The sequence below is a fragment of the Roseovarius sp. 217 genome, from assembly GCF_000152845.1.
Lineage (GTDB): Bacteria > Pseudomonadota > Alphaproteobacteria > Rhodobacterales > Rhodobacteraceae > Roseovarius.
In genome coordinates, this window is sequence record NZ_CH902587.1 from 50,293 (window position 1) to 106,297 (window position 56,005).

The following is a 56,005-nucleotide window of genomic DNA, read 5'->3' on the forward strand; positions in this document are numbered from 1 at the left end:
TGGTCGTCATTGTGCTTTGCCTTGTGGTGTTCACCATGCGCGTCTTTCAGGATTCCGACGCCACCCCAGGCCGCGATACCGGCGACAATCACGCCCACCACAAGGTCCGGCCAGTTCGTACCGAGCCAGGCCACGAGCCCTCCTGCGGCGACGATTCCGAGATTGGCCGCGAAGTCGTTCCAACTGAACGTATTCGCCGCTCGGATGTTCACGTCTGGATCGCGAAGCCGCGCCAACAACCAAACGCAAAGTGCGTTGATCGCCGCCGCTACCAGCGCCATGATGATCATGATGATGCCAATAGGATCCGATCCGCCAACGTAGCGGCGCCAGGCGTCATAAAGGATGCCAAGGGCGAAGAGGATCAGCAGGCCGCCCGAAACATTAGCCGCTCCGCTCTTCCATGTGGCGGAACGAGACAGTGCAAAGAGGCTGATTGCATAGACGAAACTATCCGACAGATTGTCGAGCCCATTGGCGATAAGCGCGCTTGAATCGCCGAATGCGCCCGAGGCGAAGAAAGCGATTGCCAGCCCGATGTTGAGACCCAGCACGATCCAGAGTGTGCGTCTTTCCGATGCGTTTTTCTGCTCCGCCATGCCGGGTGTCCCATTTCAGTGAATTGCCAATGAGTAACTAACACCGGGCTTCTTGTGTTCCGATCAAAGGTGGTCAAAATAGCTCAGGCGCCAATGTCCTCATGCTCTGTCAGGCATTCGGAATGGTCGCGCAGCACCTCGAGCACACGGCAATCAGAAGTCTGTCCGCCGCTGCACTCATGCACCATCCGCTTCAACTCCGTGCGCAGCGCCTCTAGCCGAGCCAGTCGTTGCTCCACTTGCTTAAGCTGTCGACGGGCAATTGCATCCGCCTCTGCGCAGGACTTTCCTGGATGGTCGCTGAGATCAAGCAGTTCGCGGATCGCATCCAGCGAGAACCCCAGTTGCCGTGCGTGCCGCACGAACGAAAGACGGTCGAGTTCGGCATTGCCATAGCGGCGTTGGCCCCCCTCGGTCCTGCCGGGCTCAGGCATGAGCCCGATCTGCTCGTAATATCGGATGGTCTGCACTTTCGTTCCGGTCTTCTTCGCAAGCGTCCCAATCGTCAGCATTTCAGGCTCTCCACATTACCTACAGTGGGTGTAGCTTTATGCAGTGCGCATCACAAGCTTCACCTGAGTTTCACAGATCGGTGATTGTTGGCCGATCGATGACAATCGCGCTTGAACCTACAGTAGCTAGAGGATGTAGACCCACAGAAACATAGAATCAATTTCGGGCGGAGCGGTGTGAGGCTTTCAGGTCTTCAAAATGTATTGTGGGTGCTTGCGGGCGTGGCCGCGTTCGTTTCCATCTGGCTGTTCCTGTGGGCTGACTATTGTATCGCCCAGCTTCGACTCTCGACAGGCTCCCTATCGGAAGTACCGTGAACAGCTGGTTGATGACTGAACTTTAAGGGGCCCTAGCCTACAAATGCGACCACATGGAGAGCGGATCAAATTTGTTCTCAAAAGAACGGCTGTTGTACAGGAGGTTCAAACGAACAGCGCTGTTGCCCAGTTACTCGGACTCTTGGATGGGCTCACTGCACAAGGGGTTGACGGCGTCAAAAGGCATTAGGAAATAGCACGTTACAGGAACTTCCCGAGACCGAGCGCGAAGAAAAAAGAGGTCAGAATATGCGTATAGCCTTGTCAGGATTGCTTGTCAGTCTCGCACTCTTTCTTGTTTTAGTGGCAAGCCCTGTTCGCGCCTTGGAATCCAATGCATATCGTTCCGAAGCACTGACTGCGCGCTTGATCGTCGCGGAAGCGGGAATCGCCCCAGGGTCGCGGTTCCTTTCGGCGGGTTTGAAGATTGAACTGGAGGAAGGATGGAAAGCGTACTGGCGGTCGCCGGGCGAGGTTGGCCTGCCGCCGGAGATCGATTGGGAGGAGTCCACAAACCTGGAAGACGTCGAAATCCTTTGGCCTGCACCCACGCGGTTCCGAGCCTTCGGAATTGAAAACTTCGGCTACGCCAAGCAAGTGACATTTCCGTTACAACTGCAGCTTGTGAACTCTGATAGGTCAGCCGAGCTGAAGGCAATCGTCAATCTGCTGATCTGCTCCAATGTGTGCGTTCCGGAAAGGTTTGAACTGACTCTCCCTGTTCCATTGGGATCCGGCGTCGACGCTAAAGCCGCGACCGAAATCGCGATATGGGCCGCTCGCGTACCTGTCGCAGGAACAGAAAGTGCAATAGCGATCTCGGGCGCAGCGCTGAAGCAGGGTCAAGCTTTGGTTATTCAGATGACGCGGCCTTCTGGCTGGAACAATCCCGATGTTTTTCCAGAATTTGGTGCAGGCACTGTATTCGGCGCGCCCGATATCCGACTCACAGATGATCGAACAGGTCTTTGGGCAAGCTTCCCAATTCTTGCGTTGAGCGAGGAACAATCCTCCCTTCGAATTACCGTCGTAGACGAGGACGTCGCGGTGACATTCGATGATGTGAACACCACCGACTTGGCGCCTTCTCCACCCTACGTATCCGAAACCAGTCAGGATAACGTTAAGTTCTTCCTTATTATACTGCTGTCTTTCCTGGGAGGTTTGATCCTGAACATAATGCCGTGCGTCTTGCCGGTTCTATCGATTAAATTCGGATCGGCGCTCCGAAATGAGGATCGCTCCGTCTCACAATTGCGCGCCGGATTTCTCGCCACGGCTGGCGGAACTGTTGCTTTCATGTGGGTGCTGGCCTTTTCGATCATAACGCTTCAGACGCTCGGATATGCCGTTGGATGGGGTATGCAATTTCAGAATGCATATTTTCTGATCGCACTCATCCTCGTTGTTGGACTCTTCTCAGCAAACTTGTTCGGAATTTTTGAAGTGTCCTTGCCAAGTAGCTGGATGGCTCGGCTATCTGGCCGCTTTGGGCGGGGGTATGTCGAAGACTTCTCCACCGGCGCACTGACTGCGGTACTTGCAACGCCTTGTTCCGCCCCTTTGCTGGGAACAGCCATTGCCTTCGCCCTTTCCGGCACGGCAGGAGATATACTTGCGGTTTTCACGGCGATGGGGATTGGGCTTGCACTGCCATATATTCTGACTGCCGTTTGGCCTGGTTTCCTCTCCCGACTGCCCAAACCGGGACCCTGGATGATGAGCTTAAAGATTGTTCTCGGATTGTTGCTTGCCGGAACCGTTGTATGGCTATGCTGGGTCTTGATTGGTGTAACGTCGCCAACCCTCACAGGCTTGGTGCTGTTGGGCCTTGGGCTTATCGTACCGACTGCAAGAGCCTATCAGGTCCAGCCCCGTAGAGGTTTGCTGTGGGGGATGACCGCAATTTTAGGCATGACATTGGCGGCCCCTGCACTGCTGCCTAATAGGCCCGCTGACGCAACAAACTCAAGTGCTTCATACTGGGTCGAGTTCGATCGGTCCCGGATCGCGCGTGAAGTGTCGCAGGGCAAAACTGTATTCGTGGACGTTACTGCGGATTGGTGCATTACTTGCAAAGCAAACAAGACGCTGGTCCTGGATCGTGAACCAGTTTTTGGAGCACTTGGCGGGGAAGGCGTGATTGCGATGCGCGCGGATTGGACGCGACCGGACGCGACAGTCCAATCCTATCTCGAGGCGCACGGCCGATACGCAATTCCGTTCAACATCGTTTACGGTCCAGATGCGCCTGAAGGTATCATTTTATCCGAATTGCTATCCGTGGATGCCGTTCTCGAAGCGCTGTCGACTGCTAATCTCAGCGCTGTCCCAAAACGATGAAACGGCACCGTTGCATTGCTCAAGAGAGGCAGAAATTGCAACGGTTTGGTTTTAGGAGAGGAGAAAGTGCTCTTGTATCGGTGACCTCGTGGCCCAAATCTATTTTTTGATCCGATCCAATCGGGCCGTGATAGCGGCACGCGTAGGATCGGTTTCCGGAAGGCTTTCTGCCAAGTTGCGCGCTTTGTTGGCAGCGTTCTGAGCAGCATCAATGTTGCCCAATACACTGTACGCCTCCGCAAGCCGAAGCCATCCTTCAAGATTGTCTGGGTCATCCAACAATCGCGCCGCCAAGCGGTCAACCATGGAGCGGACAAAAGCCCTGCGCTCCTCGACTGGCATATTCTGGGCGGCCTCGATGTCGGCCGCGCTGGGACCACGCACATCCTGCGGTTCTGGCAGAAAGTCAGCGAGATTTACAGGATATTTCTCGACCTGTTCTCCCAACCGGTTGGCGAAAGAGACGAAAACCTCCATCCACGGATAGGCGCGATCCGCTCTCTTGAGACGATCGATCAAAAGCGCCCGAGCTTCATCTGGAACCCCATTCTGTTCGAGGGCTTGGGCCCTGAAGAAAATCGCGCCCGGATCGTCAGCGTCCATCTCTAGTGCCCGTTCGATCACTCTTTCCGCTTGCGGCGTCACCACTCCGTTCTCGGCTGCGATCAGAGACTCGGCAAACTGTAATAGAGCAGCAATACCCGCATTATCGCGAACGGCGACGTGTTCGAATGCATCCACGGCATCATTGTAGCGAGCCATGCGCATGTAGGTCTGACCGAGCAGAAGCCAACCATCGCTTGGTCCACCAGACTCGTCTGCTTCAAGACGAGTTTTTAATTTCTGGGTCAACTCTGCGAGGTTTGCGGCTTCCAGGATTTCAGATGCGCGAGACGCCAGAGGCTGGCTTTCGATGTGCGGAGAGCCGATTTGCGAATACAGAGCGAAGGCGACCAACGGTACGACAATGGCCGATGCGAGGATGGTGCTTCGCCCACTTGCGCACGACGACCTGCGTATCGCAAGCCGACCAGCGGCCAGAATGCGCCGTTTGATTTCAACCTTTGCCGCAGCGGCTTCGGTACCGGAAATCAGGTTCCGCTCTTGATCAGCATCAATTTCGGAAAGCTGATCCTTGAGGATTGCCAAAGCCCCATCCTTTCTGTTCAGGCCTTCGCCCGTTCGAAAGAGACCGGACAAGAACAGGAGGGCAGTGATGGATGCCATCGCGCTAAACACCAACCAAATCATGGATATTTCTGTCCTTCATCTTTATGAAAAATGGCCTCGAACTCACGCTCTTCATCTGGACTCAGTGGATCAGTAGCGCCATCAAGAACCGCAGTGCTTCGGCGCCGGAGTGTGACTAGAACAACACCAATCCCAATGGCAAAAAGAACTGCAGGTCCGAACCACAACAGATACGTAGCGGGTTTGAGCCTTGGTTGGAACAGGACGAAATCACCATAGCGATCTACGAAAAATGCGGTGATCTCGCCATCTGTATCACCTGCAATCAGGCGTTCGCGCAGCAACGTGCGCATTGTTCTGGCAACACCTGCATTTGAGCTGTCGATATCTTGATTTTGACAGACAACGCAGCGCAGTTGCTTTGAGAGCTCCCGGGCGCGCATTTCCAGCACCGGATCATCCAACAGCTCATCGGGTTCAACTGCCCACACAGATGATGTCGCGGAAAGCGCTAGCACCAGCACCAGTGAACCGAGCCAACCTTTCATGATTGACCACCTGCTGCGGCCAACGCAGCACGAATTTCAGCCTGTGCCTCTGGCGTCACGATGGGACCAACATAGCGATAGACAACGATCCCCATTCCATCGATCACAAAAGTCTCCGGCACGCCGGAGATACCCCACTCAATCCCGACGCGGCCTTCGCTGTCTGATCCGATCCTCTCATAGGGGTTGCCAAGTTCATCCAGCCAATTGGCTGCATCTGCTGGTTTGTCCATGTAGTTGATCCCCATCAGCCGGATACCGTCCTGTTCGACAAACCGGGAGAGCACCGCATGCTCAGCACGGCATGGCACGCACCATGAAGCGAATACATTGACCAAAAACGGCTCGCCAATGCTGCGAAGGGCTGCGGCTGAAAGGCCGGGTGTCTTCGTGCCATCTACTGGTGGCAGTTCAAAATTCGGTACTGGATCGGAGATTAAAGCAGAAGGAATTGCATTAGGATCTCGGTCAGGGTTGAGTCCCCAGAACAAAAAACCACCCAAGACTACTGCGACCAGCGCAGGGATCGCGAGAAGGATTTTCTTCATCATATCATTCCGCCGGCTGAAGCGCAGACGACTGGCTCTTTGGCGACGGCGCTCCCACCCGCAACCTGCGATCCGATAGCGAAAGGGACCCGCCAAGCACCAGCATCGTGGCTCCGATCCATATCCAGTTGACCAGTGGCTCGTAGAGAATGCGCAAATTCCATTCGCCCGACGCCGTATCGGCCGCGGGCTCACTGATGGTGACGTAGAGATCTCCGACGAGGGTTGATCGGATTGCAGATTCGGTTGTGGAAGTGCCCGCGACCGGATAACTTCTGCGCTCCGGATGCAGCTTCGCAATCTCACTCCCATCTTTCAAGACGCGAAGCTGGCCTTGTTGTGCGATGTAGTTTGGACCACGCAACTGTTCGACGCCGTCGAATATCACCTCAAAACCGGCAATTTCCACGGTCGTCCCCGGTTCTGCGAATAGCACACGTTCTTCCTTCCAGGCAGTTGAACCTACGAACCCAAGCACAAGCATTGCAACGCCAAGATGCGCGAGGGTCATACCGTGCGCAGCGCGCGGCAGGTTGCGCGCGCGACGCAGAGACTGAGAAAGCGGTAGATCAAAGAGCTTGATGCGCATTGCCCATTCGCGCAACGTCGCAACAAAAACCCAGGCGGCAATCCCTATTGAGACCACAGCAAGCAGTGGCCCGTCTGTTTGAAAGTACCAAACGATCCCTGCAACACCAATCGCGACACCAAAAACCCAACGCAGCCGCTGCCAGATTCCGGGCAGATCAGCGCGTTTCCAGGAAAGGAACGGGCCAACTCCCATGATGATGACGAGGGGCAGCATGAAGGGAATAAACGTCGCGTTGAAATATGGTGGACCAACTGATATTTTTTCTTCAGTCACCGCTTCCACAAACAATGGATAGAGTGTTCCAAAAAGAACCGTCGCTGTTGCGGTCGCAAGCAGAAGGTTGTTGAGCAAAAGCCCAGCCTCGCGGCTGATTGGCCGAAAGACGCCACCCGATCCAAGCTGAGGCGCGCGCCATGCGTAGAGCGTCAGAGATCCCACAATTGTCACACCAAGAAGGCCGAGAATGTACACGCCGCGCGCAGGGTCAACCGCAAACGCGTGAACAGATGTCAAAATGCCAGACCGGACGATAAATGTCCCCAGAAGTGACAGTGAAAAGGTCAGGATCGCCAGAAGTATAGTCCAACTTTTGAACGTATCCCGCTTTTCCGTGACAATAGCGGAGTGCAGAAGTGCAGTGCCCAGAAGCCATGGCATGAAGGATGCGTTTTCAACCGGATCCCAAAACCACCAGCCGCCCCAGCCAAGTTCGTAGTAAGCCCACCAAGAGCCGAGGGCGATCCCTGCAGTGAGGCTGATCCAGGCCGTCAATGTCCAGGGCCGCACCCAACGTGCCCACGCAGGATCCACCCGACCCTCTATCAGAGCCGCGACTGCGAAGGAAAATACGATAGAGAAGCCGACATACCCGAAATATAAGAGTGGGGGATGCATCGCCAACCCGATGTCCTGCAGAAGCGGGTTGAGATCCGTGCCATCTAGAGGCGGCGGGAAAACCCGATCAAACGGATTGGACGTGAAAAGCATGAAGCTCAGGAAGCCGATGCTGATCCAGGCTTGAACGGACAACGTTCGTGCCTTGAGACCCGCCGGAATGTTTCTGCCCAGCAGCGCGACTCCAGCCCCGAAAATAACGAGAATAAGAGTCCATAGAAGTAGAGACCCTTCGTGGCTGCCCCAGGTGCCCGCAACCTTGAAGAGCATCGGCTTCAGCGAGTGGGAATTCTCCACTACGTTGCGGACTGTGAAGTCACTGACAACAAAAGATCGCATGAGTGCGCCGAACGCTATGGCAACCAGCGTCACCTGAAGCGCGGCAGTCGTTTTGGCGCTTTCCATCCAAAGCACGCGCCCAGTGCTTGCCCCGACAATCGGCAGGATGCTTTGGACCATCGCGACAGCAAGCGCCAAGATCAGTGCGAATTGTCCGATTTCAGGCGTCATTTTTCTATCTCCCTGAGTAGCGCTTCTGCATCCTAGCCGGACAAAGTTCCCGCATCGGCTGAATTCAGCATGATCTTCGAGTATCCCATTGCGCTTCGGTGGATCGCAAATGGGGTGAAAGCGGGCGGAAAACCAAGCGGGTTGAAGTATTTCGTGCTTGCATGCCGTGAGCAGGACCCCATCAATGATTCGCAACGTTCATAGCTCCTACAGTAGCTGTAGGTTCAAGCATTATTTTGAACTGATAACTTTGAAAATGACCCATGCTTGCAGTGCATCTGATTGTCAGCTTAATGTGTGCGGGACCGTTTTCCTCAAGCATCTGACTCAGTGGAATCTGCTCGGATTTTCCCTTGATGGCCACCCTTAGAGTCAGACGAAATAGGGGAAAACTGAGTGTTGGCAGGTTTTGAAGCGCTGAATAGTGAACATTGACTTTCCACCTAATGGATCGAAGCCACCGGCTTCCAGCCGGTCCGCTTCCGCGAATCTGTTCTGATCTTCCTCCCCGGAATTTGAAGCCCCGAAGGAGTATGGCTTCAAATTCCGGGGAGGAAGATCATGCGCTACTCGTCATCCGCGCACACGCGATTTTATCACAGATACCATGTCGTGTGGGCTACGAAGTACCGGTACAAGGTTCTGCATGGCGCAATGCGCGAGCGGATCCGTATAATCATCATCCAGACTTGCGACGAACTGGGTGTCCATATCGTAAAAGGCGTTTTGGCACGCGATCATGTCCACATGTTCCTGTCTACTCCGCCGAAGTTGTCCCTGTCCGATGTCATGCAGCGCATCAAGGGCCGCTCATCCCGCCGAATCCAGATGGAGTTCCCAGATCTGCGCAAGCGGTACTGGGGCAGACGCTTTTGGGCGCGCGGCTATTTCTCCACCACATCGGGGAACGTGACTGACGACGTCATCAAGCAGTACCTGGAATTACATTCCTCCAAGTGATGCCTCCGGCGTCAGCCGGTGGTCCTTCACTTCACAGGTGCGTGACGCGCTGTCGCAGATGCAGAATCATGCTTGAACCTACAGTAGCTAGAGGATGTAAACACACACAAAACATAGAATCAATTTCGGGCGGAGCGGCGTGAGGCTTTCAGGTCTTCAAAAGGTATTGTGGGTGTTTGCGGGCGTGGCAGCGTTCGCTTTCATCTGGCTGTTGCTATGGTCCGACTATCGTGCCGACCTTGCCCGAGCCGAGGATGAACCACCGCTCTTCGCTGATTTCGAACTGACCGATCATCGCGGCATGATCCAAACGGAGGAAGATTTCAAAGGTCGCTGGATGTTGGTCTTCTTCGGCTTCACCAATTGCCCCGACGTATGTCCGACAACACTGTCCGAAGTCGCGGCCGTGATGGAGGGCTTGGGCGACGAGGCGGCAAAGGTCCAGCCGATTTTCATAACGATTGATCCGGAGCGGGATACGCTGATGGCACTTGCCGAGTATGTGCCCCTGTTCGACGCAGGGATCATCGGGCTGACCGGCACGCCGGAGCAAATCGCCGCAACATCCGAGACCTTCCCAATTTTCTTTGAGAGGATCGAGGAGGCCACCGCGCCGGGTGGATACACAATGGGGCACACATCGCACCTGTTTCTTTTTGATCCGCGGGCGGGCTTCGCCAATTCCTGGCCCTACGGCACACCCGCCGAAGAGATCCTTGCGGATCTGAGAAAGAGGATCTGATTGCCATGACCCGCCTTTCCGGAGAAGCGGCCCTTGTTCTTGCTTGGATCATTGCGCTTATCGCATCGCTTGCCGTGCTCTTTATTGGCGAGGTGCTTGGTCAAACGCCTTGCGTCCTTTGCTGGTTCCAGCGCGCCTTCATGTTCCCCCTGGCTATCGTTCTTGGGCTCGGGCTGTGGTGGCAGGATCCCCGCGTGGGGCGCTATGGCGTTGCGCTGGCGCTTGGGGGGGCGGCAGTGGCGTTGTATCACATCGGCCTCTATGTCGGGCTGATCCCCGAGGCGATCCAGCCCTGCACGGCGACCGGCCCCTCTTGTACCGACGACAACCAGGTGGTCTTCGGCATTCCGATTCCGCTGTTGGCGCTTGTCGCCTTCACGATGATCGGGATGCTGTCGGCCCTTTCACTGAAGGAAAAACAAACATGAATCGACGCGGCCTCGTTCTATCCGTTCTGGCTGTTGGCGCCGCAGGTTTTGGCGGCGCGGCCTGGTATGCCACCCGCCCCCAACCCATGGCAGAGGCAGTCCCTGTCGCGCCCGAAGTGAACGATGTGCTGATCCGGCCCTATTCCCCGATCCTCGGCCCCGAAACGGCACCTGTCACGATTGTCGAGTTTTTCGATCCAGCTTGCGAGGCATGCCGCGCATTCTATCCCGTGGTCAAAGAGATCATGGCTGAGCACGGTGATGCGATCCGTGTCGTAATTCGATACACCGCGTTTCACGGGGACGCTTCGGTGGAAGCGATCCGTGTTCTCGAAGCTGCGCGGATGCAGGATGTGTTCGAACCCGTGCTGGAAGCGGTCCTGCGCGAGCAGCCGCGATGGGCGTCCCATGGCACTCCGGCACCGGGTTTGATCCTTGAGATTGCCGCAAGCGGTGGTCTGGATGTCGAAGCTGCTCGGACACAGATGCTGGCCCCCGGTGTCGTGGCGGTGCTCAATCAGGACCGCGCTGATGTCGAAGCGGTAGGCGTGCGACAAACGCCCACGTTCTTTGTCAACGCCAAGCCATTAGACCCGTTCGGTGAGGCCGAACTGCGGCGACTGGTGGCTGCGGAAGTTGCGGCCAGCCAAAGTTGATGCTCGGCCAGATACAGGAGAATTCTTCATGACAAAACGATCTTACATCAATGGTTTGCCCCTTGTCTTGCTACTCTCGGGCATGTCGACTCCGGCATTTGCCGGTTCGGAGGATGTGGTCGTCGAAAACGCGTGGTCCCGTGCTTCAATCGGGGTCAACCGCCCTGGTGCGGCCTATATGACTGTGCGCAACACCGGTGAAGACACGGTCACGCTGACCGGGCTTACAACACCACTGGCCGTGATGCCCCAGATCCATGAGACGAAAACCAACGCCGACGGCGTCAGTTCTATGGCGCCTGCTGACGAAATCACGATTGAACCGGGCCAAAGCGTAGCATTGGAACCGGGAGGGCTGCACGCCATGCTCATGAAGCTGCAAAACCCGATGATCGAAGGCGAGACCTTCCCACTGACACTGACGTTCTCGGACGGTGGTGAAGTGACTGTTGAGGTCCCAATTCTGGGGATCGCCGCGCGCGGGCCGGAGAGCTGATGCAGCGTCGGCATGTGGTCCAATACGGTGCAGCCGGTGTAGGCGCTGTCGCTCTGATGCTCGGCGTCGGCTGGTGGCGCGTGGACGGTCCCGGTGCACCAAAACCGGCCGGCCAAAGGCCTCTCCCCCTGTCGGCGATGGATTTCCGACTGACCGATCACGAAGGCAATGAAGTGGGCCCGGAAACCCTGATCGGACGCCCGACCATGGTGTTTTTTGGGTTCACCTACTGCCCGGATGTCTGCCCCACGACGTTATCGGATATCTCAGGTTGGCTTGAAGATCTCGGGGACGAAGCCGCGCGGATGAACGTGGTCTTCATCACAGTCGATCCGGAGCGGGACACGGTCGAGGCCATGGCCGAATATGTCGGCTATTTTCATCCGGCTATTCGCGGCTGGACTGGGCCGGCAAACCAGGTTGCCCGCGCTGCAGAAGGATTTCGTGCCTCGTATGAGCGCGTCCCGACCGAAGGCGGCGACTATACAATGAACCATACGGCAAGTGTATTCCTGTTCGATGCCAAGGGTGAACTCGTCACCATGATTGACTATCACGAGCCAAGAGAATTCGCAGTGCCGAAGATCCGGCGTGCACTGACAGAAGTCGTAGAGGGGGCAACATGAAGATTAGAATTGTTTTGGCGAGCGCTGTGGTCGCAGGCGCTTTTTCGCTGACCGCCATCGCCATTTCTGGCGTTCTTTCTAAAGAGCCAGTGCCTCCTGCGATTGCTGAAGCGACCCTCTGGACTCCCGATCCGCTCTCGATGCCTCAGATCGCCGACTACGATGTGACACCGCCCGCTGCATTTCACGCCGACAATGCTAGCCCAATGCGACCTCTGCCGCTCTTGCAATCTGTCTTCGCAGAAACCGCCTTGCCCGAGATTGAACCGCCTTTGATCACCTGGTCGCGTGAGATCGCGTCGGGCGAGACGCTGGATGCGGTCCTGGCGAACGCGGGTATCGCTGCGCCTGCGCGTGCCGAAATCGCGCTCGCGCTTGGTGCAGAATATGACCTGCGCCGATTGCGCCCGGGCCATGAGATCACTGTGATCTCAAAGGTGGACGGAAATCCGAGCCGCGTGGAACTGGCAGTTGACGATGGGGTGCGGATCGAAACGGTCTTTGGTCAAGAACTTGTCACACGCGTGTTGGAGCCAGACCCTGAAATGGTGACGTTCGCGGGCGAGGCAGTGATCGAAAGCTCTGTCTTCGCGGCTTTGGACAAGGCGGGCATCCCTGCTCGTTTTGCGGTCGACATGGCGCAGATGCTGGGCGGCACAGTAGATTTTCGACGCGAACTTTCCGGTGGCGAGACGATGCGTATTCTTTGGCGCGAAGCCCGCGACGGAAACGAGAGGATCGGTCAGCCCGAACTTGCCTTTGCCACACTGGACCTTGGTGAAACGGTCTACGAGATCGTCTGGCCGGATGACGGCAGCGGTGAAGCAACGATCTATGTCGATGGAGAGGTCCTGCGTGTCTTTGCCCAACCGGTGGAAGGAGCGCGGCTGAGTTCCGTCTTTGGCCGTCGCAGACACCCGGTCTATGGGAATGTGCGCATGCACACCGGCGTCGACTTTGCTGCGGCCCGCGGTACGCCGGTGAAAGCGACAGCACCCGGACGCGTGAGCTTCATCGGACGTCGTGGTGGATATGGCCGGGTGGTGGAGATAGCGCATGGATCCGACACCCTGACACGATACGCACATCTCAGCGAGGTGCCGGACACACTCGAACAAGGGCAGCGCGTTTTGGCCGGAGACATGATCGGTCGCGTCGGTGCGACCGGCACCGCGACCGGCCCAAATCTCCATTATGAGGTTCTAGTCGATGGTCGCCCGACCGATCCTCTCTCAGACGACAGACTGGCAGAGGCGGCCGAGCGGGATGCGGATGACACGGCTGCACTTGAGCGATTGGCTGAGGCACGCTCGCTACTGGCCGAGAGGCTCACCAGCGAATTTGTGCAAACAACAACCGAAAGGCTTTAATCCATGAAACGACTGGCTCCCGCCCTTGCAGTCACGCTGGCCTTGTTTCCCGCAGCGCAAGCGGTCGCCGATGCGATCCAGATTGATGTCCGGAAGACAAACGGCTGCGGCTGTTGTCTGTCCTGGATGAAGCACCTCGAGGAAAGCGGATTCGCGCCGACAGGCGAGGACATGTTCGGGGGATCTCTTGTGCGCTTCAAACTCGACAATGGCGTGCCTCAGCGCATGGTCTCCTGCCATACGGCTTTGGTCGACGGCTACGTGATCGAAGGACATGTACCGGCATCAGACATTCAGCGTTTGTTGGATGAGCGTCCAGATGCAGTGGGGTTGGCGGTGCCCGGAATGCCCTATGGATCGCCGGGCATGGGACCGGAAGACGATCGAGAGGCTTATGAGGTCTTCCTGATCCGCGGCGATGGATCGACCGAGATCTTTAGCAGTTATTCGGCCGCTGACTGACGTATCGACGAGACCTCAACGCTTGGAACCCCTCTCCCCAATTACCCTTGGCTTTCTAGGAAGTCTGGCCGCCGGATCGCTGACAGCGGTCGGGGCGATCCCCGTTCTTTTCGGGCGCATCCCATCCCGGGCTACACGCGATCTGCTACTTGGCTTTGCAGCGGGTGTCATGCTCGCTGCATCGTTTTTCTCGCTGATCATCCCGGCTCTCGATGCAGCCGAAGGACAGTTCGACAACGGTGCTCTCCCGGCGGCCATCGTTTGTGTTGCTATCTTGCTTGGCATGGGCGCGGTCGCTCTGATGAACGAACGGCTGCCGCATGAGCATTTCAAGTCGGGGCGGGAAGGCCCTGACTCTGCTTCGCTGCGCCGCGTCTGGCTCTTCATCATCGCGATCACGATCCACAATTTCCCCGAAGGACTCGCCGTTGGTGTCGGGTTCGGGGCTGACGGTCTTTCTGGTGGCTTGCCGCTTGCGATTGGCATTGGGCTGCAAAACGCTCCCGAGGGTCTCGCCGTAGCGGTCTCATTGCTTGGTGAGGGATATTCCAGGCGCCGTGCGTGGGGCATTGCCGCCCTGACAGGTCTTGTCGAGCCGGTAGGCGGGCTTCTTGGGGCTGGGATCATCAGCATCTCGCAGCCGCTGTTGCCATGGGGCCTCGCCTTCGCCGCCGGGGCGATGCTCTACGTCATCAGCCACGAAATCATTCCCGAAACCCACCGTTCTGGCCATCAAAACAGGGCGACACTCGGTCTCGCGGTTGGCCTGGTGATCATGTTGTTCCTCGATGTATGGCTGGGAGGATGAGATGAAACAGTCCCATTTCCAAGGTTTCTTTGCGGCTGGAACTGCTTTTCTTGTCGATCAGGTGACAAAAGCAATTGTCGTCGCCAATGCGGCAGATTTGAGCGCCGGAGTTCCGGTCTTTCCCGGTTTCAATCTCATCTACCTGCGCAACGATGGCGTGACATTTGGATTACTTGGTGGAGCGCCATGGTGGAGCCTTACAGTGTTGGCCCTCGCGGTCTGCGGCTGGTTGACTGTCATGTTATTGCGCACTGACAACCGGGCCGAGGCTATCGCCTATGGTGCGATTATCGGTGGCGCGCTCGGCAACGTCCTCGACCGCATCCGGTTTCGGGGTGTGACGGACTTCCTCGATTTCTATGTCGGATCCACGCATTGGCCCGCCTTCAACATGGCGGATGTTTTCGTGGTCAGTGGCGTGGGCCTACTGCTCATAGCCCCTTGGTTGAGCGCCAAGTTGAAAACTGGCACATGATGGCGGGCTTGCGACCACTGACGGGTCGTGGCCGTTACATTCCCCTGCGATCAGGGATTAGCTTTGCAGCGGGCGGTTTAACGGTTTTAACCCTTCCACCATTCTCATGGCTGATCGTTGTTCCGGTCGCCTTCTCAGCATTCTTTCTCGTCCTCCGGCAGGTTTCGACAGCGCCCGCCTTCTTCATCGGCTGGGTCTTCGGAATGGGCCAGTTCGGGTTTGGAGTTTCCTGGATCGCCGAGAGCTTCTACGTCGATGCCGAACGTTTCGGTGCCCTTGCGATCCCGGCAGTCGCGGGACTGTCCGCCGGACTGGCCATATTCCCGGCGATTGCGGCGATGTTATTTGCCACCATCATGCAGCGCCGTGCTGTCGGCGGCATTACGGCAAGTCTTCTGCTTGCAACCTGCTGGGTTGCCGCAGAATGGCTGCGCGGTCATGTCCTGACGGGGTTTCCCTGGAACCTTGCCGCTTATGCTCTTGTCGAACATGCCGCCCTGCGCCAACCGGCCGCCTGGGTCGGAAGCTATGGGCTAAGCTTTCTCACGGTCTTTATCGGGCTGTTGCCCGGTGTGTTGATTGTGGCGGCACCAAACAGACGCGTGCCTGTTCTCGTGCTCTTCGCCGCTGCGGTGATGGGCCTCTGGGGTGGCGGCGCGCTGCGTTCAGGGACGGATGTGCCGCCGACGGACATCGCTTTGCGCATCGTCCAGGGCAATGTGCCGCAAGTCGAGAAGTGGGCACCGGGCAGCCGCGAGCGAACGCTGGAAAAATACCAGGGCCTGTCTGCGCAACCCGGACGCTTCGACCTGCTGCTGTGGCCGGAAACGGCCTTTCCCGGTTTTCTGGACGAGGACACCGTAGCGCGCACGCGGATATCTACAGCTTTGCCAGACGGCAGGATCCTTTTGACAGGTGTGCCTGACCGCGTAGAGGGCGATGGGGGAACTCGATATTTCAACACGGTTCAGGCCTATGACGGCAGCGGCGAAATTCTGACGGGATATGCAAAACATCATCTTGTTCCGTTCGGGGAGTATGTGCCCTTGAGAGGCTGGCTGCCGATCGAGCGGCTGACCGAAGGTTTGGGCGATTTCACGCCAGGACCAGGACCACGTACGCTGGCGATCCCGGGTGCGCCTCTGGTCGCGGTGGCGATCTGTTACGAGATCATTTTTCCGGGCCAGGTGGTCGATGACCTTTTTCGCCCCGACTGGATATTCAACGCCACAAATGATGCCTGGTTCGGTACCAGCATCGGCCCCGAGCAGCACCTCGCCTCCGCGCGCATGCGCGCGGTCGAAGAAGGGCTTCCTGTGGTCCGGGCGGCCAACACGGGGATTTCCGCGATAATCGACGCCAAGGGAGAGATCATCGCGCGCCTCGAGATCGGACAAACTGGAGTAATAGATGCCAGCCTGCCGACAGCGCTTGCGCCCACACCTTACGCACGTTTCGGTGATTGGACATCGCTGGCGCTCATCTGTGCGGTCTGGGCCTTAGCCTTTACCGTCGGATCGGCCAGACGACGTTTCAATTCAGAAAAATCAAAATCGGAGGAATCGTGATGCTGGTGCTCGCAGGCTTTGTCGGAGGGGCGCTCTGGGGTGGCTATCTGGCGCAACGGCGGAAAGGGAACCGCCTGGATATACTTCAATACGCGACAGGCTTCGGTATTGCTTTCGGCCTACTCGCTTTTTTCGCCTCGGTGATCCTCTTGCGCATCACGTCTTGAGATTGCTTTGGCACCGGCAACGAATTGAAACGACTGTTCAACATATTACTGTACTTGCTCCTGGCGATTTTTGCATCAGGACTGGCCGTATCCGGTGTCGTCTACTTTCTTTTGCGCGCCTCCGTCCCCGACTATGACGAGGATTTCAGTGTTGCGGGAATCGAAGGTCCAGTCGATATTCTGCGAGATGCTGCGGCCATACCGCACATTTCTGCAGACTCCGCTGCGGACGCCTATTTCGCGCTTGGTTTCGTTCACGCTCAGGACAGGCTTGGCCAGTTATTGAGGGCAAGGCGGGCAGCGCAAGCCTTGTTGCCACTTGACCAGACGATCGAAGTCGAGCCTTCGACAGCCCAAGCGCTCGACGCATATGCCGCTGGTGTCAACGCGTGGCTTGGTCTGGTATCCGAAGGCGGGCGCGGCAGAGGCTCACCCGATCTGTTGATCGCGGATGAGAGAATGATCGCTGCCTGGAGACCCGTCGATAGTCTCAGACTTGCCCAAGCGTTTCTGAACGATCTTCAACCCGAGAGACGCCAGAGTGACCTGTCCGGCTTGTCAGATCGACCTCTTTTGCCCGAGCTGTTTGTGACCTCGCCCAAGGTCAGCCTCGATGCTTGGGCGTTGCCTGGAGACAGAACAGCTTCGGGAGCACCAATTCTCGCCGCCGATATACGTGGCCCCTTATCGCTGCCTTCTGAATGGTACCTGGCGGATATTCAACTCCCGACCGGAGCCGCGATTGGGGCTACAATGCCGGGTGTGCCCTTCATTGTCGTCGGTCGCAGCGAACGCGTCGCTTGGGCGTTCCGATCTCTGTCACTGACTGCCCTTAAAGAGCCAGTGAGTCCCACCGCTGCCAAGGCCGGCAATTTTCTGATGATGCTTGACCGTCTGGCGCGGTCCGCCGATGTGAACGATGCTATGGACGCAAGCATGAACCTGGCACCAGCCGGATTGGAGATTCTTGCCATCGGCCGAGAAATCCTTGCTCGCTGGCCTGACAGGGAGGTCGAAACGCCTTTATCGTTTCGAGACGCCCGTCTGGCAGCTCTTGATGTGCGGCAACCGATATTCTCGGTCGAGGGCGCGATTGCGGCGCAGCGCGACACGGTCAGCACTGCCGCGCGGGCGCTTCTTCCTATAATGGCAAAAGAGCTCTGGTTCGTGGGTTCCGCAGGCGCTCTCGAAGAGAACCGCGCAGATGAGCTTCGCGGCGATATTCTGGGTCAACTTGCCCAATGGAATGGCGACATGGATCGCTTTTCACCGGAACCGCTCGTGTTCTGGGCCTGGGCGCGCGCGTTGCAAAAACGGATACTTCAGGATGAATTTCCATCCGCGACAACGGTCTGGGCCAGGCCAAATGCCGATATCCTATTTGCGGTGCTTTCAGATCGCGGAGGGAGCGCAATCTGGTGCGACATCCGCCCGTCCACCCGCATCGAGACCTGCCAGGATCAGGTTCGTGCGGCCCTGGATGATGCCATCGGCTGGCTTGTCGACCGCTACGGACCCGATCCGTCAGATTGGGTCTGGGGCGAAGCACACGCTTTGAATATGGGGTGGGCGCCAATCCGATCGAGTGGGATCATCAGCGATCTGCTGTCTCTCGAAGCCCCATCTTCGGGCGATCCATACACACTGATTGCAACGCTGTTCTCTTCTGACAATGACCGCCCCTTCGCGGCCAGCGCGGGCACCAATTTTCAGGCGGTCATGTCGTTTTCGGAAGAAGCCGGATCCTATTTCATCGCGCCAGCCGGTCAGTCCGGCCACCCGCTCTCACGTTTCTATGAAAACCTTTTTCTCATGTGGATGCAGGGCAAATATCTCACGATGTCCACTGATCTGTCCTTGGCCCGGGGTGGCGCTGTGGGAACATCCCGACTTTCACCGGTATCCGTCGATACGCCGACAATACAAAATGACAGGAGCCGATGATCACTTACTTCCTCCTTTTCGACCCGTTTGGGTATGCGATTTCGCCAGTGTCCCTTGTTTCCGTCAGCTTGGCCGCATGGGTCTACATGCGCGGCCTCGTGCGATCCGCTCGCATTCGCGGGACGGTGTCTATGTGGCGGCAAGCCCTGTTCCTCGCTGGCTTGACCTGCATTCTCGCGGCCACAAATGCGCCTCTGGCTTCGTTGGGGCATAGCCTCTTTTCGGTGCACCAAGTGGAGCACCTTCTCCTCCGCCTTGCAGGACCACTACTCTTCGCGGTCTCTCAGCCGTGGCGATTATTGCAAGCCGGTTTGAACAGACGGTGGCGTCGATACCTCGACGCTCTTGGAAAATCTTTTGCATTTCGGTTCTTGGCACATCCGGTAACCGCCACTGCCGCGCTCATCACGTCGCTCTTTATCTGGCAGATTCCAGTGCTTTACGGACTTGCTCAGCGCATCGCGGCGATCGAGGTGTTCGCCCATTTTGCGATGGTGCTGGCAGGGATCTGGTATTTCGGCATGCTCTTCGACCCGAGAGATCCCCCTGAGGGCGCGAGGCGCGGCGCAAGGCTGATCTCCGGTTTCGCGGTGATCGTTTCAAACATTTTTCTGGGTTCCTTGACGACACTCAAAGAGGTGAGCCTCTATGCTTCCTACCAAACGGCGGGAACCGGGTTTCTCGATCCCCTGTCCGACGAAACCATGGGTGGCTACACGATCTGGGTCCCGTCCTCGATGCTGATGATCGCCGCGATCATTCTGGTCATGAACGGGTGGAACGCGGCCGAGGTGCGTCGCTGGAATTCACGATACGAGTTGGTGCGAGGGTCAAACTCCGCGGCGCTCGAGTTTCCGGAAACGGCCGAAGAATTGCGTCTGAAAGTAGCAGAGCCAAACCGCGACATGGGCCGGACGCTCGCCATAGGTGCCTTGGTCATGTTCTTCATCGTCATGACGACGGTGGTGACAATTGTCTATGCGCTTTGAACAGAGGAGCAAATCAAAGGTTGTATCCACGTCTTTTCCCGCGATCGACATTTTCGCTGCACCGTCGTCGCAGTCAGGGATTTTGGGCACACTATTTCGGGCTGGCCAAGCTCAGAGGACACGAACGATTTTCTGCACTAAAGTTGACCATCAGAACAAATGCCAACCCACCAGCCTTTGACTGCTGACGCCGCCGCCTCCTGAGTCTTGCTTTGCTGAATTTCGCGAGAACTTGATGCTGCGCTACTTGCCGCTCTGAGATTGCAGGAGGGCGTGTTCGAAGGCCTCCAGCGTGGTCGTGCTGACGTGATGCTCGATCCCCTCCGCATCGCGTTCCGCAGTCTCTTCGTCGATTCCCAGGCTGAGGAGAAACGCGACGACGATCCTGTGTCGTCGGCGGCAGGCCTCGGCCAACTCCCGACCGGCATCCGTGAGGAATATGGCGCGATAAGGTTCCCGCCGCACCAGGCCAGCAGCTTTGAGCCGCGAGATGTTCTTGGTCACGGTCGGCGGCTTCACTCCAAACCGTTCGGCGATCTCCACCGGCCTCGCCTCACCGCGCGACTCGATCAATTCGGCGATCAGTTCAACGTAATCTTCCGCCATTTCGCTCTCATGTGCCTGACGCACGGTCGCGAACCCCTCAGCCTGTGCTTCGGGAGCCCTGTCGACAGTTTCGAACGGTTCATGTTCCTGTGATTGCAGCTTTGTCATACTTGGGACTTTGCAGGGAAACTGCAGGATTGACAACTTGTTTGCTTAGGGTAGATAAATTAGCCATGTCTAACTTTTGAATTCGGAGACTGCGGTGATTCAGAAATTCCTTGGAGCGTTCATTGCCGCACTCGCAAGCGCGCTCGTCCTGTCCGGACCTGTCGCTGCGACGCCTGCCAAGGAGGCTCCATGGCTTCCCGAGGCGGCGGCCTACCGGCTGACTCTCTTCCTCGGAAATCTCAAACCGCTGCCTTGGGATGACGTCGGGACCGCCTGGGCCGAACCCTACCGGGGTTCGGAATTCTCTGTCGGTGCACTAGCATGGCTGGACGGCAGCAGCGACATCGGACCCGCCCCCCTTCTGGACGCCATCACTCGCGAGGACCGCCAGGCGGTCTTCGCCGAGGCGACGCGGCTGATAGCGCGCCGGATCGACGAGGAACTGGACCGGGCAGTCATGGCCGACGACCCTGCACGTGCGCAGCAGGCCGTGCGGACAGCTCGAGAACTCTATCGCGCGTTCGCGGACGGTATCGCGACTGCTGATCCCGACGCTTCGAGACGCATCGGCCTCGCCTGGCTGGAACTCAACAGCAGCACAGGCTCCGCCGGTGTTCTTGGTGCTGGTGCCACACCCGCGAGTCGCAAAACCATGGAAGCCGCGCGCGAAGTCATCTCCCTCTATCTCGCCGAGAATTTCCTCGTTGACGATTTCGCGCCGCGCCGGACGCTGAGCGCGCTGCCGGAAACTGTTGTCCAGAGTGGCCGCACCATCGAGGTGCCGCCTAGCCTGCCGCCGGGGTCTGACATCTTCGATCAGGATCCGCTGCCGCGCCTCGTCCTCAATTTCGAGGAGCAGGGCATCGACGAGACCGACCTGCCTTTGGTGGCCTATGGCGACATGCTGTTCGACAGCGCGCAAATCTTTGGCAATCCGGCGCAGGACCTCGGGGTTGCTTGTTCGACCTGTCACAACCGCTCGGACGTTAACCAGCGGCTTTTCATTCCGGGTGCGAGCCATCAGCCAGGCGGGATCGATGTCGATGGCGCCTTCTTCAACCCGATCTTCAATGACCGGCGCGATGATCCGATTGACATCCCCAGCCTCCGTGGCCTGCGCTTCACCGGGCCCTACGGCCGCGATGGCCGCTTCGCCTCCTTGCGCGATTTCACCCGCAACGTCATCGTCAACGAGTTCGGCGGCGATGAACCGACGCCCTTCATGCTGGATGCTCTGCTCGCCTACATGCGCGAATTCGACTTCCTGCCCAACTCCATGCTGACACGGGATGGTCAGCTGACCGAAGCCGCTCCCGAGGCCGCGCAGCGCGGCGAAGCGATCTTCAATACGCCCTTCGCGGCGCTCGGCGACCGTTCCTGCGCCAGCTGCCACGTCCCGGACACGAACTTCCTGGACCGGCAGGCCCATGATATCGGCTCGGTTGCGTCGGCCTACGATGGCGCCCGCACCGGTGCGATGGATACACCCACGCTGCTCGGCACCGCCTACACCGCACCCTATTTCCATGACGGGTCTTTGCCGACGCTAGCCGCTGTCGTGGACTGGTTCGACGAATCGAAAGCGCTCCGGCTGACCGCTGCGGAAAGGGCTGACCTGACTGCCTATCTGGAGACCGTGGGCGCAGCGGACGAGCCCTATGAGGCGTTCGACGCCGAGAACACCGCCTTCCGGCTGGCATTCTCCGAACTTACGACATTCGCCTCGACGCTTGATACGCTGCTGCCGCAGCGGGATGCAGAACACATCCTGCTGCTGACCGACACCGTGGCCGTGGACCTTTCGGCGGACGCCAGCACAATGTCGAACCTGGCTGCGCGGCCTGAAGTTTACATGTTGGCCGAACGTCTGGCCGAGGTTGGTGACGCCGTTCGTGCTGATGACTGGGTGGCCGCCGAAACAAGCTGGACCGCGTTCAGGACCGAAGCCGACGCAATCGCAGAAAGGGCATTCTGATGGCGATCCATATGAACCGCAGAACGATGTTGGCGCTGGCCAGTGCGGGCGCAGTATCGCTCGCAACCCCGCTGGCTGCGCAGGACACTGCGTTGCGGCTGGCTTTCATCCCGCAGGAGAACCCCGAGAAGCTTCTGGGCGACATTGAAGCCATCACCGGCTGGCTGGCTAGTGAGATCGACGTCCCCGTCGAAGGGTTCGTTACCATCGACCATGCAGCGGCGGTCGAAGCGCTGCGCAATGGTGACGCGGATATCTCTTTCATGGGCGCCCTGCCCTTCGTTCTGGCCGAGGCCGAGATCGGCGCGGTGCCGCTTCTCTCCGAGGTCTACCGCGACGCGCCGAGTTATACGGGACGCATTTTCGTGCGTCGCGACAGTGGCATCGGCGCGCTTGCAGACCTGCGCGGACGCGACATCGCATTCGCCGATCCGATCTCGGAATCGGGCTATCTCTACCCGCTCGCCGAATTCGTCGAGGCTCGGCTGATCGACGGCCCAGGCGCGGCGGAGGCATTCTTCGGCCGCGTCTTCTTCGCAGGCGGCTATCAGCAGGCCATGCAGGCGATGGCCGAAGGTCTGGTCGACGCTGCGGGTGCCAGCCAGTATGCCGATCTGCTCCTGACGCCGCAGCAGCAAGCAGAGGTGACATGGATCGCGGAAAGCCCGCCAATCCCGAGCCATGTCGTGATCGCGCGACCCGGGTTGGATGCCGAGGTGCAAGACCGCTTCACCAACGCGATGCTGCGGCTCAACGAGCCCGAGAACCGCGACAAGCTGCGCTATCTCTACGGGCCGGACGGCTATGTCAGGGCCGACCCTGCCGCCTATGACGGCGTGCGCGACATGGCACGGCGATATGGGCTCCTGGAATGACCACCGCCATCCGGATCGACGACCTGAACTTTGCCCATCCGGGCGGGAGTGTTCCGGCGCTGGAGCGGGTCTCGCTTACGATTTCGACCGGCGAAAGCGTCGCTTTGCTTGGCCCGTCCGGGGCAGGAAAAACAACGCTGCTGGCATTGCTCGACGGCAGGCTTCAGGGCTGGCGCGGGCGCGTTTCAATCTTGGGTGCGCCGCTCGATCCCGACCAACCGCCGCCGCGCGCAAGCCGACCTGATACCGGTTTCGTGTTTCAGGAATTCGCCCTCGTCGAACGCTCCACGGTTCTGCGCAACGTGCTCAATGGCCGCCTAGGGCGGATGGCGCCCCTGCGCGCCCTGCTGGGGTCGCCAACGCCACATGATCTCGACATGGCGCGCACAGCCCTCACCGATTGCGGCATTGCCGATCTCGCCGAACGCCGGGTCGACAGTCTCAGCGGCGGCCAGCGGCAGCGCGTGGCCATTGCGCGGTGTCTCGCGCAGGAGCCACGGCTGATCCTCGCCGACGAGCCGGTGAGCAACCTCGACCCCACCCGCGCTGGGGAGGTCTTGGCGCTGCTGACCGGGGCGGCACAAGCGCGCGGCGCAACGGCGCTGTTTTCCTCGCACCAGCCCGACCTGGCGCGGCGTTTCGCGGAGCGCATCATCGGCATGCGGAACGGGCGGATCGTGTTCGATGTGCCGACATCCGAGTTGCAGGACGAGGCGACGGCGGCTCTCTACCGGGAGGCAGAGCCGCTGCCCGGTTCCGGCCTCCGGGCGGTGTCCTGATGGGCCACCGCAGGTTCGGCGGCTTCGCGACCAGCACCCTGATCGCAGGCGCAATCCTCTGGTCCTTCGCCACGACCGATGTCGAATTGTCGCGTCTCGTTTCGGCCGGTCCGCGGATCGCTGACTTTCTCGGGCGGATGTTCCCGCCCGATCCGACAGTGATGGCCGAGATCAGGAAGGGCAGCGCGGAAACGCTGAGAATAGCGATCCTCGGTTCCCTCGGCGCTGTGATCCTGTCGATCCCTCTGGCCATCCTCGCCTCCGAGACCATGGTCTCGCGCATGGTGTTCGGCCCTGTGCGCGCGCTGCTGGCCTTTATCCGGGCCGTGCCGCTGATCCTCGTGGCCATGCTTATGGTGGGCGCTGTCGGGCTCGGGCCGCTGCCCGGCATCATCGCGGTCGCCTTTCATGCAACGGGGATGCTCGCCAAGTTCTATGCCGAGGCGATCGACGGCGTGTCCCGCGCGCCGATCGCAGCACTGGAAAGCGCCGGCGCCGGACCGCTCGTGCGGCTCAGGCATGCGATCTGGCCGCAGATGGCCCCAGTCATTGCCCGCGACACGATTTTCCGGTTCGAGTTGAACCTGCGCGAGTCGCTGATCCTCGGCATCGTCGGCGCGGGTGGGATCGGCTTCTACATCCAGACCTACGTGAGATCCTTCCAGTATGATAAGGCCGCCAGCGTCACGATTGCGGTCGTCGTCATGGTCATGGCCATTGAGGCGATCAACGTCGCACTGCGGCGCCGCTTCACCTGATCCTTAGGCGTAAATGTCGATCGGTGTCCCGTCCCTGACCATGGCATAGATTTCCTCGATCTGGCGGTCAGTGACGGCGATGCAGCCTGCCGTCCAGTCGCGGACATTCATTGGGTCGATCCCCTTGCGCGGTCCGCCGTGGATGAAAATGTCGCCACCGGGCGACTTTCCTTGAGCCTGCGCAAAAGCGATGTCTGCCGCGTTGGGATATGAGATGCCAATCGACAGGTGAAAGAGGCTCTCCGGGTTGCGCCGATCAATCACGTAGGAGCCCTCCGGCGTACGGCCGTCCCCCTCGAACTGCTTGTGACCTTCGGGCGCGAAGCCTAATCCGATGGGATAGGTCCGCAAGACGTCATCCACCCCGTCCAGAACCAGGAACCGCTGTGCCTTATACATGCGTAGCCGGGTCACTTCGGGTCCGTTGTACGACCGGAACTTGCTGGCACAACCTGACAGGAAGGCGGCCAATCCGCCCATCAAAAAGGCGCGCCGTGGAAATCTGGTGTTTGTCACTGCTCGACGCCCCTTTTTGCGAGGTCTGTTGGTGCCAGAGGTTACTCTACCGAAGACGTCGGATCAATGACCGTGCGCCAGTGCTCCCTTCGCCATCTGCTCGCCCACCGGTTCACCGCCCGAAGGCCCGTCCTTGATCCGATGGCCGTTCAAAAGCCGCAGCGCATTGGCGACCACCAACAGGGAAACGCCTACATCCGCAGCGATGGCGCCCCACATCGAGGCCATCCCGAACGCGGTCAGCCCGACGAACAGCGCCTTTGTTGCCAGCGATATACCGATATTCTGGTGGATAATCGTCATTGTCCGCCGAGAGTGAGTAATCAGCCACGGCACTCGAGCCAGATCGTCGGTCATCAGTGCAATATCTGCCGTTTCGATCGCCGCATCCGATCCGACAGCCCCCATGGCAATGGCATAATGCGCGCGCGCCATTGCGGGCGCGTCGTTCACGCCGTCGCCGATCATCGCCACCATATCGTGGCATTCCACCAGTTCCTCGATGGCCTTCACCTTGTCTTCTGGCAAGAGTTCGGCGCGCACCTCGTCAATGCCGACCTCGGCCGCCACCGCACGTGCGGTGCGTTCGTTGTCGCCCGTCAACATCACGATTGTCTTCACACCCTGCGCGTGCAGACGCGCAACGATACCCTTTGCATCGGGGCGAATGCGGTCACGAAGCTCCAGCACGCCGGTCACGCCGGTCTCGTCACCCACGGCAACCAGGGTGCTGCCTGCCCCTTCGATCCGGTCCCGAAGATCCGCCGGAATGGCATTGCTGAAACCTTTCTCTTGGGCAAACCGATCTGATCCGAGCCAGATCGCGCGCCGGTCGGCGCGTCCTTCGAGCCCGCGCCCAGGCACGGTCCGCGTGTCCTCTGCGGCAGACACGGAAACACCATCGCTTTCTGCGCGCGCGAGGATGGCGCGTGCCAGCGGGTGCGAGGACCGCGCCTCCAGACTGGCTGCCAGCGTGATGATTTCGCGAGCGGAGGCTTCACCCAGCGGGTGAACCGCCGCCACCTCAGGCTCGCCCATGGTGATCGTTCCCGTCTTGTCCATCGCCAGCGCTGTGGTGCGCCCTGGCGCTTCGACATAAGCGCCGCCCTTGATGAGCACCCCTGCTCGCGCCGAAGCGGCCAGCGCTGCTACAATGGACACCGGCGTAGAAATGACCAGTGCGCAAGGACATGCGATGACAAGAAGGACCAGCGCATTGTAGAACCAATAGTCCCAGGCGCCGCCGAGCAAGAGTGGCGGCACCACCGCGATGGTGATCGCCACCGCCATCACGATGGGTGTATAAATGCGCGCGAATTTCGCCACCCATTGCTCGACCGGCGCGCGGCGGGCATGGGCATCACCGACCATACGGATGATCTTGGCCAACACTGTGTCGGAAGCTGCCTTGGTCGCTCGTACCGTCAGTGTGCCTTCGCCGTTGATCGTGCCGGCATAGACCTCATCGCCCGGCTCCTTTGGCACGAGCGCGCTTTCTCCGGTAATGGGAGCCTGATCGACGGCTCCCGCCCCCTCCACCACTTCACCGTCGAGGGGGATGCGGTCGCCGCCGCGCACAATGAAGCGATCGTTCACGGCGACCTCTGCCGCAGGCACATCGGTTTCGCTGCCATCTGATCGGATCACCCGAGCTGTCGGCGGCGCCAGATCCAGCAAGGCCGATACCGCGTTGCGGGCCCGCCCCACACTCCAGCTCTCAAGGTAAAGCGAAAGTGAGAAGAAAAACGCAACCGTCGCGGCCTCGAAGAATTCGCCCAGCCCGATGGCACCCGCCACTGCGACCACCATCAACAAGTTCATGTCAGGGGAAAACCGTCGCGCGGAAGACCAAGCCTTGGGCGCGACCAGCCAGACCCCGAAGAGAATTGCCACCGCGAATAACCCTGCTTCCGCGAGTGGCATCGGCATTTCTCCGTGCCCTGCGAATAGCCCGAGCGCACCACCCATGCCGGTTTCGACGATGTGGTAGAGAAAACCTGCCACCCAGAAGCCGCCGCTGAGCGCGGTAAACCGCTTTTGACGTGCCAGATGCGCGGCCTGATTCTCTGCTGCGTTGTCGGCGTCCCACGGTTTTGCGCTCATGCCGGTACTCGCGACCAGTTGCGAAATCTCGTTGTCCGAAATCCCGACTGCGGTATCCAGAATTGTCATCCGCCCATTGATGACATCGAACGCCAGATGCTCAGTCCCGCCGACTTTTGGACCGACCACCCTATTCAGGATTGCCACCTCTTCGGCACAATCCAGACCGGAAACTTGAAAACTTCGCCCATTCGACGGGATGGATTCTGCCGGTCCCGTGTTGGCTCCAGCACCGCAGCACGCAGCACCATCTCCATGAGAGTAGCGAGCTACGCTCGCATGTTTGTGATCATCAACATGATCGTGACTGCAGTCAGAGCTGTGCTTGTGGTCGTGGCGGTGGCCATTGGAAGACATGGGATTGACCTCGGGATTCGTTCATTCCACATTGAGATAGCCCCTACAGTAACTAGAGCTTCAAGAGCTAAAACAGAAACTTGGTCAAGTAAGGACACCGATCTGCGGAACCTTGAAACGCGTTGCCAAGTCTGTGGACGCGGCTGACCTGCCAAAGAGTGAGATAGATATGCTTCAAAAATATGCGGTGTTCATGGTTGCAACATTGGCCCTAGCTGGCTGTGCGGTGCCTCCGAAGGAAGACAACGATCCATTCAGGATCGGGAATATTCCAGAGTCTGTCGCAGCCCTTGCTGCACCCGACCAAGATCTCAACGCGGCACGGCTACGTCCCGAAGATAACTGCTATTGGTATAATCATAATGGGCCGGTGGAAACGACCTTGGTCCCGTTGCGATCGGCGGGCGGCAATCCCATCTGCGTCGCGCGCCAATCCTGATTGGCACGTTCGAGCTTCGGACTGACGACGCGCCTTGGGTCAGCTCTGCGGAGTCACGCTGTCCTCGGCCGAATATAGGAACGCCGTCGAGCCAATCTCCACGTTTGGATACAGATCGTTTATGTGCGCCATGACCATCCGGACGCAACCGGAACTTGCTCGTCCGCCGATGCTTCGCGGCTGTGGTGTACCGTGGATGCGCAGATAGGTGTCTCGGTCCCCGACATAGAGATAAAGCGCCCGTGACCCGAGCGCGTTCTCAGGTCCGGGTTCCATACCGTCAGCGATGTCGGCGTAGAGCTCCGGGTCGCGGTTAATCATGTTCTGTGTTGGCTGCCAATGCGGCCACCTGACCTTGCGCTTGATCGTGTAGACACCCGGCTCATAAAGTTTGCCGCGAGCGATCGCGACGCCATAGCGCATCGCAGTGCCGCCTTCCTCGATATGGTAAAGATAGCGCGCCACGGCGTCGACATGAATGTCACCGGCCACAAGACCATTTTTAGCTACAACCCGCTGCGGCAGAAAGCGCGGGTGTAGGCCCCACGGGTTTGATGTGGCTGGGTTATAGCCCGGCGGTGTTACCTGTGCATCCCAAGCACCCTTTTCCGCTTCAGTGGGCCAGGTGTCAGCGAGGAGCGGACTTGAGATAGACGCGGAGAAAAGTGCAGCGGTCGTCTGGATGAAATGTCGTCTTGTCAGCATCTTTCTTGTTCCTTTCACGCTATTGGCGGCGATCCAACCCACATCCCGAATTTTTTTACCTAGGAAGGAGTCAAGTTATTACAGACGACTATGCTCCATGGGGCCGACCGTTATCGATGCCTTAACTCTTAAAGTTACTAGAGGTTCAAGAAAAATATTGATCCCGCACGGGCATGTGTTTTCGCAACTTACGTATGGACAACCCTTGGTGCCTAGGTCAGTTCAAAAACCTCTGACCTCAACCGCCCTTCATTGTCACCGTCTCGAGTTCAGGCTGCCTCGTAGTTTGTGAACGGCTTCGTGGTCCCCTCTCGATTGACCAAATGTACAACATAGGCCTCACGTTCCGATTCTGGCCCATGCCCTGGCGATCCGTAAGGCACACCGGGGACTTCAAGGCCAACAGCGTTTGGGCGCTCATCCAACAGACGGCGAATGTCGGCGACCGGGACGTGGCCTTCGATCATATAGCCGCCGAAGGCTAATGACTTTTCGTTTTCCATAGTGAGACCTCTTGCTCCAGATAACTTCGGAGATAGGGGTTCCAGCGGGTGGAAGATCAAGGGCTATAAGGGCCGATCTCATAATCGTCCCCCCTTTCACTCGGGGACGAGTTCTGCTATCTTTTCAAGAAGTGTGCCGCGCTCGATCACACCGGGGATTATTTCGTCACCCAATACGAACGTCGGCGTTCCAGTTATACCCAAAGCTTCTGCGAAACGCAGAGAGGCCGCAATGTGATCACTCACTGAATCAGATTGCATATCTGTTTTCAAAACTTCGAGATCGAGCCCCACATCGCCTGCAATTTTCATAACGCTTGCTTCAACGGCTTGCCCGTTCAATGCCATCATTGCCTCGTGAAACTGCTGATATTTACCTTGGTTTCTCGCGGCAAGTGACGCGCGCGCCGCAACTTCGGAACCGGGCCCTAGGATCGGGAATTCACGATAAATAATGCGGACATCCTTGCTTGCCTCCAGTACCGCTTTGACCTCTGGTGCAGCGCGGCGACAATACCCGCAGTTATAGTCAAAGAACTCGACAAGTGTGACGCTGCCATCCAAGTTCCCGAAGATCGGAGCATTCTGTTCGAAATCATCGCGCAACTCAGACAGGGCGTCAGTCTGCGCTTCGGCGAGCGCTACATTTTCACGTTCCTGAAGGATTGAAAGCGCTTCGATCAGAATTTCGGGTTTTTCCAAGATCGCTTCAAGTGCGAGACGCTTGATATCTGCTTCATTGAGTTCTTGTGCGGCCACAGTAGTAACAGGAAATGCTGCTAATACTGTTGCAAGAACAATTTTCGACAGGCCGCGTCGCGCTAATAACATCTTGAATCCTTCCTAGGATTGAGAGAGATCCGGGGTGATTGAGTTATCTTCCCTAGGAAATCTTCTGCTGAAAAGCTACCAAAACACGCTGATCTCGCCAAGGCAGTGTTCTAAGTTGCGGGGTATAGGATCACACGGGTGTCCAGCGGGACTTTATCATAAAATTGGACAATCTGATCGTTCACCAATCTGGCGCACCCGTTCGAGACTGCACGGCCGATAGTGGTTGGGTCATTTGTGCCATGCACACGCAAAAAGGTATCGCCACGACCCGGTTGAAAGAGGTAGAGGGCCCGCGCACCTAGAGGATTGCTCAAACCGCCAGGCATTCCATTTCGTAAGGGACCATATTTCTGAGGCTCACGACGCAACATGCCCGGGGTCGGTGTCCAGCTGGGCCATTCCTTCTTTGCCCCAACATAGAATTCGCCTGCCTCATAAAGACTCGGGCGACCGATCCCGACGGTATAGCGAATTGCAGTGTTGTCAGGTTGGGTCCAGAAGAGGGCAAACTGGCTTGGGAAAACATGAATTTCGTAGGGATCAGCGCCTCCTGGGATGCTTACTACTTGAGGCAAATACTCCGGCGGCAAATCATACTTTGGCAGCACTACATGAGCTGAAACGGGCTGACTGCACAAAGCTCCGACAGCCCCGGTGGCAAAGAGAAATTTTCGTCGTTTCATGAAACTATGGCTTTCGAGTAGTGAACGTAGAATGAGCGCTGGTACACGAGATCAGACTTTAACAAGTCATGCGAAGTGCGGGATCAAAACAGCTTGACTTGTGTTCCTACTTCGGCCAAAGCAAACAATTCTTTGATATGTTCGTTATAAAGACCAATGCACCCATTTGATGATCGGCGGCCAATCTTCCGCGTGTCTCCTGTCCCGTGGACGCGATAATACTGCCATGACAGGTAGAGAGCGTGCGTGCCCAAAGGATTATCAGGACCAGGTGGAAAGTAGTCGGGCCATTCAGGATTGCGGATTTTCATTGAAGGAGTTGGGCGCCAGCTTGGACCTTCCACTTTCTTGATCACGCTAGTGTACCCGCGTTTGGTAAGATCTTCGGACTCAGGCACACTGGAAGGATAAAGCTTATAAACGCTTTGGTTTTCGGACCAATACTGCACCGCTCGGGAATCTATATCGCAGAGTATTACCCCATGTTTCAGGTTGTCGAAGTGATCCTCCCAATTCGCGACAGCAAAACCGGACGAGTTCCTACGTACAACCGGTGATGCTAGCGGAGGCGTGTTTTGGGCAAATGCGGTGCCCGCTTTCAGAGTGAGGCCGCTCGCCGCTGCTCCAAGCAGGATACTGCGCCGCGAGATAGCCGCATCTTTTACAAACTTCATTCCACTACCCTCAAACTAAACTTTTCCGGTTTCTACAACCTTCACCCACTGGAGGTTCAACCAATTTAATATCACAAAAATGTGAGGTCAGTAATTTTGAGATTTTCGACAGGCGAGTGATAGCGTCTGAGATTCTCCCCGAAATTCGGACACTGGCGTAAGCTGCGATTTGTAGTCTGCTGATCTTCAACACGAAGGAGATCTGACATGTCGAAACGGAAGCAGCATCGCCCAGAATTTAAGACCAAGGTCGCATTAGGTTCCAGACTCATTGATTCAGAGCCAGAACAAGACGGTCGCGGCGAGCGCGATTGCTGAGAGGGATACGGTTGGGGATCTGTCGTAGCGAGTGGCAACCCGCCGCCAGTCCTTCAGGCGTCCGAACATGATCTCGATCCGGTTGCGCCTCTTGTATCTCCGCTTGTCGTATTTGATAGGTTTGTCGCGCGACTTACGTCCCGGGATGCAGGGCTTGATCCCCTTTTCTATCAACGCCTCACGGAACCAGTCCGCATCATATCCTCGATCCCCCAGTAGCCAGTCAGCCGATGGCAGGCTGCTCACCAGCGCCCTGGCACCGGTGTAGTCGCTGACCTGCCCACCAGTGATGAAGAACCGGATCGGACGCCCTGCGGCGTCGGTGACAGCATGCAGCTTTGTGTTCATGCCACCTTTCGTGCGCCCGATCAGCCTTCCACGCCCCCTTTTTTTAAACGCAGGCTGGAGGCCGTGCGATGCGCCTTGAGGTAGGTCGCGTCGATCATGATCGTCTTCCGGTCCGTTCCCTCCGAAGCCAACCCAACCATGATCCGGGCAAACACGCCCATGTCGCTCCACCGCTTCCATCGGTTGTAGAGCGCCTTGGATGGATCATATTCCTTTGGCGCGTCGCTCCAACGCAAGCCATTGCGATTAATGAAAATAATGCCACTCAGAACACGCCTGTCATCGACGCGTGGCTTGCCATGGCTCTTCGGAAAGTACGGTCGAAGCCGTGCCATCTGCTCATCGTTCAGCCAGAAAAGATTGCTCATCACGCCCCCTAAAGTTTGGGAGCTTGAATCAAGATCGCGCGGAGACCGCAACCAAATCAATGGGTCCAGAGCCTAGAGGCGCTGAAGGGCGAAGAGACGGTCAGCGAGTTGATCAGTCGATTTGGGGTTCACTCAACGATGCCCCCTCAATGGAAATTATATGCCTGCCCGGGTCGCTTCTGAGTGGAAATCAACAGCCTCGGCAGGAAATGGATGCCGCCATGCAATTTCCCGGCGTATCGAACGCCTGGACGATGCCGATCCGGGCGCGCATCGACATGCTGTCCACCGGCATCCGCACGCCTGTGGGGATCAAGGTCTTCGGCACCAGCCTGACCGAGATGGAAAAGGTCGCCCGTGAGGTCGAAGCCGTGGTACGAACGGTGCCCGGAACGACCAGCGCCTATGCCGAACGGGTGATCGGCGGCTATTACTTCGACATCACCCCGGACCGTACAGCGCTTGGCCGCTACGGTCTGTCGGTGCAGGATGTGCAAGAGGTAATCGGCATGGCGTTGGGGGCCAAGGCCATCACGCAGACCGTCGAGGGGCGCGAGCGCTACGACGTCGCAATGCGCTATCCGGCGACACTGAGGTCTGATCCGGAGGCGATTGGGCGCGAGGTTCAGGTTGCACTGCCGGGCGGTGGCACCATTCCACTGGGGGACGTGGCCACCATTGAACGCACCCGCGGAGCTACGTCGATCCGCACCGAGAACGGACAGCTTGCCGTATATATCTTTGTCGATATCGTCGGACGCGATCTTGGCGGCTATGTGGCCGAAGCTCAGGCGGCGGTCGCGGCCTCCGTCACTCTGCCACCCGGCTATTCTTTGGGCTGGAGCGGTCAGTTCGAATACCTTGAACGCGCGAAACAGCGGCTGGCCACTGTTGTGCCGCTGACGCTGGCGCTGATCTTTCTGCTGCTTTACCTAAACTTCCGCCGCCTGACGGAAACCTTGATCGTGATGTTGTCGCTGCCTTTCGCTCTGGTCGGTGGCATTTGGCTCATGTGGTTCATGGGCTTCAACATGTCGGTTAAGGTGGCCGTCGGGTTTATCGCGCTGGCCGGGGTGGCGGCTGAAACCGGAGTGATCATGTTGATCTATCTCGATCAGGCGTTGAATGAAGCGCGTGCCCGCGCGGGCGACAGGGACCTGACCCGCGACGAGCTCCACGCCGCGATCATGGTGGGTGCAGTAGACCGCGTGCGCCCCAAGATGATGACAGTTGTCGCAATCATGGCCGGCCTGATGCCGATCCTTTGGGCGCATGGCACCGGGTCCGAGATCATGCAGCGCATCGCAGTGCCCATGATCGGGGGAATGGTGTCGTCAACCTTGCTGACCCTGATCGTCATTCCGGCGGTTTATGCCATCATCAAAGGGTGGGGCCTGAAGCAAGCCGGTACAGTGCCTGATTTGGCCCTCGGGCGGGCCGCAGAATAAGGGCAACGGCGTCAAGCAAGCAATAGGATATTGAGATGTATGCTCGAAACCTATGGAGTCACCGCGACTTCGACCATGCGGATTGTAGTGTCCCCATCCCCGCCGCCGGTCGGCTGCGTCCAGGCCACAAACGTACCGGCGTCTCCGCGCGCCATTCGGGGAAAACCGATCGATCCGCCGCCCCGATTGATATGGAGCGCCTGAGGCGCTGCGCATCCGGTACTTCGCGATATGTGGCACATGACGATCGCTTCACCGCCTCCCACATATTCAATCCAGAGCGCCAATGCGCTTCCATCCGGCATTTGCAGAACATCCACCCGTCCCGCGGCTGTGCCGAGGTCAATGCGGAGCGGTTCGTCAAACTGCGCGCCGCCATCGTCCGAAAACGCGATATAAACCTCCGGTTTATTCTCAGCTGCAGTGAACCAGATGACGGACACCTTGTCGTCCATCGTATCAACAGCTGGGCCATTTACGGGGCAGCCGGCACTTTCCCATCCGTCGTCGTGAACAGTGAGGGGTTGCGTCCAGTCCCCTCCGGTAGATCGAACAATCGAAATGTCGCGGATTTCATCGGCGGTTCGATCACGATAGACCGCCACGATATCGCCCGAAGCGGTCCGCGCTGCGGACGTCTGACAACAAGTACAAGCGCGCGCGTCCAACAGGCTTTCTGGCTTCATCGTTCCGTCAGAGTTGATCTGTCGTGCGCGCAGCTGCATCGCATTCTCGAAGTTTTCGCCTTCTGTTTGACTGTCATACTCCCGGCCATCCAGCCACAGCGCCGTCAACCCGCCAAACTGATCGGGAACCAACGAAACAAAACCGTGCTCGCGTTGTGATCTGTCATCATGGGGAACAAGCGGTTCCGTCCAGCTTCTGCCTTCATCTTTAGAAAAAGCGATATTGACGTCATATTGGTAATCACCCTCCCCATTCAGTTTAAGCCATTGTGCCGCCAGGCCGCCATCAGCCAGCACCGCTACCGATGGAAAATCGGCCCAGTTGATGTAAATCTTTGACGATTTATGAATTGTGCGAGCGTCCGACCACTCACTGCCATCGAGTATGGCCATGCGAACTTCCGCTTCGGCTCCGTTTTCTTCTGTCCAGCTCAATATGATCCGGCCATCCGGCAAGGTTGCAAGTGATGGTTCACGGGCACTGATGCCGACCGGTGCTGCACGGTCGGTCAATCTGAAGAGGGCGGTTTCCTCGGCATGAGTTGCAGGGAAAGAACTGAAAAATGCAGCAAGGATCAGGATCGATGCAGCGAGACACTTACTCATACAGAGAATTATCCCCACTAGTCGTGGCCATGTTGCGGCGAACCCATTGGTAGTTGATCGGGAACCAAATCCCACCCTTTTGTCCGTCGAAACGGCTCAGTTTATCCCGTTGGCACGCTGCAATACACGAATGTAAGCCACGATATCGAGAATATCTGATCGCGTCACGCCTTCAACCGCTGGCATGTTACCAAATTTCCAATGATGCGCCCGAACTCCATTTTGCGCCGCGAGGACAAACGCCATGTCGCCGTGGTGGCTCGGTTCATAGATTTTGTGAACAAGCGGTGGAGCGATGCCATCCTGGCCTTGCCCGTTCAGGCCGTGGCAGGCGGCACATACCGCATCATAAGCGCTTGCGCCGATTTGCTCCTGCTCTGTAAAACTGGAGGGCAAATTGACGGCTGCAAGTGCGCCTGCGGGAAGCGCCATGCTTTCGCCGGTTTGGGTGCCCGTTTGGGAGTCGGTCTGCTGCTTGAAATACCATCCCGCCGCAGCAACGGCGACCAGAGCAAAAAATATCGCTGCACATCTCATTCTATCAGACTCCTTCATGATGTTGCGATCGCCCCCTGTCTCTTCACAGACAAAGCCGGGTAACTCAGTGTAGCTTCCTCGAATTGGCTGACCTCTTCCAGCTTGGGGTTGTCTGCCTGAGCTTTCCCCGATCGCTGAATCGATCCAGTGAAAAAGGTCGTGATTTCCTGGTACCGGATCCGCGTGTCTTCCAGCGTCTGATAGTAACTGAAGAGCTCTTTCAGCGGTGCCGAGAAGTCCTTGTGTGCTGCCAGGACGGCCACCAACGCGCCGAGTGTAATGCGACCTTCGATGACAAAATATCCACCCAAAGAGTAGAACAGGAATGGCGTCAGCGCGGTCAGAAAATTGTTGAGGGCCTTGATGAAGAACTTCAGGCGGAAGATCTTCCTGCGCACGTGCTCAAGCTCTCTGAAGCTTGCACTCGCTGGGAGCAGCCCGGCAGGATTGACCTGACGTTCGCGCAATTGATCGCTCAGCTGCCTGCCAAGCTGTCGGACTTCCTTGATCCTGGTGCGCGAAAGCGCGTTGACCCGGCGCTGCAGCTTGGGCAGCAGCACGAGCTGAATTGGCAGTACGGTCAGTGCTGCGGCACCCAAGACAGGGTCCTGAACGAACATGAAAAACAGGATCGTCAAAAGCGTACCGCCTTGCAGGATTGGCAGCGTAAGGACATCTGCCGCAAAGCCACCTATGGGCTCGACTTCCTGCGCGAGAATAGGGACGATTTCGCTCTGGTTTTGGGAGTCTGGATCGCTGCGCCATTGCCGATAGACCAGCAGGCGGAAGCGCCGCAGAAAACGCTCCGCGACATACCCTTTGAAGACGTTTAGGCCATATTTGTTTAACCCATTCAGAATGATCGCCAGAAGATAGAGACCGCAAAGAAGTATGAGGAAACCGACCTGATCGAGGTCTTGTCCCAGAACGACAACCGGGAAACGGTCTGAATCCAGGGCGTTATTCACGATCTGTTTTGGCAGTTCCAGGGTTAGATAGAGAATAGGCATCGCGATGAGGCTAACCACGATCATCAATGCCTGCTGCCTTCTTGAATAGCGCAAGACGGTGCTGAAAAGACTTCTTTCGAGCCCTCGTATGGGCTCTTGGTGGAACGCAGGCGTGCGAAGGTGCCTCCAAAGCTTCAGAACGCCGCGAATAGCAAGATATGAGCCGACACTAATCAGCAGAGCGGGCGCCAAGACCAGTATGAGATGAATGAACGGATGCACCCAGTCTGGCGTGGCATCGTTGTAGTCGTATCCGAACGCGGCAGATACGTTATGTACAAACAAGTGATACCTTTCCAAGAGTGACATGGAAAAGTCTAACCCTTGGATTTCGGCGCGAGGTGATCGTGGACGATGATGACGCCCCACATGCCCGCCTCCCGGTGGCCGGGTATCAAGCATGCAAACTCCAGGTTGGTCACATCGGAGAACTCCCAGATCAAATCGGCATTTTGTCCACTTGGGATCGAAACCGAGTTGGCGCTGTCATGCTGCATATCGGGATGTTCGCGCATCCATTGCTGATGTTTTGCGACCTCGTCAAAGGAACCGAGAAAGAACTCGTGATCCAATGCGCCGGTATTTCTGATTGAAAACTGGACAACCGAGCCGCTTTCAATCTGGATCGCGTCCGGCTCGAAAAGCATGTAGCCGCTTTCCGTCTCCCGTATGGATATTTCAATCGTCCTGTCGATCGAGGAGCCATCACCGGGTTTCCCGATCGGATCATGGCCAGGCACTTCGAAGGCTCGCGCGTGAGGCTGCTGGCCCTTGCCACTGGAAGCGCCCACTGAAAAAGCCGGAAGGACAAGCGCAAGGGCGATGGTGCAGGTTCTCAGGAAATTCTTCATGCTCGGCTACCTCCGTAGCGCTTGATTTTATGGGATCTTCTTGCTTGCTTGGGCTAAGCGATCAAGGCGATGGGGCCGGAGTGTTTACCCCCGGCCCCATTGTTAGTAGTTACTTCATCTGCGTGACGGTCAGTTTACCCTTGACCCGGTCGGCAACGAACTCGATGTCCTGACCTTCCGCCATCTTGGCCACCATCGCCTCGTCGGCGCGGAACACCATGGTCATTGCCGGCATATCCAGGTTGACGAGAGGGCCGTGGATAATTGTGACCTTGCCGGCCTTTGCGTCGATTTTCTTGATGGTGCCGCTTGTGTATTCCACGTCAGCCTGAGCCATCTGGTCACCGACTGCGACCTCACGGTGCATTCCCGATTCGTAGTGGCCCGGGATCAGGCACGCTGCTTCGAATGTGCCAGAATTTGCGAAAGTCCAGACAACCTCGCCCGAGGCGCCCGCATCGAGACGGATACGGTTCGGATCGTCATGTTCCATGTCCATCTTGGCCATTTCGATCTTGTGCTCGGCATTACGCTCTACCGTGTCGAGGACGAATTCATGCTCCAGCTCACCCTTGTTGGTGATGTTGAAGCGGATGGTTTCGCCCTCCTTGATATCCATCGGCTCACTCTCGATCAGCATCTGGCCCTCATCGTTTTCGAGCAAAGTGACGTCGATTGTACGATCCACCTTGGCGGCGTCACCCGGCATGCCGACCATCATTGCGGCCGGCTTGTTCTCCCCATGCCCACCGTCGTGTGTACCTGCAGCAAAGGCCGGTGCTGATAACGCGATCGCAAAGCTTGTCGTCAAAAGAAGATTTCTCATTTTATTGTCCTGTAGGTTGGTTTGGTTGGAGTTGACGAAGGGCCGCTCAGCCCTTCGAGGTTGGTTTCGGTGTGAGAATGGTCTTGGGGCTGTTGTTGGAGGCAAATTCGGGTAATTCGCCGGTCCATTCGTAGGCCATCTCGCCCGGAGGATTTTCGTACCAGCCGGGATCGGAGTAATCGTCCGCGTCGATGCCGTCTCGCACCTTCACGACCGAAAACATGCCGCCCATCTCGATGGGTCCGTACGGGCCCCAACCCGTCATCATCGGGATGGTATTGTCGGGTAGCGGCATTTCCATTTTTGCCATGTCCCCCATGCCGGACATGCCCATCGGCATGTATTCCGGCTGGAATTGACGGATCTTCTGGGTCAGCGGCTTCTTGTTCACCCCGATGAACGTCGGCACGTCATGGCCCATGGCGTTCATCGTATGGTGCGATTTGTGGCAATGGATCGCCCAATCTCCCAGATGATCGGCGACGAATTCGTAGGCGCGCATCGCACCTACGGGAATGTCGATGCTGACCTCCGGCCACTGTGCTTCAGGCGGCACCCAGCCGCCATCCGTGCAGGTGACCTTGAAGTCATAGCCGTGCATATGGATCGGGTGGTTCGTCATCGTAAGGTTCCCAACCCGTACTCGCACCCGGTCGCCCTTGTTCACGACCAGCGGATCGATGTCGGGGAAGATCCGGCTGTTCCAGGTCCAAAGGTTGAAATCCGTCATCGTCATGATGCGGGGTACATAGGTACCCGGATCGATGTCGAAAGCATTCAGCATGATCAGGAAATCACGATCCACCGGCATGAATGTGGGATCCTTGGGGTGGACCACGAACATGCCCATCATCCCCATCGCCATCTGGGTCATTTCATCGCCGTGGGGGTGGTACATGAACGTTCCGGACTTCACCAAGTCGAATTCGTAGACGAAGGTTTTGCCCGGCGGGATGCTTGGATGGCTCAATCCGGAGACCCCATCCATGCCTGAAGGAAGAATGAGCCCGTGCCAGTGCACCGTTGTGCCTTCCGGCAGCTTATTGGTGACGTAGATGCGCACCCGGTCGCCTTCGACTGCTTCGATCGTCGGGCCGGTGGATTGGCCGTTGTAGCCCCACAAATGCGCGATCATGCCGTCGGCAAGCTCGCGTTCTACCGGTTCGGCCACGAGGTGAAATTCTTTCACCCCGTTGTTCATCCGGTGCGGCAGGGTCCACCCGTTCAATGTGACCACAGGTGTGTAGTCCGGCCCGGAATTGGGACGCGCCGTGATCGCCGTTGCTGCGCTATCCATTTGGGCAGCTTCGGGCAGGCCCATGTTCAGGGTTTGACCCCAGGCTTTCGAAGATACCAGCGTTGCACCTGCCGCGCCGGCTCCGAGTAATTGACGTCTATTTAGCATGTCAGTTCCTTTCAGTGTCCTGCGCCGCCACCGGCGGCAAGTGTCGCGCCTTCTCCACCAGCACCGCCACCGCCTTCGCCGCCGCCATAGATCGCAGCGGTCAGATCAGCCTGTGCCATGTAGAATTCGCGTTTTGCGTTTGCCGCTTCCAGTGATGCGCCCAGTTTCTCGCGCACGTCTGTCAGCAGCTCGAAAGTGTTGGTGATCATGCCGTTATAAGACAGCAGCCCCTCTTCTTCGACGGTCGTGCGTAGCGGCACCAGAACGTCGCGATAGTGGCGGGCGATCTTATACGCGGCGTGATAGGAGGCTTCAGCACCACGCGCTTCGGACCGGACGTTGACGGCTCTTTCTGCCAGCACGTTGGCTGCTTGCAGGTACGACAATTCCGCCTTGCGCATCCGTGCCTTCCCGGTGTCGTAGATAGGGATTGCGAACTCCACCTCCACCTGAGGGGTGGTCACGGTCTCCGTTTCTCCGTCCTCAATTTCCCGCTCCGCTTCGAACCCGGCAATGAATTCGAGATCGCTGATAATGCGAGTCTGATCAGTCAGACCAAACGCCTTGGCCTGTGCTTCCAGGCCAAGTTTGGCAACGCGCAGATCAACCCGATTTCGCAATGCTTTCGCTTCGATGTCAGTCACACGGCCGACGGAACGCGGCAGCGCAGGAAGGGCATCGGGCACATAATAGTCGACTTCGGTGCCCCACAGCCCCATGAGCCTGGTCAGCTGCTCTTTGGACCGGGTAGCATTCAAGCGTGCCTGGGCAAGTTGTCCGGCGAGTTCGGCATTGAATGCCTGTTCACGGGCCTGCCCGGCTGTGTTGAGCGCGCCGGTCTCACCCAGCCTCATAGCCAATTCCGATCCGGCGTCAGACGTCGCTTTCGCACGGCGGAGATAACTCACAGCCTCGAAGGCGGCTACGGCATCGACCCATGCCTTCCGCGTCTGATTGGCCAGTGCGAGTGTGTCGTTCACGGCGCTCAGTTGAGCCTGCCGGAAGTTTGCGTCTGCAATGGCCGTACGCTGCTTGCGAGTGGTGGCATCGAGCACGTTCGACCGGATCAGTCCCTCGATCGCCCTGTAGGCACCCAGTTCGGGCGCACCGATGCCCAGTATACCAATCGACACGATCGGGTTTTCCGGCGTCGATTGCTGCCAGGCCTCTGCGGCCGATAGGCCAACGTTCGCATAGGACGCCTGCAACCCTTTGTTGTTCAGAAGCGCGACCTGAACGGCGGTGTCCGCCGAAATGGTCTTGCGGTGCACCATTGCGTGCACCTGCTTCTTCAAGGCCTCGTTTTCGGCCTGGGTTTCGGCGAAGGCTGTCCGTTTGCCGATGGCTGGTGTGACCTGGCTGGAAATGTTGGCGAAGCCAGCTTTTGGTTCCGTGTAGATGCCCGGTACAGCTGCAGCACAGGCACCCAAGATTAGCGGAAAGCCGAAAACCAGCGGAAACTTCGATACTCGCATCAGTTGCCCTCCGTCTGTTCTTGATTGACGGAACGCCAGTCGCGGGGACCTGTAGGGCCGCGATAGGTGTAGCCCGCCAAGGGGTCCTGATAGCTGATCGGCGATGAAACTGCCGTGTTGACGACGGCCTGTTGGGTCGCGACGGACGGCAACGGGGTGGGCTCATAGGCGCATGCGCCAAGCCCGAGGGCCGAAGCCCCCATAAGTAGATGAATTTTCATGAAAGTAACCTGATTGGTGAACGTTGTCTCACGCAGAATCTGCGCAAGGCTCACACCCGATTTGGGCGCCGGTTCAGATCAGGAATCGAGGGGGCCGAAGAAACCCTGCTGTTTCTACCGAATACGTTTGACCGTCCAGAATGACATATTCACTTGTACCAACCGGCTCTGCTCTGATCTTGGTGTCTTCGATGAAGACGACAGAAATACAGATGCCGTTGCAACACTCTTGGGTTTGTTGCTCTTTGCCATCCTTGTCTGACGCTGCCATGCCGATGTCGCTTGCGACCTTAAGCGTCTCATGCGCGTGATGCGCACCGCTTCCAGTGTGATGGGCCTCTGCAGCACCAACGACACCAACAGACTTGGCTTGATGTCCGTCATGCATGCCGGACGCCGCGTGAGCGGCAGAAGGTGGTGACAATACCAATGCCAGCGCAAACGCAATGCACGTAAACGCCCTTGACCAGCTTGATATGAAAACTCGAAAGCTCATGCCGCCAACATCGGATACCTGTGCAGTATAGTCAATCCGTCCTGCGCAGGAAGGTTTGTCGCTTTTTTTGAAACAGGCGAGATACGGCCACTGCAGTCAGAAAATGTTGCATATCAGAAACATATGAACAGCCAATACCTCGCTCCCGCTCAGCGCAGCGTTGCTGACGCGTCTTGTGCTACCGAACTTCAGCCAGTTTCTCGGAGACATAGCCCGCGTCGCTGATCGCTACGGCCAATGCAGTTTCATCCAGAGTGCTGTCGACGCCGACGATAGGTGCAGTCAGATCGCACGAAACTTTTGCATCTGGGTCGGCAGCCATGATGGGCTTTTGCATGGAAGCGGCACGATGGCCGCGATCTCCGCGCAGATTGCAATAGACCCTGAAAGGAGTCCGCCCACTCGGATAGGAATATTCCGTTCTGAAAATTACCGCCAGCGTAAGACATGCAGAAAAGCTACTTTCCAATGCTATCAACATTTCCGCAACTAGGTCCGGCAGTAACCTACCATTTGTTATGTCGCTCGGCCTGCAGTTGAGACATGGACGCGGTTCAGGAGATTTCGAAACTTAAATTTCATTCGTCCCAAAGACCTGGAGCGAATGCTTGGTTCCCAAACGCAGGTTCAACATCCTCGATCTCAAGCCGTATATGTGCCAACGTTCTAACATGCAGAGGTTTTTCTCCGTCGACATGCCCGGTGTTCAGTTTGTGAGCATTGTCTTGGCATTCAGCCTCGCAGCGTTACTGCCGGTCCTCTGCCTTTATATCTTGCTTTCGCCGGGCTTTGCAGCGGCTCTTGCCGCCGGCGGGCCATCGCTGGCCCGCTTTCTGAGGCAAGTTACGACCAACGGTCTGCCCGTAGTTTTTGCCATAAACTATGTCAGTTTTTTTCTTTTCGCGGTGATACAGAAACCAAAGGTCGCCCGCCGAGATACGGCGTTTTTCGTGCTGGTGGATATCTTGCTCAGAGCCATTCTCTTTCCAAGCCTCCACGCACTGATCTACGTTTTGTCTGCCGACTGGTTCGAGTCATTCGGGGGCAGTCGTGCAACCGCGTTGTCGGTCGTTGCCCCAACCCTTGCGCGTTCGGCGTTTTTTGAGAACATCTCCGGAGTTTATCTTTATGCGACAATGATCAGCGCGCTGCCGCTATATGTTTCAGCTTTCGGGCAGTCGGAATTTCTTGGACCGACCGTTCGTCGCTTGCCAATAAAAGCGGGCTTGATGCTGCTCGCCTTGTTTGCGTTTGCCCTGTCGGTCGGATTGATCGCAATCGGTGCACAAGGCATCGCATTCCTTCAGGGCTAGATGATGGCTGGCTATTCACCGTGGGAATGCGCGGCCTGAGGTGCCAACCATCGCGACAAGTAAACGCGCTCGAAAGCGAAGACAGCGATCATTCCGACAGCCGCATACAGAACGATCATTGGATCACTTTGAAGCTTCATTACGGTGAAAGCTGCCAATACAATTGCATCGAGAGAGAGCGCAGACAAAAGCACGATACTGGAGGCGCCAACTTCGGTTCGACGATAGCGGAACACGCCCCAATGTATGATCATGTCCATGACGAGGTAAAAGAAGGCACCAAGGGATGCGATCCGTCCCAAATCAAAGAGCACGGCCAGCGTCGAGGCGATAACGACTGTATAGACCAGCATATGCCGCTGGACAGCCCCGGACATGCCAAAATGGCTGTGCGGGATCATTTTCATCTCCGTCAGCATGGTCAGCATCCGCGACACTGCGAAAACGCTGGCCAGCACGCCGGATGCCGTGGCCACGGCCGCCAACACGACCGTCAAGTAAAAGCCGACCTGCCCGAGTGCGGGCTCAGCCGCCTGGGCCAGCGAATAGTCGCGCGCGGCGATGATTTCGTCGATTGTCAGGCTCGCGCCCACGCCAAAGGCCACAAGCAGGTAGACCACCACGCAGATCGCGATGGACAGCATGATAGTGCGGCCCACATTGCGGTGGGGATCGGTGATTTCGCCGCCGCTGTTGGTGATCGTGGTAAAGCCCTTGAAGGCAAGGATCGCCAGCGCAACGGACGCGATGAAGCCTGTCACTCCAAAGGTCTCGGCCGTTTCTGACGCGGCTGCGAACTGAAACCCGCTTGACCAGAGTGCTGCGATACCGAACAGCGCGATGCCTCCGATCTTGATCGCCGCCATGATTAGAGAGAATAGCCCGACGGAGCGGTTTCCTGCGATGTTGACCAAGAATGCGAACACGATCACGGCAACCGCCAGAACGGGCACAAGTGGCCCGCCCGTGATATCGAGAGGCCGCAAGACATAAGTGGCGAATGTCCGTGCGACGAGGCTTTCCGCGATCACCATGCTGAGCGCCATCAAAAGCGCCGCTCCCGCCGCGACCGCCCCCGATCCATAGCATTTCTGAAGGATCATCGCGATGCCCCCTGCCGAGGGCCAGGCGTTCGACATCTTGATGTAGCTGTAAGCGCTGAAGCTGGTCACGATGGCACCAGCGATGAACGCGAGTGGAAATAGTGGTCCAGCCAGCTGGGCGATTTGTCCGGTCAGGGCAAAGATGCCCGCACCGATCATCACGCCCGTGCCCATGGCAACAGCTCCGCCAAGGCTGATCGAGCCTTCACGGTAGCCGTCGTTCCCATCGTGGTTTTTATTGTGTTTCTGCATTTCGATCTGCCTTGCTTGCTTTTTAGGTCGTTACGCCTCTGCGCATGCCCACCCGATAGGTTTCAGGCCGCCAGAAGTCCCGACCCTGGGCGTCTGATGAAATCGCGACTACTCCCGTTGCGAGGGTGCGCCGTAGATCCGCCGGGAAGTTTGCGAACGCCATGTGACTACAACGGCGGCCCCTTGCAGAGCGATAACTGACGCCACAAGGGCAACGAACGGCCATCGCGCCCAGTTCGGCTCAGGCATTTGGCGGTGAAAATCAAGAAAATGAAAGAACAAGAAATAGGCCGTGTGCAGCACTGCCAGCCACCACAGAACATAAGCGCCCTGCTGGATGTATTTCCACACGGACGTGCCAAGTACCCTTTGGCTGAAATTATTCGACGTACCGGCAAGCACAAAGCCGTAGAGCAGTGCCGCGATCCCAACCACATTGGCCAGCGCAAACCCGTGCTGAAGCATCACGTAGCGTTGCAGCTGGGGGTGATACTCAAAACCGAACAGCCGTGCAAAATCAAGCTCGACCCAGCCGATCAGTATGATGATGGTATGCACCGTCGCCGCCAGAACCGCATAAATACCGAGCTCGCGTCGGTACGGCATGAGCTTCCGTAAAAAGGGCGCAGACGACAAGCGTGCGAGCGGCCCAATCGCCATTGCAGCAACGATGAGCAGCAGTGAAAGATCCCCCAGCGCTCGGTTGTAGCGGTGCATCTCCGACCACTCGGCACGCGAAGCAAGCAGCAGGTATCCCGTCAGCACGGACGTTCCTATGATTAGTACGTGCCGCAGAAGGGCGGGTTTTTTCATCATGGTTTCAGATACCGTATGTTTGCAGTCTTCCAAAGATGTTTTAGGCAGGCAAATAACACATCAGATCGGCTTTCGCTTCCAATCAGCGTTCAACATTCTGCAGAGTGTTAACGTTTGGTATGAAAGCGGGAACCCGGCTGGCATACCTGTCCCAGCCAGCGCCGAACCGTTCTCGGCTGTCCTTCTCCTCGCCGCGGGCCAGCCGTGCGTACATCCAGACCAGTACCGGAAACATGGCCAGCGTCAGGAGGGTCGGCCATTGCACGAGAAAGCCCAGCATGATCAGCACGAACCCCACATACTGGGGATGACGAATGCGGGCATAGGGGCCTGTCGTCGCAAGCAACCCCTGACGCTGCGCATTCCACAGATGGTGCCATGCCACGGATATGAGCCAGAAGCCGCCGCCGATAAAGACGAAGCTCAGGAGGTGGAACGGCCCGAAATGCGGGTTCGATTGCCAGCCGAACATCATTTCGGGGAGATGTCCGCTGTCGTGGGCAAACCAGTCTACCTCCGGCCAGGTCGATTGCAGCCAGCCGGAAAGAAAGAAGATGGTCAACGGGAACCCGTACATCTCGGTGAAGAGAGCTACGACAAAAGCGCTGAACGCTCCAAAACTGCGCCAGTCGCGTTTTGTCTGCGGCTTGAAGAAACTGAAGGCGAAAATGATGAATACCGCCGAATTGATAAATACCAGCAGCCAAAGTCCATAGGAAGCACCTGCATCGGTCATTACTGGTCGTCTCCCTTGCCGTGCCCGCCGTGGCCTCCATGACCGCCATGCATGAAGAAGTGCATGCCGACGCAGAGCAGCAAGGGCAGCCAGATCAGCAATCCGCTGCTCAGGATGTGCACCCGGTGCTCGTAACCCAGAAGAAGGCCGCCAACTGCCAGCGCAACGATCAGATAGATGCCGGCGCGTGATCGCCAGAATGAGGGCGGGCGGTGGGCATGCTCCGATTGACTTTGATTAACATGTGATGGATCAGGTTGATGGGTCACGTTGTGGCTTCCTTTCTAGATCTTTGCGCCGCGAAGGCGCAGCGAATTGAGCACCACCGATATCGACGAGGCGCTCATGGCGAAGGCGGCAAACATCGGGCTGATGAGGATGCCGAAGAACGGAAACAGCACCCCCGCCGCGACAGGCACGCCAGAGGCGTTGTAGATCAGTGCGAAGAACAGGTTCTGCCGGATATTACGCATGGTGGCCCGTGCGAGCCGCCGTGCGCGCACGATACCGTCGAGGTTGCCCTTGACCAGCGTGATGCCCGCGCTTTCGATGGCCACATCGGCCCCGGTGCCCATGGCGATTCCGACATCGGCCTGGGCCAGGGCCGGCGCGTCGTTGACGCCATCGCCGGCCATCGCCACCTTGCGGCCCTGCTGCTGCAATTCCTTGATGATCCGCGCCTTGTCCTCGGGCAGCACGTCGGCCCGGATCTCGTCAATGCCGAGACGTGCGCCGATCGCCTTGGCCGTGCGCTCGTTGTCACCGGTGGCCATGATGACGCGGAATCCCAGTGCATGCAGGTCCTTGATGGCGGCGGGCGTGGTCTCCTTCACCGGATCGGCGACAGCGACGAGACCCGCGATCTCGCCATCCAGCACCACGAACATCACCGTCTCGCCCTCGTCGCGACGGGCATTTGCCTTGGCGGTCAGGTCGCCGGCCTCAAGGCCAAGGTCCCGGATCATCGCCAGGTTGCCTAATGCGACCGCCTTGCCGCCCACGACGCCCTTCACGCCCTTTCCTGTGACCGCCTCGAAGTCGTCCGCGTCCGCCATATTCACATCGCGCTCTTCGGCGCCGCGCACGATGGCCTCGGCGAGGGGGTGTTCCGACCCGCGCTCCAGCGATGCGGCGAGACGCAGGACCTCGGCCTCGTCGTGACCGGGTTGCGGCAGGACGGCGACAAGCTGCGGCTTGCCCATCGTCAACGTGCCGGTCTTGTCGACGATCAAGGTATCGACCTTCTCGAACCGCTCCAGCGCCTCGGCGTTCTTGATCAGCACCCCGGCCTGGGCCCCCCGCCCCGTTGCCGTCATGATCGACATCGGTGTCGCCAGGCCAAGCGCACAGGGACAGGCGATGATCAACACGGCGACAGCCGAGATCAATGCGTAGGACAGCGCCGGGGATGGCCCCCAGACCGCCCACGCGATGAAGGACAGGACCGCGATACCGATCACGGCCGGAACGAAATATCCCGCCACCTTGTCGGCATACTTCTGGATCGGTGCGCGCGAGCGTTGCGCGTTCGACACCATCTCGACGATCTGCGCGAGCATCGTGTCGGACCCGACACGCGTCGCCTCCATCACCAGAGAACCGGTGCCATTGATCGTCGCGCCGGTCAGCGGGTCGCCCTCGGTCTTCTCCACCGGCACAGGTTCACCTGAGATCATGCTTTCATCGACCGAGGACCGGCCGTCCAGCACAACGCCATCGACCGGCACCTTGTCACCGGGACGCACGCGCAGCCGGTCCCCGACCTGTACGTCCTCCAGCGGAATCTCCTCTTCGGACCCGTCGTCTCGGATGACCCTCGCGGTCTTGGCCGCCATGTCGAGAAGCGCGCGGATCGCCTTGCCGGTGCCTTCACGGGCGCGCAATTCCATCACCTGGCCAAGCAGCACGAGCGTCACGATCACCGCCGCCGCCTCGAAATAGACGCCGACATGACCTTCGGCGTCGCGAAATCCGTCCGGGAATATGCCGGGTGCCAGAACGGCGACGACGCTGAAGAGCCAGGCCGCGATTACCCCCATACCGATGAGGGAGAACATGTTGAGATTCATCGTCCGGAACGAATTCCAGCCCCGAACCAGAAACGGCCAGCCGCACCAAAGAACCACCGGGGTCCCGAAAACCAACTCGATCCAGAGGGTTGCGCGCTCGCCGAAAATCTCGCGCACTCCCGGAAAGCCGAGATAGGGACCCATGGTGAGGATCAGAAGCGGAATGGTCAGTACCGTGCCAACCCAGAAACGCCGGGTGAAATCCACCAGTTCGGGGTTCGGGCCGTCGTCCATCGGGACCCCGGACTCAAGCTCCAACCCCATTCCGCAGATCGGGCAGGAGCCGTGCTCGACCTGGCGAACCTGCGGGTGCATCGGACAGCTGTAGACAGCGCCGTCATAGCCCTCCGGGACGGTATCATATCTGCCGTCCGCCGGGGCGGCACCAGCGTGATGGTCATGACCGTGGTGATCATGCCCGGCATGGTTGTCGAGCTCCGCCTCGGGCACAAGATGCATCCCGCATTTCGGGCAATCGCCCGGACCGTTCTGCCGTACCTCAGGGTGCATCGGGCAGACGTAAATGTTGGATTCGGTTTCATGTGCAGCATGGCTTACTTGGTCGTTCATTCGGTTGTCCTCTCGGCGGGATTCGGGTCCAGCCTAATTGTTCCAGCAACTGGAAGGTCAAGGGCTGTCACGACCGAAAGGATCGGTTCGGCCAATAGACCGGCAATTCCGATCGCATTCGTTGGATGGGGTATGGTGTCGGTGGTGATGATTCTTGCCGCACCAGCCGACAGAATGGCGTCCTGAGCGCCGTGCGCAAAGACCGCATGGATAGCCAGGCAGACAGGCGCGGCGGTTCCAGCCGCAAGCAATCTTTCGACGGCGCGTGCCATCGTGACGCCGGAAGATGCGATGTCGTCGAGGATCACTGGCGTGCCTTCGCGCAGCGCCGCGCTTTCCGGCACACTGACATCGACACTGCGGTCACCGGATCTCACCTTGCGCAAGACCTCATAGGGCCGTCCGGCCAGCCGGGCCACCTCGGCGACCCATTGCTGGCTTTCGCTGTCAGGGCCCAGAAGAACGGCGTCTGGCAGGTTCGTGCTGATCCAGGTCGCAAGCAGCGGGGCGGATACGGCGCGAATGGCAGGCATCGGGAAGACATCCTGCAGCCGGGCGATGCGGTGCAGATGCGGATCGACACTCACCAGCCAATCGAAGCTTTCCCCCAGGAATTGCGCAAAGAGCGGCGCGCTGACCGCCTGCCCGCGCTCGAAGCGGCGGTCCTGCCGCATGTAGCCAAGATAAGGCGCGATCAATCCGACGCGACGCGCGCCCATCTCGCGCGCCGTCGCCGCGGCGAAGCGCAAGGGCAGGGCTAGGCGGTCGGGATCGCGCAAAGTCGCCAGAAATGCCACATCGGCCCCGTCCAGATCGCCGGGCAGCGAGATCAGGCTTTCGCCATCGGGGAAGTGGTGCCAGTCGAGAGTGAGCAGGTCCGCCCCAAGCGCGGGTGCCAGGTCTTCGGCAAGCGGCCTCATCTCGGGAAACGCGACAAGGATCATGACACTGCCTCGGACAGCGTGAGCACGCCGGTCTGGGACTCGGCATAGGCCAGGGCATAGGCCAGTTCGCCTGGTGTCTCGGCATGAAGCTCATAAAGCGGCTGGCCCTTGTCCACCCAATCCCCGATCCGCACCAGAAGGCGGATGCCTGCGCTCTTCTGACGCGGGGCACCGGCCAGTTTGGCGATGCGGGCAATCCGGCGGTTGTCCACGGCCGTCAGTTCGCCCGCATGCCGGGCAAGTATCTCGATGCGTTGCGCGGCGGTGCCGGGTTCGTGGAAACCGCCCTGTGCCGCGCAAATTGCCATGAACTTTGCCTCCGCTGCACCACTATCGAGAAGCGCCTGCGCGCGGTCCCGCCCCCGCCCAGCAACGGCGTGCGGTGCGAGGTCCAGAAGATGCCCGGCCAGATCCAGCGCCCGCGCACGCAGGTCGCCAGGTACATCCGGCGCGCGCCGCAAAACCGCGAGCACGTCGTGCGCCTCCAGCGCCGGGCCCATGCCACGTCCCACCGGGGCCACGCCATCGCTGATATGTAGCGCCAGGTTCAGACCCAACGCCTTGCCCACCGAAGACAGCCGTATCCCGAGAGCCTCCGCCGCTCCGGCAGACCGCACCTTGGCCGTTGGTCCGACCGGCATGTCGATCAGAACATGGGTGGCACCGGCGGCCGCCTTTTTCGACAGTACGCTCGCTACGAGTTGACCGGTGGAGTCGAAATCGAGGGGGCGTTCGACACGGATAAAATGATCGTCGGCAGGACTGAGGGCGAGCCCGCCACCCCAGACGAGGCAACCGCCCTCGGCTTCGACCACCCGGCGCAGCGCGGCGGCGTCAAGCGCGACGGGCGCCATTACCTCCATGGTGTCGGCGGTTCCGGCAGGCGATGTGATCGCACGGCTCGACGTCTTGGGGATCAGATGCCCCGCCGCCGCGACGATGGCGACGACGATGGGTGTCGTGCGGTTGCCCGGCAATCCGCCGACGCAATGCTTATCGAGGACAGTGTGCTGCCCCCAGTCGAGCGTCTGCCCTGCTTCCTTCATGGCGCGGGTCAGCGCCACGGTTTCGGCCTCGTTCAGCCTGTCGCCGGCGCAGGCGGTCACGAAGGCGGCAAGGTCGAGGTCCGATAACCGGCTGTCGAGCGTGTCGTGCACGATCGTCGCGAACCCGGCCCGGTCCAGCCTCTCGCCATAGGCTTTCGCCCGGATCATAGACGCCGAAGCGGGCGGTTCAGGGTGCGAGAAAGCGGCTTCGTCTCCAATCTCAGCGCCAAGCGCGGCCCACGCGGAAACGGACAATGCCGCCTGGTCCACGGCAAGCCATGCTCCGCGGCCGACGACATTCAGGGTCGCGATGATCCAGCGGTCCTTCAGGTCGATCCGTATGCGTGTCTGGGCAGCAAACCCCTCGGAACGGCAAACGTGACAGTCTTCATGCATGTAGACGACCGGCTGCCGGTAGGTGTCGATGCGGGAAGAGACCAGGGCAAGCGTTTCGGTCATCGCGGCCTGTCCAGGTAGACGGATTCGAGATGTTCGGGCACGCGCGCGGATCGCCCTAGCTCGTGTTCGACGCGGAATCGCAGGGTATCGGCGGCGACAGGTTCCCCATGGGTGAGATAGGTCATCTCGGGGGCGGGACCGGCGGACATCCAGCGCAGGATCTCATCGGCATCGGCATGTCCGGAAAAGGACTGGAGCTGAACCACTTCGGCCTCGATCGGGAACTCCCGTCCGAACATGCGCAATGTCCGCGCGCCTCCGGCCAGCGCCGCGCCGCGCGTGCCACCGGCCTGGAAACCGGAGAGCAAGATCGCGTTCCGCCGATCGCCGCCGAAGCTGGCCAGATGGTGCAGGATACGCCCGCCGGTCAGCATTCCGCTGGCGGAGACGATGATCATCGGGCCCTGGCGCGTGTTCAGCTCCTTGGATTGCTCGACCGTGTTTACCCTCTTGGCGATCTCGAACATCGCAATGCAGTCTTCGCGGCTGACGTGGTGCTCGGCGTGATGACGGTGATAGATCTCGGTCGCATTCACCGCCATCGGGCTGTTGAGGAACACCGGGACATAGGGAATATCGCAGCGCTCCATCAATCGCGCAATGTGCAGCATCAGCCCCTGCGCCCGTCCGACGGCAAAGGACGGGATCAGCACCGTGCCGCCGCGGGCAAAGGTGCGTTTGAGGATCGGAGCCAGTTCGGCTTCTGGGTCCACGTCGGAATGGGACCGGTTGCCATAGGTGGACTCGCAGACCAGAACATCTGCTCCGCCGAATGGCTGGGGCGGTCGCATCAGCGGATCGGGATCATGGCCCAGATCGCCGCTGAAATGGACAACCCTGCCGCCGACCTCAAGCCGGATCTGCGCCGCCCCGAGCAGATGCCCCGCCGGAATGAAACGGGCCGCGATGCCGTCGCCTAAATCTATTCGCCGGTCGAACGGTTGAAGATCAAAGCGGTCCAGCGCGGCCTTTGCATCCTTGAGCGTATAGAGCGGTTTTGGCTTCTTGTGTTTGGAATATCCCTTCCGCGCGGCAAAGCGCGCCTCTTCTTCCTGGATATGGCCGCTGTCGGGCAGAATAAGCCCGCACAGATCTGCCGTTGCCTCTGTGCAAAGAACCCGCCCGCGAAACCCCGCCCGGATTAGTGCCGGCAGATATCCCGAATGGTCCAGATGGGCATGGGTGAGCAGCACAGTGTCGATGGTGTTGACGCGCACAGGGAACGGTTTGCGATTGCGCGCACGCAACTGCTTGAAGCCCTGGAACAGGCCGCAATCGATCAGGATGCGCCGCCCCAGGGCTTCGATCAGATAGCGCGATCCTGTCACCGTCCCGGCGGCGCCGAGAAAGCGCAGTTTCGGACGTTCGGTCGGAATCATGTTGCTGCTCCTCTTGCCGCGATGGCGTTGTAAAGGCCGCCGAAGATCAGCGCGGCGTACCAACCGTAGAGGAAGCTCTCGACCAGCCCGATGATGAAGCCCACCGGGGTCAGCCAGACGAAACCGGGCAGCAGACCGGACCAGGTTTCATACATTGCATAGGCGGGAAAGATCAGATCGAATGCGATGCACACAAGGTAGGTCAGCGCCAGGAACAGGCTCAGCGCCCAACCAAGCGGCACAACCGGCAGACGCACACGCCCTGCCCCGGCAGGCCCGCCCATGACGCAGGCCCCGCACGTCATGCGCAGGGCCAGGAAAAGGATCACCGCGACTGCGGTGAAATAGAAAATGGGCATCATGGCTTTCTCCCTTCTTGTCGTGGATTCGGACGGAGCGCGAACACATCCGCTGGACGGCGCCGGTTCAGGATGGGCGCACCAAGCGCCAGACGCCCATCCTGCGGTGGCTTTGCCTCGGCCCTAGCCGCAGCAGCAGCCGGATTTGGCCGGTTTTGCCTTTGCGGGTTCCGCGACCTGCGGTTCGACATTTGCTTTCGGCTGCGCATCGGTCTTGCCACCGCAACATCCGCCCTGTTTTTGCTGTGCTGTGTCTTGCGTCTGAGAAGTTGATCGGTCGTCCATCTGGACCTCCTTTTGTTTGGTTTCGTTCTATAGACGCGCCCCGACCGGAAGCATTACAGAAATTGGCAACCTGTCGGTCTTCGTTAGTACAGGAGCAAGTGTATCGCTCTGCCGTAGGAAGGCGTCGATATTGCAGACAGAGTTACTGCATCCCGGCAGGCTGTCGGCTGACCGGTGCCATAGGTTACAGCAGCCGCCGCGCGGCCCATCCGATCACCTCGAAACCTCGCGCGCGCCAGCCGCGGGAATGCCAAGCCCGAAGAGTGACTTCGCGGGCATCCGAAAGATCTTGCAGATATTGGGCCTGCAACTGCCCTGCCAGCACGCGGTCATGTGCGACCAGAACCAGCTCCTGATTGACGAACAGGCTTCGGTAGTCGAGGTTAGCTGACCCGATGATCGACCAGCCTGTATCGACGACCGACGTCTTGGCATGCAATGGACGGGGCAGATACTCGTAGACCCTCACGCCCGCCGAGAGAAGCTGCGCATATGCCGCCCGCGTCGCCCAGCCAGCGACCATAGGATCGCTCGTGCGAGGCACCAGCAGACGGACGTCCACGCCGCGACGCGCGGCATCCTGCAGCGCCCGGTCGACCACGGTGCCCGGACCGAAATAGGGCGACGTCAGATAAACGCAGGTCTGTGCCATCCCGATCAGTCCCGCGTGCAGACAGGCAAGCCTCTTTTGACACTTGCGCGAATAGCTCGGCACCAGCAGTCCTTCGCTTGCGTCGGCCTCTTCGGGAATGGCGTTTGCCGGAAGCGGGCGGGCGTCCCGCCAGAGCCGGTCGAAGTGGCTTTCGGCAAGCGTCGCCAACGGCCCCGGGACACGCACATGTGTATCGCGCTGGCGAGTCTCGCCGTGAAGCCGGCGCGAGTTCAACCGTCGGATGTTGAAACCGCCAAGGAACGCTTCCCGGCCGTCCAATATGAGAAGCTTGCGGTGGTTGCGTTGAAAATATCGCAGCGGGTGTCGGAGATCAAAGGGACGAAACCAGCGAAACCGCACGCCGCTGCGTTCCAGTTCCCGCCGAAACTTGTCGAAATTCCGCTGGCCGGCACCGAAAGCGTCGAGATGCAACCGCACGTCAAGCCCGGTTCGCGCTTTGGCTGCGAGCAAGGCGACAAAACGCGCCCCGACTTCGTCGGCGGCAAAGATGTAGGATTCTATCCAGATCGTTTCGGTCGCGCCCTCTATCGCCGCGAGCATCGCATCGAAAAGAGCATCTCCCTCGACGAACAGCTGGAAAGCGCCCCGCCCTTCGCCCAGATTTGGCACACAGATCGCTTGCCGGGCCTGCGGCAACGTCACGGAATTTTGACGAGGTGCGTGCGAGCTGCTCATGATCGCGGCTTACCGCCCCACCGGTCCAGTCGCAACATCGGCGTCACGAAGCCGACGCTATGCTTGGAACGCGAATTCGCAGGGAGGCACATCCGTCAGGTGTCCGCTACTTCATGCGCGCCGTACTGGCACCAGACACAAATGCAGTTGTTGTGGCTGCAACTTCGATCCTGCAAAGGGTTGCGATAGCGAAATCGGGCGAGCGGCAGCAGCAGGCGCTTAGGCAATGACAGCCGGTAGGCCTGGCCCAAGGCGTCGTTCGTGTCGTTTGATCCCAGCTTTCCGACCAGGTAGTCGATCCCGCGAGGCCCGCGTGTTCGCCGATCACCGGGTTTCTGCCCTGCATCGCGGTGCGCGGCAATCGGACATTCCCGAAACCCCCGAAGCCTCTCGGTCTTTGCATTTGCAGCCCGGCGTGACGTTCGAAATATGCCACCGTCGCGGCAAGATATTTTGCCTGATCGCGAAAGCCCGAGAACATGCAACTGGCCACCGTGCCGCGCCCCTGACGCACGAGCAGATAGGCGTAGCCTTTCGGGGCAATCTCCGCCCCGAACGCCAGCCACGTGCCATCGGCCATGGTCGTGTCAAAGACGTAGCCCACGGCGATGATATCGGCCCGCCGCGGCCCGCCTGCCAGGATCATATTGCCGGCGGTTCTCTTCACGCGATCATTGAATCGCACCTCTACCCCCGCCGTACGCGCCTGATCCAGCAAGGCCCTGTCGAGCGTTCCCGCTGCATTGCCGCACCGCAACAGGTAGAACAGGGGTTTCGATCCATGCACCCGGTGCGCTGTGGCGCGGCTATCAAAGACGACGCCTTCCGTCACGCCAAGATGATCGAAATCCGCGGCGACCCCTGCCTCCGCCAACTCGCCCAGAACGTTCCCGGCGGCGGTCCAGTTTTCAAGGCCTTGAAAGTCGTCGTGGAACCGATGGCCGACATCTTCGTGCCACTCTCGCACCACGACCCGACGATTGGCCTTGGCCAAAACGATTGCACAGACCAGACCTGCGGGACCGGCCCCGACGATTTCAATCGTTTTGTCTTCAGGGTCGGCGGCACCT

The 56,005-nt window shown here is 58.7% G+C and carries 57 protein-coding genes and 1 pseudogene (1 of these 58 cut by a window edge); 22 read left to right on the plus strand and 36 right to left on the minus strand.

The window, feature by feature from the left end:
* Together ROS217_RS22475 and ROS217_RS22480 are read right to left on the minus strand one after the other, a co-directional pair.
* Positions 1–599, minus strand: a 599-nt coding sequence (locus ROS217_RS22475; protein ID WP_009820105.1) for a cation transporter, incomplete at its 3' end; no start/stop codon positions are given.
* Positions 600–682: 83 nt separating this feature from the next.
* Positions 683–1,111, minus strand: coding sequence for a MerR family transcriptional regulator (locus ROS217_RS22480; RefSeq protein WP_009820106.1), 429 nt, complete (start codon positions 1,109–1,111; stop codon positions 683–685).
* Between the two features lie 567 nt (positions 1,112–1,678).
* On the opposite strand from ROS217_RS22480, the gene ROS217_RS22485 reads away from it, so the two are divergent.
* A complete protein-coding gene (locus ROS217_RS22485; RefSeq protein WP_009820107.1) occupies positions 1,679–3,772 on the plus strand; it encodes a protein-disulfide reductase DsbD family protein in 2,094 nt (697 codons plus the stop codon).
* Between the two features lie 99 nt (positions 3,773–3,871).
* Here the strand turns inward: ROS217_RS22485 and ccmI are convergent, their stop codons facing one another.
* Genes ccmI through ROS217_RS22505 form a run of 4 tightly spaced genes read right to left on the minus strand, consistent with a single transcriptional unit; the run spans position 3,872 to position 8,055 of the window.
* Positions 3,872–5,023 carry a c-type cytochrome biogenesis protein CcmI gene (gene ccmI / locus ROS217_RS22490; protein ID WP_009820108.1) on the minus strand — a complete coding sequence of 384 codons (1,152 nt, stop codon included), beginning with the start codon at positions 5,021–5,023 and terminating at the stop codon, positions 3,872–3,874.
* Positions 5,020–5,511, minus strand: a complete 492-nt coding sequence (locus ROS217_RS22495; RefSeq protein WP_009820109.1) for a cytochrome c-type biogenesis protein — start codon at positions 5,509–5,511, stop codon at positions 5,020–5,022. The genes ccmI and ROS217_RS22495 overlap by 4 nt, the downstream gene beginning before the upstream one ends.
* Positions 5,508–6,062 (minus strand): DsbE family thiol:disulfide interchange protein, encoded by a 555-nt coding sequence (locus tag ROS217_RS22500; protein WP_441295885.1) that lies wholly within the window; start codon positions 6,060–6,062, stop codon positions 5,508–5,510. The genes ROS217_RS22495 and ROS217_RS22500 overlap by 4 nt, the downstream gene beginning before the upstream one ends.
* 1 nt (position 6,063) lies before the next feature.
* Positions 6,064–8,055, minus strand: coding sequence for a heme lyase CcmF/NrfE family subunit (locus ROS217_RS22505; protein WP_009820111.1), 1,992 nt, complete (start codon positions 8,053–8,055; stop codon positions 6,064–6,066).
* 561 nt (positions 8,056–8,616) lie between these two features.
* Here ROS217_RS22505 and tnpA point away from each other — a divergent pair.
* The 14 genes from tnpA (at position 8,617) to ROS217_RS22575 (ending at position 19,746) form a co-directional block, all read left to right on the plus strand.
* Entirely contained in the window at positions 8,617–9,015 is a 399-nt protein-coding gene (gene tnpA / locus ROS217_RS22510; RefSeq protein WP_009820112.1) for an IS200/IS605 family transposase, read from the plus strand.
* A 166-nt stretch (positions 9,016–9,181) separates the two neighbouring features.
* Positions 9,182–9,757 carry an SCO family protein gene (locus tag ROS217_RS22515; protein ID WP_009820113.1) on the plus strand — a complete coding sequence of 192 codons (576 nt, stop codon included), beginning with the start codon at positions 9,182–9,184 and terminating at the stop codon, positions 9,755–9,757.
* 5 nt (positions 9,758–9,762) lie between these two features.
* Positions 9,763–10,185 (plus strand): disulfide bond formation protein B, encoded by a 423-nt coding sequence (locus ROS217_RS22520; RefSeq protein ID WP_009820114.1) that lies wholly within the window; start codon positions 9,763–9,765, stop codon positions 10,183–10,185.
* Positions 10,182–10,841, plus strand: coding sequence for a DsbA family protein (locus tag ROS217_RS22525; protein WP_009820115.1), 660 nt, complete (start codon positions 10,182–10,184; stop codon positions 10,839–10,841). Before ROS217_RS22520 ends, ROS217_RS22525 begins: the two co-directional genes overlap by 4 nt.
* Positions 10,842–10,869: 28 nt before the next feature.
* A complete protein-coding gene (locus ROS217_RS22530) occupies positions 10,870–11,337 on the plus strand; it encodes a copper chaperone PCu(A)C (protein ID WP_040652268.1) in 468 nt (155 codons plus the stop codon).
* Positions 11,337–11,963, plus strand: coding sequence for an SCO family protein (locus ROS217_RS22535; RefSeq protein ID WP_009820117.1), 627 nt, complete (start codon positions 11,337–11,339; stop codon positions 11,961–11,963). Before ROS217_RS22530 ends, ROS217_RS22535 begins: the two co-directional genes overlap by 1 nt.
* Positions 11,960–13,333 (plus strand): M23 family metallopeptidase, encoded by a 1,374-nt coding sequence (locus ROS217_RS22540; RefSeq protein ID WP_009820118.1) that lies wholly within the window; start codon positions 11,960–11,962, stop codon positions 13,331–13,333. The genes ROS217_RS22535 and ROS217_RS22540 overlap by 4 nt, the downstream gene beginning before the upstream one ends.
* A 3-nt stretch (positions 13,334–13,336) precedes the next feature.
* Positions 13,337–13,795: a DUF411 domain-containing protein gene (locus ROS217_RS22545; protein WP_009820119.1), complete on the plus strand. Its 459-nt coding sequence runs from the start codon at positions 13,337–13,339 to the stop codon at positions 13,793–13,795.
* A 22-nt stretch (positions 13,796–13,817) separates the two neighbouring features.
* Positions 13,818–14,603 (plus strand): ZIP family metal transporter, encoded by a 786-nt coding sequence (locus tag ROS217_RS22550; RefSeq protein ID WP_040652270.1) that lies wholly within the window; start codon positions 13,818–13,820, stop codon positions 14,601–14,603.
* Positions 14,584–15,078, plus strand: a complete 495-nt coding sequence (lspA, locus tag ROS217_RS22555; RefSeq protein WP_009820121.1) for a signal peptidase II — start codon at positions 14,584–14,586, stop codon at positions 15,076–15,078. The genes ROS217_RS22550 and lspA overlap by 20 nt, the downstream gene beginning before the upstream one ends.
* Complete coding sequence (gene lnt, locus ROS217_RS22560) at positions 15,075–16,646, plus strand: apolipoprotein N-acyltransferase (protein ID WP_050766506.1); 1,572 nt, start codon at positions 15,075–15,077, stop codon at positions 16,644–16,646. The genes lspA and lnt overlap by 4 nt, the downstream gene beginning before the upstream one ends.
* On the plus strand, positions 16,646–16,813 hold the full coding sequence (locus ROS217_RS24530; RefSeq protein WP_005641387.1) for a hypothetical protein: 168 nt from the start codon (positions 16,646–16,648) through the stop codon (positions 16,811–16,813). The genes lnt and ROS217_RS24530 overlap by 1 nt, the downstream gene beginning before the upstream one ends.
* Positions 16,814–16,837: 24 nt before the next feature.
* Positions 16,838–18,757 carry a penicillin acylase family protein gene (locus ROS217_RS22570; protein ID WP_040652271.1) on the plus strand — a complete coding sequence of 640 codons (1,920 nt, stop codon included), beginning with the start codon at positions 16,838–16,840 and terminating at the stop codon, positions 18,755–18,757.
* Positions 18,754–19,746, plus strand: coding sequence for a cytochrome c oxidase assembly protein (locus ROS217_RS22575; RefSeq protein ID WP_040652273.1), 993 nt, complete (start codon positions 18,754–18,756; stop codon positions 19,744–19,746). The genes ROS217_RS22570 and ROS217_RS22575 overlap by 4 nt, the downstream gene beginning before the upstream one ends.
* Before the next feature lie 243 nt (positions 19,747–19,989).
* Here the strand turns inward: ROS217_RS22575 and mntR are convergent, their stop codons facing one another.
* On the minus strand, positions 19,990–20,460 hold the full coding sequence (gene mntR, locus ROS217_RS22580; protein ID WP_009820125.1) for a manganese-binding transcriptional regulator MntR: 471 nt from the start codon (positions 20,458–20,460) through the stop codon (positions 19,990–19,992).
* Positions 20,461–20,554: 94 nt separating this feature from the next.
* Between mntR and ROS217_RS22585 the strand changes: the two genes are divergently transcribed.
* The 4 genes from ROS217_RS22585 to phnE are packed head-to-tail and all read left to right on the plus strand — an operon-like array spanning position 20,555 to position 24,847.
* Positions 20,555–22,435: a cytochrome c peroxidase gene (locus ROS217_RS22585; protein WP_009820126.1), complete on the plus strand. Its 1,881-nt coding sequence runs from the start codon at positions 20,555–20,557 to the stop codon at positions 22,433–22,435.
* The gene (locus tag ROS217_RS22590; RefSeq protein WP_009820127.1) at positions 22,435–23,310 is read left to right on the plus strand and encodes a phosphate/phosphite/phosphonate ABC transporter substrate-binding protein; all 876 of its coding nucleotides are present in this window, start codon (positions 22,435–22,437) and stop codon (positions 23,308–23,310) included. Before ROS217_RS22585 ends, ROS217_RS22590 begins: the two co-directional genes overlap by 1 nt.
* The gene (locus tag ROS217_RS22595; RefSeq protein ID WP_009820128.1) at positions 23,307–24,089 is read left to right on the plus strand and encodes a phosphonate ABC transporter ATP-binding protein; all 783 of its coding nucleotides are present in this window, start codon (positions 23,307–23,309) and stop codon (positions 24,087–24,089) included. Before ROS217_RS22590 ends, ROS217_RS22595 begins: the two co-directional genes overlap by 4 nt.
* The gene (gene phnE / locus ROS217_RS22600) at positions 24,089–24,847 is read left to right on the plus strand and encodes a phosphonate ABC transporter, permease protein PhnE (protein WP_009820129.1); all 759 of its coding nucleotides are present in this window, start codon (positions 24,089–24,091) and stop codon (positions 24,845–24,847) included. The genes ROS217_RS22595 and phnE overlap by 1 nt, the downstream gene beginning before the upstream one ends.
* Before the next feature lie 3 nt (positions 24,848–24,850).
* Here phnE and ROS217_RS22605 read toward each other — a convergent pair whose 3' ends face one another.
* A complete protein-coding gene (locus ROS217_RS22605; RefSeq protein ID WP_009820130.1) occupies positions 24,851–25,327 on the minus strand; it encodes a L,D-transpeptidase family protein in 477 nt (158 codons plus the stop codon).
* 99 nt (positions 25,328–25,426) lie between these two features.
* Positions 25,427–27,823 (minus strand): heavy metal translocating P-type ATPase, encoded by a 2,397-nt coding sequence (locus ROS217_RS22610; protein ID WP_230797753.1) that lies wholly within the window; start codon positions 27,821–27,823, stop codon positions 25,427–25,429.
* Between the two features lie 169 nt (positions 27,824–27,992).
* Here ROS217_RS22610 and ROS217_RS22615 point away from each other — a divergent pair, with 169 nt between their 5' ends.
* The gene (locus tag ROS217_RS22615; RefSeq protein WP_009820132.1) at positions 27,993–28,262 is read left to right on the plus strand and encodes a hypothetical protein; all 270 of its coding nucleotides are present in this window, start codon (positions 27,993–27,995) and stop codon (positions 28,260–28,262) included.
* A 39-nt stretch (positions 28,263–28,301) separates the two neighbouring features.
* Here ROS217_RS22615 and ROS217_RS22620 read toward each other — a convergent pair whose 3' ends face one another.
* The 6 genes and pseudogenes from ROS217_RS22620 to ROS217_RS23850 form a co-directional block, all read right to left on the minus strand.
* Entirely contained in the window at positions 28,302–28,967 is a 666-nt protein-coding gene (locus ROS217_RS22620) for a L,D-transpeptidase (protein ID WP_040652275.1), read from the minus strand.
* A 269-nt stretch (positions 28,968–29,236) separates the two neighbouring features.
* A pseudogene (locus ROS217_RS23835) lies at positions 29,237–29,440 on the minus strand (DUF411 domain-containing protein); the annotation flags it as partial.
* A gap of 126 nt (positions 29,441–29,566) precedes the next feature.
* Positions 29,567–30,301: a DsbA family protein gene (locus ROS217_RS22625; protein WP_230797754.1), complete on the minus strand. Its 735-nt coding sequence runs from the start codon at positions 30,299–30,301 to the stop codon at positions 29,567–29,569.
* A 110-nt stretch (positions 30,302–30,411) separates the two neighbouring features.
* Positions 30,412–30,987 carry a L,D-transpeptidase gene (locus ROS217_RS23840; protein ID WP_009820136.1) on the minus strand — a complete coding sequence of 192 codons (576 nt, stop codon included), beginning with the start codon at positions 30,985–30,987 and terminating at the stop codon, positions 30,412–30,414.
* Between the two features lie 83 nt (positions 30,988–31,070).
* Positions 31,071–31,661: a L,D-transpeptidase gene (locus ROS217_RS23845; RefSeq protein ID WP_009820137.1), complete on the minus strand. Its 591-nt coding sequence runs from the start codon at positions 31,659–31,661 to the stop codon at positions 31,071–31,073.
* Positions 31,662–31,937: 276 nt separating this feature from the next.
* Positions 31,938–32,695, minus strand: a protein-coding gene (locus ROS217_RS23850) for an IS5 family transposase (RefSeq protein ID WP_085978809.1) whose coding sequence is annotated in 2 segments (ribosomal slippage) — positions 31,938–32,359 and positions 32,359–32,695 — 759 coding nt in all. Because the reading frame shifts where the segments join, the coding sequence is not laid out codon by codon here.
* Positions 32,696–32,916: 221 nt separating this feature from the next.
* On the opposite strand from ROS217_RS23850, the gene ROS217_RS22640 reads away from it, so the two are divergent.
* Positions 32,917–34,143, plus strand: coding sequence for an efflux RND transporter permease subunit (locus ROS217_RS22640; RefSeq protein WP_230797756.1), 1,227 nt, complete (start codon positions 32,917–32,919; stop codon positions 34,141–34,143).
* Positions 34,144–34,193: 50 nt separating this feature from the next.
* On the opposite strand, the gene ROS217_RS22645 is transcribed toward ROS217_RS22640, so the two are convergent.
* The 10 genes from ROS217_RS22645 to ROS217_RS24535 all read right to left on the minus strand — a co-directional run bounded on the left by ROS217_RS22645 (position 34,194) and on the right by ROS217_RS24535 (position 42,578).
* Positions 34,194–35,435, minus strand: coding sequence for a sialidase family protein (locus ROS217_RS22645; protein ID WP_040652277.1), 1,242 nt, complete (start codon positions 35,433–35,435; stop codon positions 34,194–34,196).
* 96 nt (positions 35,436–35,531) lie between these two features.
* Positions 35,532–35,972 (minus strand): c-type cytochrome, encoded by a 441-nt coding sequence (locus ROS217_RS22650; RefSeq protein ID WP_009820142.1) that lies wholly within the window; start codon positions 35,970–35,972, stop codon positions 35,532–35,534.
* 14 nt (positions 35,973–35,986) lie between these two features.
* Positions 35,987–37,291, minus strand: coding sequence for an ABC transporter transmembrane domain-containing protein (locus ROS217_RS22655; protein ID WP_009820143.1), 1,305 nt, complete (start codon positions 37,289–37,291; stop codon positions 35,987–35,989).
* 8 nt (positions 37,292–37,299) lie between these two features.
* A complete protein-coding gene (locus ROS217_RS22660; protein ID WP_009820144.1) occupies positions 37,300–37,833 on the minus strand; it encodes a cupredoxin domain-containing protein in 534 nt (177 codons plus the stop codon).
* A gap of 109 nt (positions 37,834–37,942) precedes the next feature.
* Entirely contained in the window at positions 37,943–38,659 is a 717-nt protein-coding gene (locus tag ROS217_RS22665) for a copper-binding protein (protein WP_037929554.1), read from the minus strand.
* A 46-nt stretch (positions 38,660–38,705) separates the two neighbouring features.
* Positions 38,706–40,064, minus strand: coding sequence for a multicopper oxidase family protein (locus ROS217_RS22670; protein ID WP_007120886.1), 1,359 nt, complete (start codon positions 40,062–40,064; stop codon positions 38,706–38,708).
* A gap of 11 nt (positions 40,065–40,075) precedes the next feature.
* The gene (locus ROS217_RS22675; RefSeq protein ID WP_009820147.1) at positions 40,076–41,539 is read right to left on the minus strand and encodes a TolC family protein; all 1,464 of its coding nucleotides are present in this window, start codon (positions 41,537–41,539) and stop codon (positions 40,076–40,078) included.
* Positions 41,539–41,760, minus strand: a complete 222-nt coding sequence (locus ROS217_RS22680) for a hypothetical protein (protein WP_226892491.1) — start codon at positions 41,758–41,760, stop codon at positions 41,539–41,541. The genes ROS217_RS22675 and ROS217_RS22680 overlap by 1 nt, the downstream gene beginning before the upstream one ends.
* 73 nt (positions 41,761–41,833) lie before the next feature.
* Complete coding sequence (locus ROS217_RS22685) at positions 41,834–42,148, minus strand: hypothetical protein (RefSeq protein ID WP_009820149.1); 315 nt, start codon at positions 42,146–42,148, stop codon at positions 41,834–41,836.
* Between the two features lie 286 nt (positions 42,149–42,434).
* On the minus strand, positions 42,435–42,578 hold the full coding sequence (locus ROS217_RS24535; RefSeq protein ID WP_175545318.1) for a hypothetical protein: 144 nt from the start codon (positions 42,576–42,578) through the stop codon (positions 42,435–42,437).
* A 286-nt stretch (positions 42,579–42,864) separates the two neighbouring features.
* Between ROS217_RS24535 and ROS217_RS22690 the strand changes: the two genes are divergently transcribed.
* Positions 42,865–43,569: a hypothetical protein gene (locus tag ROS217_RS22690; protein ID WP_024099372.1), complete on the plus strand. Its 705-nt coding sequence runs from the start codon at positions 42,865–42,867 to the stop codon at positions 43,567–43,569.
* Positions 43,570–43,580: 11 nt separating this feature from the next.
* On the opposite strand, the gene ROS217_RS22695 is transcribed toward ROS217_RS22690, so the two are convergent.
* The 11 genes from ROS217_RS22695 to ROS217_RS22745 all read right to left on the minus strand — a co-directional run.
* On the minus strand, positions 43,581–44,924 hold the full coding sequence (locus ROS217_RS22695; RefSeq protein WP_009820152.1) for an APC family permease: 1,344 nt from the start codon (positions 44,922–44,924) through the stop codon (positions 43,581–43,583).
* Positions 44,925–45,032: 108 nt separating this feature from the next.
* A complete protein-coding gene (locus ROS217_RS22700; protein WP_037275425.1) occupies positions 45,033–45,740 on the minus strand; it encodes a ferric reductase-like transmembrane domain-containing protein in 708 nt (235 codons plus the stop codon).
* An 82-nt stretch (positions 45,741–45,822) separates the two neighbouring features.
* The gene (locus tag ROS217_RS22705; protein WP_009820154.1) at positions 45,823–46,476 is read right to left on the minus strand and encodes a methyltransferase family protein; all 654 of its coding nucleotides are present in this window, start codon (positions 46,474–46,476) and stop codon (positions 45,823–45,825) included.
* A complete protein-coding gene (locus ROS217_RS22710) occupies positions 46,476–46,745 on the minus strand; it encodes a DUF2933 domain-containing protein (RefSeq protein ID WP_009820155.1) in 270 nt (89 codons plus the stop codon). The genes ROS217_RS22705 and ROS217_RS22710 overlap by 1 nt, the downstream gene beginning before the upstream one ends.
* A gap of 15 nt (positions 46,746–46,760) precedes the next feature.
* Entirely contained in the window at positions 46,761–49,115 is a 2,355-nt protein-coding gene (locus tag ROS217_RS22715) for a copper-transporting P-type ATPase (protein ID WP_254656523.1), read from the minus strand.
* A complete protein-coding gene (locus ROS217_RS22720) occupies positions 49,112–50,059 on the minus strand; it encodes a ribose-phosphate diphosphokinase (RefSeq protein ID WP_009820157.1) in 948 nt (315 codons plus the stop codon). The genes ROS217_RS22715 and ROS217_RS22720 overlap by 4 nt, the downstream gene beginning before the upstream one ends.
* Positions 50,056–51,564: a thymidine phosphorylase family protein gene (locus ROS217_RS22725; protein WP_009820158.1), complete on the minus strand. Its 1,509-nt coding sequence runs from the start codon at positions 51,562–51,564 to the stop codon at positions 50,056–50,058. Before ROS217_RS22725 ends, ROS217_RS22720 begins: the two co-directional genes overlap by 4 nt.
* Complete coding sequence (locus ROS217_RS22730) at positions 51,561–52,943, minus strand: MBL fold metallo-hydrolase RNA specificity domain-containing protein (RefSeq protein WP_009820159.1); 1,383 nt, start codon at positions 52,941–52,943, stop codon at positions 51,561–51,563. The genes ROS217_RS22725 and ROS217_RS22730 overlap by 4 nt, the downstream gene beginning before the upstream one ends.
* The gene (locus ROS217_RS22735; RefSeq protein WP_009820160.1) at positions 52,940–53,305 is read right to left on the minus strand and encodes a DUF5676 family membrane protein; all 366 of its coding nucleotides are present in this window, start codon (positions 53,303–53,305) and stop codon (positions 52,940–52,942) included. The genes ROS217_RS22730 and ROS217_RS22735 overlap by 4 nt, the downstream gene beginning before the upstream one ends.
* A gap of 466 nt (positions 53,306–53,771) precedes the next feature.
* Complete coding sequence (locus tag ROS217_RS22740; RefSeq protein ID WP_040652334.1) at positions 53,772–54,869, minus strand: phospholipase D-like domain-containing protein; 1,098 nt, start codon at positions 54,867–54,869, stop codon at positions 53,772–53,774.
* A gap of 172 nt (positions 54,870–55,041) precedes the next feature.
* Positions 55,042–56,005: the 3' portion of an NAD(P)/FAD-dependent oxidoreductase gene (locus ROS217_RS22745; protein WP_254656524.1), read on the minus strand. It continues 14 nt past the right edge of the window; the window shows 964 of its 978 coding nt (coding positions 15–978); its start codon lies beyond the right edge, outside the window — the gene reads right to left on this strand; its stop codon occupies positions 55,042–55,044.

What these genes read in the sequence shown, in the direction of transcription:
- ROS217_RS22480 (WP_009820106.1), bottom strand. Translation starts at nt 1,111, where the DNA reads ATGCTGACGATTGGGACGCTTGCGAAGAAGACCGGAACGAAAGTGCAG.
- ROS217_RS22485 (WP_009820107.1), top strand. Translation starts at nt 1,679, where the DNA reads ATGCGTATAGCCTTGTCAGGATTGCTTGTCAGTCTCGCACTCTTTCTT.
- ccmI (WP_009820108.1), bottom strand. Translation starts at nt 5,023, where the DNA reads ATGATTTGGTTGGTGTTTAGCGCGATGGCATCCATCACTGCCCTCCTG.
- ROS217_RS22495 (WP_009820109.1), bottom strand. Translation starts at nt 5,511, where the DNA reads ATGAAAGGTTGGCTCGGTTCACTGGTGCTGGTGCTAGCGCTTTCCGCG.
- ROS217_RS22500 (WP_441295885.1), bottom strand. Translation starts at nt 6,062, where the DNA reads ATGATGAAGAAAATCCTTCTCGCGATCCCTGCGCTGGTCGCAGTAGTC.
- ROS217_RS22505 (WP_009820111.1), bottom strand. Translation starts at nt 8,055, where the DNA reads ATGACGCCTGAAATCGGACAATTCGCACTGATCTTGGCGCTTGCTGTC.
- tnpA (WP_009820112.1), top strand. Translation starts at nt 8,617, where the DNA reads ATGCGCTACTCGTCATCCGCGCACACGCGATTTTATCACAGATACCAT.
- ROS217_RS22520 (WP_009820114.1), top strand. Translation starts at nt 9,763, where the DNA reads ATGACCCGCCTTTCCGGAGAAGCGGCCCTTGTTCTTGCTTGGATCATT.
- ROS217_RS22525 (WP_009820115.1), top strand. Translation starts at nt 10,182, where the DNA reads ATGAATCGACGCGGCCTCGTTCTATCCGTTCTGGCTGTTGGCGCCGCA.
- ROS217_RS22530 (WP_040652268.1), top strand. Translation starts at nt 10,870, where the DNA reads ATGACAAAACGATCTTACATCAATGGTTTGCCCCTTGTCTTGCTACTC.
- ROS217_RS22535 (WP_009820117.1), top strand. Translation starts at nt 11,337, where the DNA reads ATGCAGCGTCGGCATGTGGTCCAATACGGTGCAGCCGGTGTAGGCGCT.
- ROS217_RS22540 (WP_009820118.1), top strand. Translation starts at nt 11,960, where the DNA reads ATGAAGATTAGAATTGTTTTGGCGAGCGCTGTGGTCGCAGGCGCTTTT.
- ROS217_RS22545 (WP_009820119.1), top strand. Translation starts at nt 13,337, where the DNA reads ATGAAACGACTGGCTCCCGCCCTTGCAGTCACGCTGGCCTTGTTTCCC.
- lspA (WP_009820121.1), top strand. Translation starts at nt 14,584, where the DNA reads ATGTATGGCTGGGAGGATGAGATGAAACAGTCCCATTTCCAAGGTTTC.
- lnt (WP_050766506.1), top strand. Translation starts at nt 15,075, where the DNA reads ATGATGGCGGGCTTGCGACCACTGACGGGTCGTGGCCGTTACATTCCC.
- ROS217_RS24530 (WP_005641387.1), top strand. Translation starts at nt 16,646, where the DNA reads ATGCTGGTGCTCGCAGGCTTTGTCGGAGGGGCGCTCTGGGGTGGCTAT.
- ROS217_RS22575 (WP_040652273.1), top strand. Translation starts at nt 18,754, where the DNA reads ATGATCACTTACTTCCTCCTTTTCGACCCGTTTGGGTATGCGATTTCG.
- mntR (WP_009820125.1), bottom strand. Translation starts at nt 20,460, where the DNA reads ATGACAAAGCTGCAATCACAGGAACATGAACCGTTCGAAACTGTCGAC.
- ROS217_RS22590 (WP_009820127.1), top strand. Translation starts at nt 22,435, where the DNA reads ATGGCGATCCATATGAACCGCAGAACGATGTTGGCGCTGGCCAGTGCG.
- ROS217_RS22595 (WP_009820128.1), top strand. Translation starts at nt 23,307, where the DNA reads ATGACCACCGCCATCCGGATCGACGACCTGAACTTTGCCCATCCGGGC.
- phnE (WP_009820129.1), top strand. Translation starts at nt 24,089, where the DNA reads ATGGGCCACCGCAGGTTCGGCGGCTTCGCGACCAGCACCCTGATCGCA.
- ROS217_RS22605 (WP_009820130.1), bottom strand. Translation starts at nt 25,327, where the DNA reads ATGGGCGGATTGGCCGCCTTCCTGTCAGGTTGTGCCAGCAAGTTCCGG.
- ROS217_RS22610 (WP_230797753.1), bottom strand. Translation starts at nt 27,823, where the DNA reads ATGTCTTCCAATGGCCACCGCCACGACCACAAGCACAGCTCTGACTGC.
- ROS217_RS22615 (WP_009820132.1), top strand. Translation starts at nt 27,993, where the DNA reads ATGCTTCAAAAATATGCGGTGTTCATGGTTGCAACATTGGCCCTAGCT.
- ROS217_RS22620 (WP_040652275.1), bottom strand. Translation starts at nt 28,967, where the DNA reads ATGCTGACAAGACGACATTTCATCCAGACGACCGCTGCACTTTTCTCC.
- ROS217_RS22625 (WP_230797754.1), bottom strand. Translation starts at nt 30,301, where the DNA reads ATGTTATTAGCGCGACGCGGCCTGTCGAAAATTGTTCTTGCAACAGTA.
- ROS217_RS23840 (WP_009820136.1), bottom strand. Translation starts at nt 30,987, where the DNA reads ATGAAACGACGAAAATTTCTCTTTGCCACCGGGGCTGTCGGAGCTTTG.
- ROS217_RS23845 (WP_009820137.1), bottom strand. Translation starts at nt 31,661, where the DNA reads ATGAAGTTTGTAAAAGATGCGGCTATCTCGCGGCGCAGTATCCTGCTT.
- ROS217_RS22640 (WP_230797756.1), top strand. Translation starts at nt 32,917, where the DNA reads ATGCAATTTCCCGGCGTATCGAACGCCTGGACGATGCCGATCCGGGCG.
- ROS217_RS22645 (WP_040652277.1), bottom strand. Translation starts at nt 35,435, where the DNA reads ATGAGTAAGTGTCTCGCTGCATCGATCCTGATCCTTGCTGCATTTTTC.
- ROS217_RS22650 (WP_009820142.1), bottom strand. Translation starts at nt 35,972, where the DNA reads ATGAGATGTGCAGCGATATTTTTTGCTCTGGTCGCCGTTGCTGCGGCG.
- ROS217_RS22655 (WP_009820143.1), bottom strand. Translation starts at nt 37,291, where the DNA reads ATGTCACTCTTGGAAAGGTATCACTTGTTTGTACATAACGTATCTGCC.
- ROS217_RS22660 (WP_009820144.1), bottom strand. Translation starts at nt 37,833, where the DNA reads ATGAAGAATTTCCTGAGAACCTGCACCATCGCCCTTGCGCTTGTCCTT.
- ROS217_RS22665 (WP_037929554.1), bottom strand. Translation starts at nt 38,659, where the DNA reads ATGAGAAATCTTCTTTTGACGACAAGCTTTGCGATCGCGTTATCAGCA.
- ROS217_RS22670 (WP_007120886.1), bottom strand. Translation starts at nt 40,064, where the DNA reads ATGCTAAATAGACGTCAATTACTCGGAGCCGGCGCGGCAGGTGCAACG.
- ROS217_RS22675 (WP_009820147.1), bottom strand. Translation starts at nt 41,539, where the DNA reads ATGCGAGTATCGAAGTTTCCGCTGGTTTTCGGCTTTCCGCTAATCTTG.
- ROS217_RS22680 (WP_226892491.1), bottom strand. Translation starts at nt 41,760, where the DNA reads ATGAAAATTCATCTACTTATGGGGGCTTCGGCCCTCGGGCTTGGCGCA.
- ROS217_RS22685 (WP_009820149.1), bottom strand. Translation starts at nt 42,148, where the DNA reads ATGCATGACGGACATCAAGCCAAGTCTGTTGGTGTCGTTGGTGCTGCA.
- ROS217_RS24535 (WP_175545318.1), bottom strand. Translation starts at nt 42,578, where the DNA reads ATGGCTGCCGACCCAGATGCAAAAGTTTCGTGCGATCTGACTGCACCT.
- ROS217_RS22695 (WP_009820152.1), bottom strand. Translation starts at nt 44,924, where the DNA reads ATGCAGAAACACAATAAAAACCACGATGGGAACGACGGCTACCGTGAA.
- ROS217_RS22700 (WP_037275425.1), bottom strand. Translation starts at nt 45,740, where the DNA reads ATGATGAAAAAACCCGCCCTTCTGCGGCACGTACTAATCATAGGAACG.
- ROS217_RS22705 (WP_009820154.1), bottom strand. Translation starts at nt 46,476, where the DNA reads ATGACCGATGCAGGTGCTTCCTATGGACTTTGGCTGCTGGTATTTATC.
- ROS217_RS22715 (WP_254656523.1), bottom strand. Translation starts at nt 49,115, where the DNA reads ATGAACGACCAAGTAAGCCATGCTGCACATGAAACCGAATCCAACATT.
- ROS217_RS22720 (WP_009820157.1), bottom strand. Translation starts at nt 50,059, where the DNA reads ATGATCCTTGTCGCGTTTCCCGAGATGAGGCCGCTTGCCGAAGACCTG.
- ROS217_RS22725 (WP_009820158.1), bottom strand. Translation starts at nt 51,564, where the DNA reads ATGACCGAAACGCTTGCCCTGGTCTCTTCCCGCATCGACACCTACCGG.
- ROS217_RS22730 (WP_009820159.1), bottom strand. Translation starts at nt 52,943, where the DNA reads ATGATTCCGACCGAACGTCCGAAACTGCGCTTTCTCGGCGCCGCCGGG.
- ROS217_RS22735 (WP_009820160.1), bottom strand. Translation starts at nt 53,305, where the DNA reads ATGATGCCCATTTTCTATTTCACCGCAGTCGCGGTGATCCTTTTCCTG.